A 46,257-nucleotide genomic window follows, 5' to 3' on the forward strand; every position below is an offset into this window, starting at 1 on the left:
GGAGTTAGACTGGCAGGCCGATTTTCTGTCGCCGGACGAAGCCGAACGCTGGTATCAGTGCCTCTTGCAACGAGTGGCATGGCAACAACTGCCGATCCGGATGTTTGGTCAGGTTCATTTACAGCCTAGGCTTATCTGCTGGTATGGCGAAGCCAGTTACACCTATTCCCGTCTGACATTACCGGCGACGGCCTGGCCTGACTGGTTTCTGCCGTTAAAACAGAAAGTGGAGCAGGCTGTGGGGGCTCGTTTTAATGGCGTCTTGCTGAATTACTACCGGAATGGGCAAGACTCGATGGGCTGGCACAGTGATGATGAGCCTGAACTGGGTGAAAATCCGCTGATTGCTTCGCTGAGTCTCGGCGCTACCCGCCGGTTTAGCCTGAAGCATAAACATGAACCACTCAAACAGACCGTGCAGCTGACAAATGGTAGCCTGTTGGTCATGGGCGGCCGCATGCAACATCACTGGTTGCATGCACTACCTAAAATGGCCCGGGTTCATGACGGACGGATCAATCTGACATTCCGCCAGATCCTCACCGATTCTTGATCGGGTCTGTCTGTTGGTTACATGAGGATCTCGCTGAAGCGGTGCGTCAGTTCCTGCTGCACCTCAGAGATCACGCTTTGCCAGTCGCCGAGCATCGGTTGGCGAAATAAGCGGGCTGAACGATACCAGGGCGTGTCGGCGCGTTCTGTCAGCCAGCGCCAGTCATTGTTATAAGCCAGCAAAATCCAGACTTCTTTCCCCAGCGCGCCGGCCAGATGTGCGACGGCTGAATCCACGGTGATGACCAGATCCAGTTCCGCAATAATCGCGGCCGTGTCCATAAAATCCTGAATGGCACGGTCAGGATATCGAACCTGTAATTCCGACAATGAATGCTTCATGGCCGGTGTGACCGGATGTTGCAGACATACAAATTCTGCGAAGGGAAAGGTCAGCAAGGTCTGGAAAAGGGGCAACGGAATAGAGCGAGCGCGATCATTATGATGATGCGGGTTGCCGGCATAGACAAAGCCGATTTGCGGCAAAGCTGTGACATGCGCAAGGGGGGCCTTATTGCGTTTTGTTGTCGCGATTTTGAGGTAGCTTTGTTCATTCGGGATGGTGTTGAGCGTCGTAGCAAATGCACGCGGCAAACTCATCAGCGAACATTGCCAGTCATGTGCCGGTAATGGCTCACCCCGGGCGATGAGCTGTTCTACTCCTGGTAACTGGGCTAACAGACGACATAACGCGGGTTGAACCTCCAGTATCACGCGGGCACCACGTTGGATCACCAGTGACACATAGCGACAGAATTGGATCGTGTCGCCATAACCCTGTTCGGCATAGAGTAAAATGGTCTGCCCGGCGAGAAAGGGTTCGCCTTGCCACTGTGGTGTCTGCCATTGGCGTTGCAGTGATTGCAGAACTGGCCATTGGAAACGCGATTCATATAATTGCCAGCCGAGCAGCAGATTGCCCTGGATCAGTTGGCAATGGGCTCTGTTCCAGTTGATTTCCACCATATCTGGGGCCAGTGCCAGTGCCTGCTGGAAATCGTCTTCCGCATCTTCAAACTGGTGCAGCTCATAGAGCATCATGCCATGGGTATTCAGTGCGCTGGCAAAATGGGGTCGGATCTGCAAGGCTCGCCACAGGCAACTGAACGCGAGCCAGTGCCGTTGCATGTCGCGCAATACAATGGCGCAATCGTGCCAGAGATCGGCATTATCCGGTGATAACATCAGCCCTTTGCGATAGCATCGCAACGCCTGACCGAGCTTGCGTTGTTGCAGGAAGATGCCTCCCATGCCGTGCCAGGCGGTCACATGGTCAGGGTGCTGTTCGGTCAGTTGCTGATAATGATGGAGCGATTGTTCATATTTGCCCTGTTTTTCCAGGCTCACCGCAAGATTAAAGCGGGCATCCAGATGTTCCGGCTCTTGTTGTAACCCTTGCTGATACCATATCTGGGCAGCGTCATATCGCTTTAAGTCATCGAGGATCACGCCACAATTATTGGCTGCATCGGCCGATTGCGGCTGGCGTTCGGCGACCCGCTCAAAACAAGACAAGGCCTCGTCATAACGTTGTAAATGGCGCAGGATCAACCCTTGTTCGGTGAGACAGTCATTGCTATCCGGCGCATATAAAAGTGCCTGTTCAATATAATGTAACGCCTGATGATACAACCCGGTCTGCACCAATGTTTTGGCCATTTCCCGCCAGCCGATGACATCGGTCGGGTAGTGTTGCAGCAACAGACCAAACAGTTCCAGCGCTGCTGCTGCCTGATCGTGTTGACGATAAGAGAGCCCGAGATTGAGCAGTGCATCTTTGTGATCAGGCTTGAATAGTAAAACCTGCAACCAACAGTCATTCGCTTCGGTTTGTCGTTGCAAATGTTGCAATACAACGCCGCGATTATTCCAGGCGGCGCACATCGTTGGCACCAGCGCGATGGCTTTATCAAAGCAGGCCAAAGCGGAGGTGTAATCTCCGTTGGCCATTAACACCAAGCCTTGATCGGATAACAGATCGCTGTCATCGGGTGATAACTGTTGTGCTTGTTGCAACAGATAAGCGGCTTCGGCATAGCGCTGCTGCTGATAAAGGGAAATACCAAATAAATGCAGTGCAGTTGCGTGCTGAGGATTTTGTTGCAGTATGCTGATGTAACAGGCTTGCGCATCTGCGAGCTGACCCTGCTCATGCAGCCATTGTCCTTGTAACAGATATTGCTCTGGTGTGGTTAAACCAGTCGGTGTTGTGAGCATAATGACGATCGGTCGAGCTAATGGTCAGCATCGTCACTAAGCAGGCAATGTTGACCCAAATTGAGTGTGATCACTATAACGAGCAACGGATCCACCCAACCAGCCAACAGGGTGCAAAGATTAAATAATGATCGTTAAGATTTGTAAGTGTTGATAAGTGTTATCAACAAGCTGGGTCATCCGTAGAATTTCAGCCATGACACCGGTTGACTATAACCTTGTTCTCTGTCGGGTTGTTTGTCGTGGTGTAATCGTTATGCTGTTGCGCTTTAAACTCTTTTCGGAGGATAACTATGTCAATTCAACAATTTATTGAACAAACCTTACAACAGGGGTTGAAACCCGACTGGTTGTCTGTAACAAACGAAAGCTATTTGCATCGTTCCAGCAGCCCAGATGCGGAAAGTCACTTCAAAGTGGTGGTTGTCAGCACGGTTTTTGATGGTGAACGTCTGATTGCGCGTCATCGCCGAGTCAATGCGTTGTTGGCGCAAGCCTTGCAAAATGGCGTACATGCGCTGGCGTTACATACGTACACCCCAACAGAGTGGCTGGCGCGAGGCGAACAATTACCTGAATCAACCCAGTGCGCCGGACATTAAAATTAACGGACGGCAGGAGGAGTAGTATGTCGTTGAATAAACGTGCAATTATCATATTCGCACTGACCTTGTTGTGGGGATGTGACAAACCGCCAACAGAACGACCGATGCTGGAAATACACGGCCGCACGATGGGCACTTTCTATGGCGTGAAGGTGGTGGGTGATTTTCCTGGTGGTGAACAGGCATTACAGTCGCAGGTCGACGGTTTGTTGAAACACTACAATGATGAAATTTCGACATACGATCCAAACTCGTCATTATCCAAATTCAATCAATTTAACTCGACACAGCCGTTCCCCATTTCCCAAGACATGGCCGACATTGTAATCAGCAGCGTTCGGGTAGGTGAACGTACACATGGCGTGTTGGATGTTACCGTGGGGCCTTTGGTGAATCTGTGGGGGTTCGGACCTGACAAACGGCCGATTAAAACCCCGACCGATGCACAGATTGCCGCCGCCCGAGTCAAGGTGGGGATCAAGCGTTTGCATGTGGATGTGAGTTCTGACCACGCCACGATGCGTAAAGATCAGCCGGATATGTACGTTGACCTGTCGACCGTCGGTGAAGGATTTGGGGCCGATAAGGTGGCTGATTTCCTGGAATCCCGTGGCGTACACAATTATCTGGTTGAAATTGCCGGTGCGTCCCGCAGCCGGGGGCTCAATGCGAAAGGTGAACCGTGGCGTCTGGCGATCCAGAAACCGACCGATGAAATTGAAGAGGTACAGGCGATTGTGCAACCGGATGGCCGGGCTATCAGTACCTCCGGCAGTTATCGGAATTATTATGAACTGGATGGCAAACGCTATTCCCACATTATCGACCCGGTCACGGGCAAACCGATCACGCATAAATTAGTTTCGGCGACAGTGATCACGCCGACCGCACTGGAGGCCGATGGTCTGGATACGGCGCTGATGGTGATGGGGCCGGAAAAAGCACTCGCATTCGCGAAAGAACAACATCTGGCGGTGTACCTGATCAGTAAAACCGACCAAGGGTTTAAAGCCGAATACACCGATGCCTTTAAACCGTATCTGGTGAAATAAAACCATCCGACAGGGGGCTTTAAGCTCCCTGTTTTCTACATTATTCCTAGTTGCCCGATTTTTCAGGCGTGACCTGTTTCGCCAGATTGAGAAACTGACGCATACCGTCCTGATCCAGAAAACCATCCGGCCGTTTATGCGAACGTAAAAACTGATAACCGGAAACCATGGCGACCAATTTTTCTAATTCGCTGTCGGTGATGGGTTTATTCATGACTTCTTCATAACTCATCTTCAATGCCTCGGCATCAACGACCTCCGCCTGACGGTAAAGGTAACCGCATCCGGTGGATAAATACTCCAGCGAACAATTGGCGCGCATGGCAATTTGATTGGCTTTCAGCAGACCGGGCTCACTGCCTTTTAAATATTTACGGATCAAGGCCTCGTTCAAATCGACGCGACGGGCAAATCCGCTGATACTTTCTTCACCAATGAGTTCGGCTAACCGTGCGGCAAAGCTCATAAATTCGTACCTTAGTTCGTGAAAAGAGTGATGCTGCATTGTAGTCGGAAGCCGACCTCTTTAGCATGCGATCATTACAACAAAGTATTACAACAAAAACAGGCGGAAAGATTCATGATTTCACGTGTAGAAGCAGCACCGAACGGCTTTCAGTTATCCGAATTTATTCAAGGCTACTGGCGACTGGCTGACTGGCAGATGTCACCCGTTCAGCGGCTGGATTTTTTGAAACAACACCTCGAACTGGGCATTACATCGATTGACCATGCCGATATTTATGGCAATTACAGTTGCGAACAACTGTTTGGCGAGGCGCTGGCGCTGGAACCAGCTCTGCGTCAGCAGCTGGAGATCGTCAGCAAATGTGATATCAAATTGCTGTCCGATAAATATCCGCAGCGCACCGTGAAGCATTATGACACCTCTGCCGCGCACATTGTGGCCTCGGTTGAAGCCTCGTTGACGCATCTGGGAACAGACTACCTGGATCTGTTGCTGATCCATCGTCCTGACCCGTTGATGAATGCCGATGAGGTGGCTGAGGCATTTACCCGTCTGCAGGCCAGCGGTAAAGTTCGCCATTTCGGTGTTTCCAATTTCACGCCTTATCAGTTTGACTTATTGCAATCCCGCCTGGATTTTTCGTTGGTGACGAATCAGGTGGAGGTCAACCCGATCAATCTGTTTGCGCTGCATGATGGCACGCTGGATCAAATGCAGATGAAGCGGATCCGCCCCATGATCTGGTCTGCCTTGGGCGGAGGTGCGATCTTCACATCACAAACGGAACAGGCGCATCGTTTACGCACGGTATTGAGCAACATCAGCGAAGAGCTGGGCGGTGCCGGTTTGGATCAGGTGATTTACGCTTGGTTGCTGAAACTGCCATGCCAGCCATTACCTATTATTGGCTCTGGCAATATCGATCGGGTGCGAGCTGCCGTGGCCGCCAAGGAACTGAGCCTGACGCGCGAGCAATGGTTCCAGATCTGGGAAGCGTCTCAAGGGCACGAGGTCGCTTGATCCTCTGACTTGCAGTCCGTCGGCTGGCAGGATAAACTTAGAAATACTGTTTTTATGTACAGTATTTCTATGAGAAAAATTATCCACGTCGATATGGACTGCTTTTTTGCGGCAGTAGAGATGCGCGACAATCCGGCACTGGTCTCTCTGCCGTTAGCGATCGGCAGCCCGGCGGAACGTCGTGGCGTGATCGCCACCTGTAACTATGTCGCCCGACGTTATGGGGTGCGTTCGGCCATGGCCACCGCACATGCTTTCCGCTTATGCCCGCGGCTGGTGTTATTACCGGGGCGCATGTCGGTATACAGTGCCGTATCGCGTCAGGTGATGCAGATCTTCGCCCGTTATAGTCCAATTATCGAGCCGGTGTCGATTGATGAAGCCTATCTGGATGTGTCCGACAGCCCGCTGTTTCAGGGCAGTGCGACCCGGATAGCCGAAGCCATTCGTGCAGATATTTTGCAGGAACTCCAGCTGACGGCATCGGCAGGGGTGGCCCCCAATAAATTTCTCGCCAAGATCGCCTCTGAACAAAACAAGCCCGACGGTTTATTTGTGTTGTCTCCGGCAGAGGTGCCGCAATTTATACAGCAACTGGCATTATCGCGGATCCCCGGCATCGGAGGAAAAACAGCGGAGCGCCTTTCACAATTAGGGCTACATACCTGTGCGGATGTGCAGCAATTTCCGCGGCGACAATTATTGTATCTGCTGGGCAAAACCGGGCTGATGCTGCTAGAACGGGCTTATGGCATTGATGAGCGCCCCTTGCAGACCTCGCGTGAGCGCAAGTCAGTCGGTGTCGAAACGACCTTTGCGACCGACATTGTGCATGAGGAACAAGGGCATGCCATGTTGCCAGACTTACTGAATGAGCTATCCAAACGGCTGCAACGCCGGGAGTGGCAGGGACAAATTGCCCGGCAGGGCGTGAAAATTAAATTTGCCGATTTTCAGCAGACGACGGTGGAACGTTCCGTCAGTGCGTTCTCTCCGCATTTGTTCGATGAATTACTGCATGAGGCCTGGCTGCGCGGCGGAGGCAAACCGGTACGACTGGTTGGCATCAATATCGGATTACCGGCTGCCAGCAATACCTTGCAGCTTCCCTTAGATTTGCAATAACGGATTACAGGAGAGAACCACATGCCGCCAGTGCAGACGGCATGTGGTGAGCGGGGATTACTTGTTGGGAATGGCGGCCAGCATGGCAACCAGCAATTGCCAGAACCGCGCGACGGCCGGAATATGCACCCGTTCATCCGGTGAATGAGCTCCCTGAATGGTCGGGCCAAAGGAGACCATATCCCAGTGCGGATATTGTGCCTTGAACAAGCCACACTCCAGACCGGCATGGATCACCATCAGTTTGGGTAACTCGCCAAACAGTTCTTCATGTTTCTGTCGCAACAGCGCCAGTGCTGGTGAATCGGGGTTCGGAGCCCAGCCCGGATAGGCGCCATCAAACTGGCAATCGACACCGGCCAGCGCACATAGCGAGGCGGTCATCTGCTGCACATAATGGCGCCCTTCATCATTCAGCGAACGGATCAGACATTGAATATAGACCCCCTCGGCCCGGGTTTGGATCACCCCCAGATTGGTTGAGGTTTCCACCACTCCTTCAATAGCGTGACTCATACGGATCACGCCATTCGGGCAGGCGACCAGCAACTGCAACAGACGGCGCTGGTCAGCGGCGCTGAAACAGTCGGCCGGTGATTCAGCCGGAGTCATCACGATTTGCAGGTGACTGTCGACTTCCTTCAATTCGTTTTGTAACACCTGTGTCCGTTCCGCCACCAATGCCAGCACGGCATCCACACGGGCGGGCTCGACCAGGATCAGGGCCTCCGCCTCGCGGGGGATCGCATTGCGTAATGTGCCACCACTGAGGCTGGCCAGATGGATCGATTCGGCCTGCAAATCCAGCAGCAAGCGACTGAGCAGTTTGTTGGCGTTGCCCCGATCCTGATGAATGTTGACGCCGGAGTGTCCGCCACGCAGCCCTTTCAGTTGAATGCGAAACGCCTGATAGTGCAGCGGGGCTGTTTCGCGTTGCATGGCGAAACGAATGTTGGCATCCACACCACCGGCACAGCCCATATAGGCTTCGGCATCCTGTTCGGAATCGGTGTTCAGCAGAATTTCGCCGTCCAGCCAGCCGGCCTGTAAGCCGAATGCGCCGCCCATACCGGCTTCTTCATCGACCGTCAGCAGCACTTCTAACGGGCCGTGCTGGACAGAATCATCGGCCAGCACCGCTAAACAGGCTGCGGCCCCGATACCATTGTCGGCGCCCAAAGTGGTGCCACGGGCGCGTACCCATTCACCATCGACATAAGCCTGGATCGGATCTTTGGTGAAATCATGAGCCGTGTCGGCATTGGCCTGCGGCACCATATCGATGTGCGCCTGGAGGATCACGCTTTTCCGCTGTTCAAAACCGGGCGTGGCTGGTTTTTTCAGTATCAAATTACCTGCCGGATCAACTTTGACACTGATGCCTTGGGTTTTAGCCCAATCCTGGATCCATTGGCTCAGGGCGGCTTCATGCTTCGACGGACGCGGGATTTGGCAAAACTTATCGAAAAAGAACCACAGATGTGAAGGCGTGAGTTGCAGTAATTCACTCATGACGCATTTCTCCTGCATAACAATAGGAGCGCAACCAACGGCTGCGCAGAATAATTAGGGGCGATTATTTGGTGGAACGACGGAAAAACAGTAATCCGACAAAGAGGATCAGACCTGTGATCAGCGAGCTGGCACTGAACAGATACATCACATAATAAGCATGTTGCATGGGATCAACCGTTTCAGGCAGCCAGTGAATGACGCCACGATTGATAAACTGATTGACGGCGATGGCCGCCAATGACCAACCGGCGATCCAGACGATTTTCTGTTTCTGCGATCGATGCGGCTGGTTATACATGAGGCCGACCCAGAAGCAGAACCAGACCGTGATAAAAATATAGGAAAACAGCGCCATGGTGAGCGACCTTGTGCTTTAACTGAAAACCGGAAAATGATGCCATGAAAGCCGACCTGACAGAAGTCACAACAGCGATCCAAAGTGAAAAGTCCTGCGTATATTCAAAGATAAAGTGTGATCACCGCTTTTTAGCGATTAGTCATTCTATTGTCATCTTTGCCGGGCAGCGTGACACAGAAGAACAGTTTGTCATTGCCCGACAGGAGGGGTTGGGTGTATAACCTGACCTCCTGTAACATTCAGTGTCGTTACGGAGCCTGCATGTCTGCATTATTAGGGCGCTTCTATCTGGCGCATATCAACGATACACACTCGCATTTTGATGAAACCGCTTTACCGCTGCGGTTAGCCTTACCGGAAGGACATACCGATATTCGTCTGCATTGTGGCGGTTTTCCTCGTTTAGCTGGCTTTCTCAAGCGAGCGCGCCAGCGGGCGATCCAAGAGCACATGCCTTTTTTACTGCTGGATGCCGGCGACAGCTTTCAGGGCACCCTCTATTTCTCCTGCTTTAAAGGGCAGGCCAACGCCAGTTTACTGAATCAACTGGGTGTTGATGCCATGGTGGTGGGTAATCACGAATTGGATACCGGCAATGCCCCCCTGGCCAATTTTCTGCGTCAGATCCGTTTCCCATTACTGGCCGCAAACTGGGATCTGGCTGGTGAGGCCAAAGACAAACCGACCCGTATGCAGGATCATCCGCTGATGGTGAGCTGGCAAAACCCGGCACATCCGAAGCCCTACATTGTGAAATGGATGAATGATATCCCGGTCGCAGTATTTGGCTTGGTGCTGGACAACATGCCGGATATCGCCGCGCCGGATGGTGATTCTCAATTTCTGCCGGTCATCGAAACTGCGCGGGCCGTTATCCAGCAGATCCATGCGGAAGGAATTGAACACATTATCCTGCTCAGTCATCTGGGGTATCCGCGGGATTGCAGGCTGGCTCAGGAGGTTGACGGCATCTCACTGATTGTCGGCGGGCACACTCACACCCTGCAGGGGGATTTCAGCGCGATGGGGTTAGCGGAAGGGCTGACTTACGGTGAACGCATCAATCAAACGCTGGTAGTACAGGCCGGATATAACGCACTGATGGTGGGGTTGGCCAACATTGCGCTGCTGGCGGATGGCAAAATGCGCATCGAAGAGGGCGGTAATGTGCTACTGACCAGTGATGATGCCACCTTGCTATCGCAACATGGCGACCGACTGTTTCCTCTGCAACAACGCATGGTGCGACGTTTTTTACGTCAGCATCCCCGCGTCAGAATGGTCGCGCCGGATGCGGCGATGGAACGTACGATTGCCCGCCAGTACCGCTCCAAACTGCATCGCTATGCCAGCGATCAGGTCGTTTCCTTACCGCGGGGGCTGCGCCATGTCCGGATCCCAGATGAACGGGGTGGCAGTCAGGTCGCGCCATTGGTGGCCGAAGCTATGCTGTTTCAGGCGCATGAGATGGGCATTGAGGTCGATGTGGCCATATTTAATGCTGGCGGTGCCCGCATTTCGCTGCCGCCGGGGCCGGTCAGTGCGGCCGAGTTAGCCGGGCGGTTATTGCCTTTTGCCAGCACCATCAGCCATTTTGACGTGCGAGGCGGGCAACTGCGGCAAGCCCTAGAAGGGGCTATTGTGAATGCGCTGGAACTCGGCGGCAGTGGCAGCTTTCCTTATCCGGCCAATTTACGCTACAGCTACCATGCCGATGCACCAAGAGGGCAGCGGGTGCGGCAGCTGCATGTGAAAGACCGGCAGGGCCAATGGCAGCTATTTGATGAACAGCGTGATTATCGTCTGATCACCACCAGTTATACCGCCATGGGCAAAGAGGGCTATCATGCATTACTAGAGCAGCGTTCAGAACCGGAATTACTGGGGCTGATTATCTCCGATGCCTTCATCAACTATGCCCGTTCCCGCGGTATTCTGACGCCGCCTGCGGAACCCCTTTATCAGCTAAATCTCAGCAGAATGGTTAGCTAACACGCATGAACACATAAAACCGATGAAAAATACTATTTATTGGCAACAGCTCTGGTAAGCTAACGAGTTAACCGTTTTTACATCCCCAATAGGTTAGTTTATGAGCAAAAAGTTTTATGTTTCGTGGGAAAATCTGCATCGTGAAGCGCGCCGTTTATCTCGTCGTCAGCTTCCAGCAAGCCAATGGAAAGGCATTTTAGCGGTTAGCCGTGGTGGTCTGGTTCCGGCTGCCATTATGGCGCGTGAACTGGGTATCCGTTTTGTTGATACTATCTGTATTTCCAGCTACGAGCATGATAATCAGGGCGACCTGAATGTATTGAAACGTATTGATGGGGATGGTGAAGGCTTCCTGATCGTGGACGATCTGGTTGACAGTGGGAATACTGCCCGCGTGCTGAAAGAGATGTATCCCAAGGCAAAACTGGTGACCGTTTTTGCCAAACCGAAAGGTGAACATCTGGTTGATGATTTTGAAGTATCTATTCCACAAGATACTTGGATCGAACAACCATGGGATATGGTGCATTGCTTTGTGCCGCCAATCTGCGAAGAAAATTAGTAAAAAAGAAGGCTTCCATCGGAAGCCTTCTTTTTTTCAATGCCGGTTTCTCTTTTTCACAACTCCGATTTTTCATTTTTGCAGCGATAGTGCGACAATATAAAAAACCACATGCGGAGTGGATATGTCTGCACCATCTGAAAAAAACCTGAGCGAAACGCTGTTTAACAAGGTTAAACCATTTAAAGTCCACGAAACCTCCACGGTTTCCAATTCCGGCTCCTCACTACCTTGTGAACCCCAGGAGCAATTTCTGATCGACGGCTTATGCACGCCATCCTGGTTTCGCATACTGCGTCGCGCATTCTGGATCTGGCAGGGTGCCGACATGATCGAAATGGAGGATGTGCTGGCTCGTATCGCAACCAGTGATGGTGTCAGGACTAATCCGCAGCAACTGGATACCGTACAGGGCTTTGTACCGGGAAACTGGTGTTATGAATGGAGTCAGCTGGCCGGGCTGCATAACCGCAAAGCCAAAGAGGCTGAAGATGCCGGGCAACCTCGTCTGGCTCGGAAAGAGTATTTCATGGCGGCCCGTTACTACTCGATTGCCAGTTACCCCCATCTAAAAGGGGATGAGTTGGCCGAGCAAGCCCAGGTCATGGCCAATATTGCCTATCGGGAAGGCGGCCATTTGCTGCCGGTGCCATTGAAAGAGTTAAAAGTTCCGTTCCGTGGTAAAGAAATCAAAGGCTATCTGCATCTGCCTCATGACGATCATCCGGTGCCTTTGGTGATGGTCACAGGGGCCATCGACAGCCTGCAACTCGACTTCATTCTGCTGTTTAAAAACGTACTGGCTCCGCTCGGTATCGGCATGTTGTCACTGGATCTGCCCGGCTGCGGCTATTCCAGTCAATGGCCGTTGGTTGAAGACTCCAGCCGTCTGCATCAGGCCGTATTGCAATATTTGAAAGACGTACCGTGGGTGGATGATCAGCGCATCGGCATGGTGGGGTTTCGTCTGGGTGGCAACGTTGCGGTGCGGCTCGCCTATCTGGAACAGTTACGGATGAAGGCCGTGGTGTGCATTGGCCCCGGCATGCACAACTACTTTACCGATCCGACCCAATTTGCCCTGTCTCCGCCGATGATGCGGGCCAGTCTGGCGAACCGACTGAATATGGATGCTGCCGACTGGGAAGAATTACAGAAAAAATGTCAGGTCTTTTCATTGAAACGACAAGGGTTGGCGGGCGTCACCAAAACACGCGTTCCCATTCTCAGTATGGGGCATCGCAGAGACTTCATTTGTCCAGAGGCAGACATCCGTTTGCTGGCCTCATCCAGCCTGAATGGTAAAGCCGTTGTGCTGGATAAAGAGCCGGTCAAAGAGCAAATGAATCGGATGATGAGTGAAATTGGCGAGTGGTTGCGTTTGCATTTTAATCTCGGATCTACGGAACGTATAAAATTGCTGTGAAATTCCGTTGCAGGGGGCGGTTAGCCTCGGTATAAAGAAACCCTTCATGGAGGGTTATCGCAGCAATGAAAAGCAAAACCATCGTCGTCAAGCTGGGCACCAGCATTCTTACCGGCGGCACACGTAAATTGGATCAGGCTCATATGGTTGAGCTGGTACGTCAGTGTGCTGCCTTGCATCGTCACGGGCATCAAGTTGTGGTTGTGACTTCCGGCGCCATCGCCGCAGGTCGCGAGAAGTTGGGTTACCCCGATCTTCCCCCCACCATGCCCAATAAGCAGATGCTGGCGGCGGTGGGACAATGTCACCTGATGCAGGTCTGGCAGAACTTGTTCAGTATTTACGGGCTGCAGATCGGCCAGTTATTGCTGACTCGTGCCGATCTGGAAGATCGTGAACGCTACCTGAACGCGCGTGACACTTTGCAGACGTTGCTGCATAACCGCATTATTCCTGTGATCAACGAAAATGATGCCGTCGCGATTGCCGAGATTAAGGTCGGTGATAATGACAACCTGTCGGCGCGGGCCGCGATTCTGGCCGATGCCGATTTATTAATTCTGCTGACCGATCAGAAAGGTCTGTTTACGGCTGATCCGCGTACTAATCCAGAGGCGACACTGATTGAGGAAGTCACCGAAATTACCGATCAATTACGGAGTCTGGCCGGCGATAGCATCAGTGGTTTGGGGACGGGCGGTATGTCGACCAAGCTGCAGGCTGCGGATATTGCCTGCCGTTCCGGCATTGAGGTCGTGATTGCCAGTGGCAAGACCCCGGAAGTGGTCGGGCGTCTGGCGAACAATGAAAAAGTCGGCACTCGGTTTAAAGCGCAGTCCAATCCGCTGGAAGGACGCAAAAGCTGGATACTGGCCGGGCCGCAATCGCACGGCGAAATACACATCGATGCCGGGGCAGTAAAAGCGGTCTATGAAAAAGGCTCCAGCCTGCTGCCGAAGGGGATCACTCAAATCAGCGGCGAGTTTGGTCGTGGTGAGGCGGTTCGCATTATCACGCCGGAAGGAAAAGAGCTGGCCCGCGGGATCACCCGTTATACGGCAGATGAATTAGAGCGTGTACGTGGTCATCATTCCGATGAAATTGAAGCCTGTTTAGGTTATGGCTATGGTCCGGTGGCAATCCATCGTGATGACATGGTATTGCTGTAAGAGGATAGAAGCATGAGTTTATTAGCAATGGGCAAAGCAGCCCGTGAAGCCTCATTTGAGTTGGCTGTAGCCGCAACGGCACGTAAAAACCAGGCATTGCTGGCGATGGCCGATGAGCTGGAACTGCAACAGGCATCGATTTTAGCTGCCAATGCGATCGATATTGAAGCTGGTCGCGCCGCCGGACTGACCGATGCCATGCTGGATCGTTTGTTAATGAATGAATCTCGTCTGGCCGGGATCGTGGCGGATGTGCGCAAAGTCGTGATGCTGGATGATCCGGTGGGGTCAGAAATTGATAGCCGTATGCTGGAAAATGGCATGCGTCTGTCGCGTCGTCGTGTACCGATTGGCGTGATTGGCGTGATTTATGAAGCCCGCCCGAATGTCACGATTGATATCGCAGCCCTGTGTCTGAAAACAGGCAATGCCAGCATTCTGCGTGGCGGCCGTGAGACGTTTAATTCCAATATGGCACTGGTCAAAGTCATTCAGGCTGCGTTAGCCAAGAGCGGCTTGCCTGCGGCATCGGTACAATATATCGAAAGCCCGGATCGGGCCCTGGTCAGCGAGTTGCTGGTGATGGATCAGTATGTGGATATGATCATCCCACGCGGTGGCGCGAATCTGCATCGCCTGTGTAAGGATCAGAGCACGATCCCGGTCATTATCGGTGGGTTCGGTGTCAGTCATCTGTATGTCGATGAAAGTGCGGATCTGGAGCGGGCCATTGGGGTGATTGATAATGCCAAGGTGCAACGTCCTTCAGCCTGTAATGCGTTGGATACACTGCTGCTGAATGAAAAAATTGCAGCGCAGATCGTACCGGTATTAGTGACTCGAATGAATCAACAGAATGTGACGCTGGTGGCAGAGCCACAAGCCTATCTGTTGCTGCAAGCGGCTGGTGCTGAACGTTTACGCGAAGCCGGTGCGGAAGATTTTGATACCGAATGGCTGAGCCTGACGCTCGGTGTCAAAGTGGTGCCGGATGTGAAAGCGGCGATTGCGCATCTGCATGAACATGATGCTTGCCACTCTGATGCCATTCTGACCAACGATCTGAAAAATGCAGAATACTTCATCAATGCGGCTGGTTCTGCAGCGGTGTATGTGAACGCATCCACGCGTTTTACCGATGGCGCCCAGTTTGGCTTAGGCGCTGAAGTTGCGGTTTCTACACAGAAGCTGCACGCGCGCGGACCAATGGGATTAACTGAACTGACCAGCTACAAATGGATTGGTCAGGCGGATTATCTCAGCCGGAGTTAATGATTCTGTCATATCAAAACAGCCGCATCTGCGGCTGTTTTTTTATCACAAGATTAATCCAGCATATCGGTCAGTTTATCCAGCGTCTTCATCCGTTCATTCACTCTCTCCGCGTGCGTACTGGCGTTGCGTAATGCTGAGACGGCATAAACAATCGCATCGCTGGCTTTCTGGATATCATCCGATACTTCTGCCAGTCGGGAGTTGAAATGATTCGTACTGCGAGCAAATTCATCCCCACTGGAGCTGTTCTGTCCAATCAGCTCAGAAATATCACCGACATTCACGACCAGACCACGAATGGAGTCATTTGTTTTCTGCAGGGATTCTTGCGTAATTTGCGCCAGTTTGCGGACTTCTTCGGCAACAACAGCAAATCCTCGGCCATGTTCACCTGCGCGGGCTGCTTCAATCGCGGCATTCAGTGCCAGCAAATTAGTCTGATCAGCAATTTTGTTGATCACGTCCAGAATTTCTTTGATATTTTCGGTACTGCTGTTCAGCGTCACGGTTTTGGGCTGAATGCTGTTGTTCAGCTGGAGTAACGTGTCCAGCTGATTCAGGTGCGTGGATAACGAATGACCCAACTGTAATACCTGCTTACTGATGTCCTGCACGTTATGTTCAATATCACCCAACCGAGAGGTGAGTTCTGGCATCAGTGCGCGATAATGTTCCAGTTGCTGGATCACTTCTTTGCGGATCTTGCTGACAATATCAATTTGTTTGAGCTGACGTTGCAGGCTATAGTTTTGAAATTGAGCATACAGTATTGGAAACAGATTGACGGAATCATCGTAAAAGGTCGTATCCTGACTTTCCAGCCGGAAGAAAAACAGCGCGGTCAGGGTCTGGTTTATGTTCACCCCATAAAGCTCACCAAACGTCGAGAACCCCGCTGTCGGGATAGAGTCAAAGCTGCGTACCTGAGCCAGGCTTTGCTGGTTATGCAACCGACGCAAAATACAGTCATTCAGAATACCACCAACAGGTTTGGCGCGTGATTTAGTGGTCATGAAGTTGCGGAAATCCTTATCGGTGCACTGCACTAAATCCTGGCGTTTGACCAGATACAACTGCTCCCCCATCGAGAGGTCGCAGAAGAAGGAAACCCTGTCTTTGTCAAAGTCAAAACCGGCGATACTGCGGATAAATAACTGTCCTTCAATCTCAATCGCGAAGCTATAGTCTTCCAGCTTGTGTTCCAGATCCTGATTGCTGCTGACGTGAAAATGCTGTTTCAACGCCTCAATAAATGAAATGACGTGGTGATCGTCCGTCAGGACGGATTTAACCCAGCGTTGTTCCTGCGACGCCTCGGTGATGAGAAAAGAGACATTCTGTTTTTCAAAATTATGCGACGTGAATATGGCATAGCGATAGGCCGGGTTGATCTTCATGAAGGCAATCACAGCATGGCCTTGCACGACTTTTTGACCGTCATACAGATAGGTATTTTTAAAATCGAATTTGCCACCGGCAGAGCCGCCAATGAAATGGCAGGGGAAATGACGGCTGGCATACACCGCTTCACTAAAAAACGATTCGGAAGCACTCAGGCCATCCAGAAAGGTGAGGGCAACCGTATCATGATGTTCAATCGGAAAGGGAACCGATAAGCGTGACAGCGACTGTGCAATGCGCTGGACCCGATCATGATGTGAGACACTAATCTCGCCACGTTTCAGATCTTCATTATTCAGTGCGACGCTGGCGATCGACACCTGATGTAGCATGCGTTTATCGAACGACTGCAAAATAACGGTATCCCAGCTGTTGCCTGTTTCACAATACAGTGAAGAGGCTGTCTCTGGCTGATGACATAGTTCACCGGCAGTTGTTGTCGCTAATAGCTGGCAATGGGGGGCAAAAGTTTGCAAAAAACGGGTAATGGTTTGGCAGACCTGATTAAAATCCACATGCGGGCTGACATAAGCAATCATTAATGCAGGTGTCGCCTGTTGCGGTAACCAGTCCGAGATATCCTGCGGCAATTTCTGGCTGCTGGTATGCAGGACATGAACCACATCAATGTTATCAACGGTTCCTGCTGACTTATTCCGGAAAAAAGAAAACATATATGTTCCTTAGTTAATCGATTCAGCTTTTTATTATCGCCAGCTCTACCGGGTACTTATTTAATTATTAATTTTAGAGTCAAATTGACCTTTTATTTATAGAACATTCATGACGTTAATGACGTGCTCCAGACCTAAAAATTAAAAAGGATCAATGATCCTGCTGTTTGGCAGATTTAACGATAATAAAAAGGGTATAATTAACTATTGCCGTATTTTCTTCTTATTGTGCGGGGCAATCCGCAACAAATTTCAACAGGTAGATAGTCGTTATGATGAAGCACAAAATTGATGTGATGATCCCGGAAGATGAATTACAGGCTAAAGTGGCCGAGTTGGGGCGTCAAATCACCGAACATTACCAGGGAACCTCTGAGCTGGTGCTGGTTGGGTTATTGCGTGGTTCCTGCTTATTCCTGGCAGATTTGAGTCGTCACATTGATCTGCCAGTCAGTCTCGACTTCATGACGGCCTCCAGCTATGGCAACAGCACTACAACATCGCGTGAAGTGCGGGTGCTGAAGGATCTGGATGATGAGATCAAAGGGAAAGATGTGCTGATTGTGGAAGACATCATCGACAGTGGTTTTACCTTAAGCAAAATCCGCGACATCATTGGTCTGCGCGAACCGAAATCACTGGCTATCTGTACCCTGTTGAATAAACCTGCTCGGCGTGAAGTTCAGGTTCCGGTGGAGTGGACTGGCTTTACCATTCCGGATGAATTTGTAGTGGGATACGGGATCGACTATGCCCAGTTATATCGCAATCTGCGCTTCATCGGTAAAGTGATCCCGCAGGAATAAACCGCGCCCGTGTCAGATCCGATAAAGCCACGGCCAGTGGCTTTATTTTTGATGCAGAAAATCAGAGGCCATTAACTTGCTCAGACGGCGCGATTCCGGATGTCGCCAGCGGATACGTGCCTGAATGGTTTGCTTGTCAGGCGAGGGCAATGGGCGATCTTCCATGAGTGCCATGAGCGTCGTAAATGCATTGAAGGCCAGCGCGGTATAGTCTTGTGCAATACTATCTATGCGTAATGGCATGAAATCGAGCAATTCGTGATCATCAAAACAGGCCAGATGTTGCAACCCCGATTGCATTTCCGGGTTTTGATTCAGATATTGCAACACCCCTTCCAGCAAAGAAAAAGAAGCGGTAAATAAGGCTTTCGGTGGCCGGCCCAGTTCATTACAGACCTCTTCCATCATGTCATAACCGGAGTAGGAGAAATAGTTCCGCTGCCGTATCCATTCGTTGTGAACGCTGACATTGGCCCGCGTCAAACCCTGCTTGTAACCTTCCAGACGTTGTTTGCTTGGCGTAAGCATCGGCTCTCCGCCAAAATAATAAACTTCATCTGTTTGCTGTTGCGCGATGATCTGGATCAGATTTGCGGTTGCGCCGGTGGCATCTGTCATGATCAACGGCAGATTGGAGTCACCGATTTGACGACCCAGTTGCACCACAGGCACATAGCTGTGGATCTTGCTGTACGATTCGTCACTGGTGTTGCTGGAAATCACAATCAGGCCATCAACCTGGCGTTGTAGCAGGTTATTGACGACGATCTTTTCCTGCTCTGGATCTTCATCGGAACAGGCGATGATGATTTGAATGCCGGCATTACGAAACAGTGATTCCAGCTCTTTGGCCAAGCTGGCATTCGTGAATTGGGTCAGGAAGGGTAACACCAAACCGATGGTATGACTGCGCGAAGAGCGCAGTGCCCGGGCATGGAAACTGGGCTGATAACGATGTTCTTCGGCAATCGATAAAATACGTTGTTGGGTTTCTTCTGAAACCCTATATTCATCGCCTTTGCCATTCAAAACCAAGCTTGCAGTCGCCTTAGAGACGCCTGCAAGTTCTGCGATGTTGCTGATCGTAATTCGGTTGGGTTGTTTCACATCTGATCCGGTAGCGGGAAGCTTTTTTATTCTATCACGCATGCGGACAACAACCAGTGGTGAATTGAGAGGGTGCCCTGACCACTAAAACGCAAAGTCTGCTTTTGTGGATCGGGGAAATAACGCGCCGTCATACAGGCTTCGCCATCGTTGATAAATAATTCCAGTGAGGAACTATCCAGCAACAGTTGTAACGATCGCAGTGCACCGAACCAGTACCGGGTTTCCAGCTCTTCCGTACGCCAGTTACGGCGAGTCAGTGTCAGGCAGTTGCCATCCCAGTTCAACCAGGCATTATCACGCAATGACAGCGAGAAAGGGGCATCTACGTTCAGCATCAGTTCGGCACTGAGTGCGGTGAGCTCTGGTGCATCATCCGCCACACCTTGCCAGACCACGCCATTTCCTTGCCGGAGTTGCTGCAACTCTTTGACCGGTTGTTGGCAGAGAATGCCATTACGCAGTGTGAGTTCCCGCGGGCAAGTCATGCAATCCACCCAGCCATATTGGACGGTAGGTTGCGCCAGTTCGTTATCATCCGGCAGACCGAGCCAGCCAAATAACAGTCTGCGACCATCGGCTGTTTGTGTGGTTTGCGGCGCATAAAACTCAAAGCCGAGATCCAACTCATGGAATTCCCCATGCGGAAAACGGGTTTGTTCATAATCGAGCTTACCGACGAAGTAGCCGCATTGGTACAAATTCAGATATTGATATTTTTCCGCCGCGAGGCCCTGAGGACAGCAGAGTAAGACATCCTGATCGCCCATCGCAAACAGATCCGGGCACTCCCACATATAGCCAAATTCTTTCAGACCATTCAGATGTGTGCCGGCAATTTCACCGCGTAATTCCCATTGCTGTAGATCAGCAGAACGGTATAGCAGAACCTTGCCTTTCAAATTGAGCGACTGGGCTGCCAACACCATGTACCACATGCCATCGTGCTGCCAGACTTTCGGATCACGGACATGGCCAGTGTAGCCTTCCGGTAACAGAATGACGGGCCCTTGTTTTTCATAGGTACCATCGCTTTTTTCTGTTGCCACACATTGATAAGCCGTACGGGAGCCATTGGCGTATTTAACATTCCCGGTATAAATCAGGGTGATTTTACCGTCATTCAAAACGGCGGAACCGGAATAGCAGCCATTGACCTCGTATTCTTCACTCGGCAGCAATGCGACCGGCTCATGACGCCAATGGACTAAATCGTCAGAACTGACATGGCCCCACCATTTGGCCCCGTGACGACAGGCGAGCGGGTTCCATTGATAAAACAGGTGATAACGATCATGCGACTGGATAAATCCGTTCGGATCATTCATCAAGCCAACGACTGGGGCAAGATGCCAGTGCAGACGGTAAGGGTCTGTCGCGGCAATAAGTTGCCCGGTCATTAAAGACCGGGCCAGTTGTTTCAGTAAAGAAACTTCAGACATTATTCAGAGTCCGTGTTGTAACGCAATACAGTAGCGATAGCGAAGGCGGCACCGAAAGCAATCACCATACCAATCAGATAGTTCAGTACAGAGCTGGATTGTACGATGGCAATACCAGGGATACCTGTCAGACCTACAGCGGTCATACCGACTTTGCTGGCGACAACCCAGGCACCACCCAGTGCACCACCGGCCAGCGCAGCCAGAAACGGTTTAACGAAACGCAGGTTGATACCGAAGATAGCGGCTTCAGTGATCCCCAGCAGACATGACAACGCAGATGGGATGGCAACTGATTTAACACGGGCATCTTTGGTTTTGAAGTAAACCGCCAGACATGCACCACCCTGAGCAACGTTAGCCATGGCCCAGATAGGCAGCAGGAAGTTCACGCCGACGCTCTTATCAGCCAGCAGACCCAGTTCGATGGCATGGAAACTGTGATGGATACCGGTGATCACGATGGCAGAGTAAGTACCGCCGAACAGCAGACCTGCTAACCAGCCAGCGTGTTCATACAGGGTGGTCAGCACATACGTGATGCCATGACCTAAACCACGACCCGCTGGGCCGATGAACAGCAGTGACACAAAACCGGTGATCACAACAGTCAGGAACGGTGTCAGGATGATGTCCAGTGCATCAGGAATAACGCGACGCAATTGTTTTTCCAGATGGCTCATGAACCAGACCGCGATCAGTACCGGGAATACGGTACCCTGATAACCGATCATGGCCACATCGATCCCCATGAAGTTCATGGTTTTGAAGCCAGCCCCAACGGTCCAGGCATTGGTCAGTGCCGGATGGGTTAAGATCCCACCCAGTGTCGCCCCCAGATAAGGGTTACCACCAAATTCACGAGCGGCAGTGAAACCGATCAGCACAGGCAGAATGATAAAGGCAGCAGAACTGAACATGTCCAGCATGATGAAAATCGCGCTGTCCGGGTTAGCCCAACCGTAAGTACGCACCAGACCCAAGGTACCCATCAACAAACCAGATGCCACGATGGCTGGAATGATAGGCACAAAAATATTGGATAATGTACGTGCAACGCGCTGCACAACATTCAGTTTTTGGGTCGCCAGTTTTTTAACATCACTTTCACTGGCTTGGCTGATACCGGCAACATCAATAAATGCGGCATACACCTTGTTGACAATGCCAGTACCAAAAATGATCTGTATTTGCCCCGCATTACTGAAACAACCTTTTACCCCGTCAACTTGTTCCAGGGCACTTTTATTTATTTTTGCATCATCTTGCAAAACCAGGCGCAAACGGGTTGCGCAGTGGGCCGCACTGACGATATTCTCTTTGCCACCCAGTAATGGGATCAGCTCATTTGCTACAGAAGTTACATTCATGATTTTCCTCTTTAATGGATGTAACCGGTTAAAATGTCATCACGGGAGCTCAATCCGTGATGACACTAACCGATGCTGTTTCACAACAGCAGGCTTTGGGGTGATATCGTGCGGCCTTGTCTGTTTTGCTGTAGGGGTGAAACCAGACTGGGACGCACACTCTCTCTCAGGAACTCTTTACTCTCAACGCAATGCTCAACTCAGCATTTTTGCAACTTGTTGCATCGTGGGCAATGCGGTCATTGCTCCTCGGGCGGTCGTTGCCAGTGCACCACAAATTTGTGCTTGTTTAATAATCTGCTGCAACCGTTCGCGATCTGGCCACTGGCTTGTGCCACAGGCCGCCAATCCGGCTAACATACCCGATACGAACGCATCACCTGCCCCTGTGGTGTCTACAACTTGGACTTTGGCTGATGCTTGTAGCCATGATTCGTTCTGGTATGTGACAAATACACCATCTGCACCCAGGGTAACTAAGATGAGTGGAATGGAGAAGGTGGACTGTAGCTGACGCACCCCCACTTCAAGATCTGAACTACCGGTCAGAAAAGCCAACTCCTCAATCGACAGTTTCACCATATCGGCATATTGCAATACCCGGTGTAACTGCACTTTCAATGTCTGTTCATCCGTCCACAAATCCAGACGAATATTGGGATCAAAACTAAACAACCCACCCGCCTGATGGATCTTGTCAATCGCAGTGCGACAAGCGGAACGGCTGGGTTCCTGCAGCAAGGCGATGGAACAGAAATGCAGCCATTCGCCGGTCGCAAACTCGGGCAGGTCTTCATTCTGTAACATCAGGTCAGCACTGGGCTGAACTAAGAACGTGAAACTGCGTTCTCCCTGATCATCCAAATCGACCAACACCGTTGATGTGTGATGGGTTGGATCAAAATGCAGCTGTGAGACACAGACCTGCTCTTTTTGTAAAACAGAAGACAGGAATTTACCAAATGGGTCGGTACCCACCCGGCCAATAAAGGCACTGTTGCCACCGAGACGGGCGACACCAACAGCGACATTGGCAGGAGCACCACCGGGACATTTCAAATAATGCTGTTCTCCATCAGGAATCAGATCAACCACAGCATCACCTAAAACCCAAACCCGATTTGTCATGATAAATCCTCACTTATTGCTTGATGTTAAGTTTACTAAAACGGTTTAGCTAAACAACTAAACTCGCTAAACCGTTTTAGCAAATGCGATCGAATTAACAAAATTTGGCTATCCTTGCAGCAATAAAGTTCCTTTTGATTCCATCTTTGGTTGATACCGGAATGATCCTGATCAGGTTATAATCGTATAATCTGCTTAGTGCATTCCAGCCCTCTAATATGAAGAATTCTGACAACATGCTTGCTATTGATATTCAGCAGTTACGCAAAACCTATCAGGGTGGTGTCGAGGCCCTGAAAGGGATCGATCTCGCGGTAGATGAAGGTGATTTTTATGCCTTGCTCGGGCCTAATGGCGCAGGTAAATCCACCACAATCGGTATCATCAGTTCATTGGTCAACAAAACGTCCGGTTCAGTCCGCGTATTTGGTTATGACATCGATACTCACCTGGAAGAAGCCAAATCCCAGATTGGGCTAGTTCCGCAGGAATTTAATTTCAGCCAGTTCGAGAAAGTGGAACAAATCGTGGTGCAGCAGGCGGGGTTCTACGGTGTCCCACGCAAAGTAGCGGAAGCCCGCGCGGAAAAATATCTGAAAGAACTGGATCTGTGGGAAAAACGCGATAAACAGGCCCGGACACTGTCTGGCGGGATGAAACGTCGCCTGATGATTGCCCGAGCGTTGATGCACCAACCCAGACTGTTGATTCTGGATGAACCAACGGCGGGTGTAGATATTGAAATCCGCCGCTCCATGTGGTCATTTCTGAAAAATTTAAATGCAGAAGGCGTCACCATCATTCTGACGACACATTATCTGGAAGAAGCAGAAATGCTTTGTCGGAATATCGGCATCATCGATCAGGGGCGAATTGTTGAAAATACGAGTATGCGCCATTTATTGAGCAAGCTGCAGGTCGAAACCTTCTATTTGGATTTGGATCGTTCTGCGGCCAGCGTGCAATTGAAGGGTTTTAAATCACATCCGGTTGGTGAACAGTCGCTGGAAGTGGAAATTCAGAAAAGTGATGGCTTGAATGGTGTCTTTGAACAGCTGAATCAGCAGCAGGTGAAAGTATTGAGCATGCGTAACAAAGCGAACCGTTTAGAAGAGTTGTTTGTTTCATTAGTAGAGAAAGGACGTCAGGCATGAATCGCACCGTCTATTGGATTGCATTCCAGAGTTTGGTCCGGAAGGAGATCAATCGTTTTACTCGGATCTGGGTACAAACGCTGGTGCCTCCCGCTATCACCATGACACTTTATTTTGTCATCTTCGGTAATCTGATTGGTAGTCGGATTGGCGCGATGCATGGCGTCAGCTATATGCAATTTATTGTGCCGGGCCTGATCATGATGTCGGTGATCACGAACTCCTATTCCAATGTGTCATCGTCATTTTACAGTGCCAAGTTCCAGCGCAATATCGAAGAGCTGCTGGTGGCACCGGTACCAAATTATCTGATCATCTGGGGCTTTGTTGCTGGTGGTGTGGCCCGCGGATTATGTGTTGGCGCTATTGTCACGGCCGTTTCGCTCTTTTTTGTGCCGTTGCAGGTGCATGATCCGATCAGCGTGTTCTTTATGCTGGTATTAACTGCGACGCTGTTTTCGTTAGGTGGGTTATTGAATGCCATTTTTGCGAAAAGCTTTGATGACATCAGTATTATTCCAACGTTTGTTCTGACACCGCTGACCTATCTGGGCGGGGTGTTTTACTCGATCGAATTGTTACCACCGTTCTGGCAGGCGGCTTCGCATGTTAATCCGATCATCTATATGATTAACGGCTTTCGCTATGGTTTTATCGGTATTTCAGATGTACCGATGTGGATGTCTTATTCGGTGGTCTCATTGTTTATCGTGGTGTTGTATGCCGTATGCTGGCATTTGGTGAAGAAAGGCACCGGACTGCGTCACTAAGAAACAAAATGTCACTAATAAAAAAGCCTCCACAAGGGAGGCTTTTTACTCTGCAAGATCTGAATCAATGTTCAAACATGGCAGAGATAGATTCTTCATTGCTGATACGGCGGATCGCTTCAGCCAGCATAGGTGCCAGCGTCAGTTGCTTCACTTTACCAACAGCCTTGATTTCATCGGTCAGCGGAATTGAGTCAGTGATGATCACTTCATCAATTTTTGATTCGGCGATGTTTTTCGCTGCCAGACCAGAGAAAACAGGGTGAGTTGCATAAGCGAATACGCGTTTAGCACCACGATCTTTCAGTGCTTCGGCGGCTTTACACAGCGTACCACCGGTATCGATCATGTCATCAACGATGATGCAGTCGCGGTTGGCAACGTCACCGATCAGATGCATAACCTGAGAAACGTTGGCGCGTGGACGACGTTTATCAATGATAGCGATATCAGTATCATCCAGTAATTTCGCGATAGCGCGGGCACGAACAACACCACCGATATCCGGAGAAACGACAACAGGATCTTCCAGATTACGGGCTTTCATGTCTTCCAGCAGAACCGGGCTACCAAATACGTTATCAACCGGTACATCGAAGAAACCCTGGATCTGCTCAGCGTGCAGATCAACAGTCAGAACGCGGTCAACACCCACGCTGGACAGGAAATCAGCCACTACTTTAGCGGTGATAGGTACACGTGAAGAACGTACACGACGATCCTGACGGGCATAACCAAAGTATGGGATTACTGCAGTAATACGACCTGCGGATGCACGACGCATCGCATCAACCATTACAATCAGTTCCATCAGATTGTCATTGGTTGGTGCACAGGTGGATTGAATGATGAATACATCACCACCACGTACATTTTCGTTGATTTGTACGCTGATTTCTCCATCACTGAAGCGACCAACAGATGCGCTTCCAAGTTTAGTGAAGAGACGGTCGGCAATCTTTTGCGCTAGTTCCGGTGTGGCGTTACCGGCAAACAGCTTCATGTCAGGCACGGGATTAAACCTCTGGGTTTGTCCAGTTGGGGGTGAAGGTCAGCAGGAAATGTTGACTGCTTAGTCATTTCGAGCATAAACCTGTTGCAAAGTGACATAGAGGGGTGATAAGTTTTCCCCTCTGGCTACAAAACCTTGTAACCATGTCGGCATCCTCGCCAAGAGCGCACGAGCCTCATGTTCGTGTTCAAATTCTGCAAAAACACAAGCACCAGTGCCGGTCATTCTTGACGGCGCGTATTCTATCAACCAGCGTAATGCCTTTTCAACCTCGGGGTAATTCTTTTTCACCAGCGGTTCGCAGTCATTGTGCCAATTTCCGTGTGCCAATTCATCCCAGGTTTGCTTGGGTGTGTCCCGTTTGAGATCTTTGTGGCGAAAGACATCGGCAGTTGAAACATGGCATGCTGGCACCAAAACCACATACCATTTTTTATCTATTTCAACAGGTTGCAGACGTTCGCCAACACCTTCTGCAAAGGCGGCATGCCCGCGAACAAATACGGGAACATCGGCACCGAGCTGGCGACCCAGCTCGGCAAGCTCATCCACGGAAAGATTTATTTTCCAGAGATGATTGAGTGCCACCAGTGTCGTTGCTGCATCAGAAGAACCTCCACCGATGCCACCGCCCATTGGGAGGTGTTTATCCAAGGTAATGGTGACACCTAACGGTTGCTCTGAATGTTGTTTCAGCAGTTGTGCGGCTCTGTAGATGAGGTTTTGTTCCATCGGCACATCAGCCAGAGCGGGTGTGATATCGATTTGATTACTGTCATTGAGATGAAAGGTGAGCCAGTCACAGTGATCAAGAAAGATAAACAGAGTCTGCAATTCGTGATAACCATCATCCCGCCGCCCGTTGATATGCAGGAACAGGTTTAATTTGGCGGGCGCCGGCCAGGCAATGTTTTCCGTCGTTAGCATTATTTTGTTAAGTCCCATTCACTGATCACGAGTCGTAACTCAGTCTGTTTACCTTTAAAGGTGATTTTTTCTGGCATCATCCAGCCGTCAACGGGTTGATAACTCTGATACTGCAATTGCCAGTTTGTGGTCTTCAGTCGGGTTACCTGACCATTAGGATTCAGCTCATAATCGGTATCATCGGGTAGGCCTTTGATCCAAATAGGCAGTTCGTGGATGGGCATTTGCCAGCCGGTCAGGCGGTACACCAGATATTCGGCATCAGAGCCGCGATATTCCCGGCCCTTATCATCGATAATCAGCACCTGATTGCCAGTTTTGCGCATTTCCATCACGCGCGTGCCCAGCAAACTGGTCAGATTGAGATGATAATCATCACCATCTTGTTGCCATTGAATGCGAGCAGAACCTTTTTTGTCTGCAGTGATGATGGCGAGTTTGCCGGAAATGGTCCAATGTGTAACAGTTTTCAGTTTTTCGCGTTGTTGACGCCAGTTGGTATTGTCTGGTTGTGGCTGATGAGAGCTACAGGCGGCAAGGATCAGTAAACAAAAAAGTAATGTTAGGTGTTGTAATGGTTTCACGATGCCTCCTTGGACGAGGCGACAGTATAGGCGTTGGTGCTTCGCTTTCAAAGATCTCTGCTTTTTCGTAGAATATGCGTCTTAAATTTGCTGACGAGTCCGCGGCCTGATGCATCATCTGTTTGTGCTGGGGGTAAACCATAAAACGGCGTCATTGTCATTGCGTGAACGGGTCGCTTTCGGACCTGAACGGATTGATGAAGCTTTGACGGCGTTAACATCGGTACCCGGCGTCAAGGAAGGGGTGATTCTTTCCACTTGTAACCGAACCGAACTTTACTGTGCTGTAGATAGCGGCGCCAGTGAAGAGGTTGCGTTATGGTTATCGCATTTTCAACGTTTAACGGAAGATGAACTGCAACCCGCACTGTATCAATTACAGGATGGGGAAGCCGTTCGTCATCTGATGCGGGTCGCCGCCGGACTGGACTCCCTGGTCTTGGGGGAGCCTCAAATTCTGGGGCAAGTGAAACAAGCATTGGATACGGCCACTAAGCAGGGGTCGGTTAAGGGATTACTGAATCGCCTGTTTCAGCGCACCTTTAGTGTTGCCAAGCGAGTTCGCACAGAAACTGAGATCGGTGCTTATGGTGTTTCGGTTGCCTATGTTGCTGTCACACTGGCCCGACAGATTTTTGGTGAACTTTCGCAGGTTAAGGTGTTGTTGATCGGGGCTGGTGAAACGATCGAATTGGTTGGTCAGCATTTGCATGGTCAATCGGTTTCACAAATGACCGTGGCCAACCGGACGTTATTGCGCGCTCAGGCGATAGCCGGAGCCTGGCAAGCGGAGGTGATCACCTTAAACGAGATCCCTCAGGTGCTGCCGGATGTTGATCTGGTTATTAGTTCGACGGCAAGCCCATTACCAATCCTTGGTAAAGGCATGGTTGAGCGTGCATTGAAACAACGCCGCAATAAACCCATGTTGCTGATTGATATTGCTGTGCCCCGTGACATTGAAGAAGAGGTCGGTGAGCTTTCTGACGCCTATCTTTATACCGTGGATGATTTGCAAAATATTGTCGCGGAAAACCAGCGGCATCGGGAACATGCGGCCCGTCAGGCGGAACAGATTGTTCAGGATGAACGGGAACAATTTATGAATTGGTTCCGTAGCTTGTCAGCTAAGACCCAAGTGCGAAGTTATCGGCAACAATCTGACGCGATCCGTCAGGAGCAATTATTGCTGGCCTTACGTAAACTGGAACAGGGTGGCAATCCGGCTGAGGTATTGACGGAGCTCAGTGAACGATTAACCAACAAGCTTATCCACGCACCGACAGAAGCGCTGCGTCAGGCGGGTGAAGCGAGTGACAAAACCGCCTTGTTATTGTTAAGCCAGGCATTAAGACTGGATGAGTAAAATTGAAGAACAATGCCATTTGCATTGATTCAGAAAACAAATATAAACAGGAATGCTATGAAAGAAACAGTGATCAGAAAACTGGAAGGTCTGATGGAGCGCTATGAAGAGGTTCAGGCGTTACTGGGTGAACCGGATGTGGTCTCCGATCAGGATAAATTCCGTAGTCTGACCAAGGAATATGCGCAACTGGGCGAAGTTGTTGCAGGGTTCCGTCGTTACCAGCAAACAGAAGCCGATCTGCAGGCCATCGAAGAGATGTTGGCGGGTGACGATGCTGAAATGAAAGCCATGGCGCAGGAAGAGTATGCGGATGCCAAGCAAATGATCGAGCAAGTGGAAGCAGAATTGCAGGTCTTGTTGCTGCCGAAAGATCCGAAAGATGACAGTAACTGCTTCCTGGAAATTCGTGCCGGTGCCGGTGGTGATGAAGCGGCCATCTTTGCGGGTGATCTGTTTCGTATGTATTCCAAGTATTCCGAACGTCGCGGCTGGCGCATGGAAATCATGAGCACCAGCGATGGCGAACATGGTGGTTATAAAGAGATCATCGTCCGCATGGAAGGTGACAGCGTGTATGGCGTGATGAAATTTGAATCCGGCGGTCATCGTGTGCAACGTGTGCCGGAAACCGAATCTCAGGGCCGTGTGCATACTTCGGCCTGTACCGTGATGGTGCTGCCGGAAATCCCGGAAAAAGAGATCCCGGAAATCAACCCGGCCGATCTGCGTATTGATACCTTCCGTGCTTCCGGTGCCGGTGGTCAGCACATCAATAAAACTGATTCGGCGATTCGCATTACCCACATTCCTACCGGAACCGTGGTGGAATGTCAGGATGAACGTTCACAACATAAAAACAAAGCCCGTGCGATGTCTGTGCTGGCGGCCCGTCTGGCTCAGCAGGAAGAAGACAAGCGTCGTGCCGAAGCGGATTCCACCCGCCGCAGTATTCTGAGTACCGGTGATCGTTCAGACCGTATCCGTACTTATAACTACCCGCAGGGACGTGTCAGCGACCATCGTATCAATCTGACGTTATACCGTCTGAATGAGGTCATGGAAGGCGATTTGGACAGCCTGTTGAAACCGTTGTTGCAGGAATATCAGGCGGATCAGTTGGCCGCATTATCAGAGAATAACTAATGCAGATCGCCTCACTGCGTCAGCAGTTGATTCAACGTTTTGCCAATAGCGACAGTGCTGCGCTGGATGCGGATTGTCTGTTATGCGCAGTATTAAGCTGTACCCGTACCTATCTGCGTACCTGGCCGGAACAAGAACTGACACCGGAGCAGGTGCTTCAGGTGGAGCAATTGGCCTGCCGTCGCGAACAGGGTGAACCGGTCGCCTATATTCTGGGTGTCCGCGAGTTCTGGTCTTTACCGTTGCAGGTATCGCCAGCGACCTTGATTCCCCGTCCAGACACCGAAGCTCTGGTGGAATGGGCGCTGACGCTGTTATCTGAAAAAGGGCAGGGACAAAAGGCGCTGGATTTGGGAACGGGTACCGGCGCCATTGCCTTGGCATTAAAATCCGAATTGCCAGCATTAAATATGTGGGCGCTGGAGCGTGAGCCTGCAGCACTGGATTTGGCCCGCCGTAATGCGGCGCGATTGGGTTTTTCTGTCAATTTTCTGGCAAGCGATTGGTTTTCTGCACTGAAAGAACGGGATTTCCAGTTAATTGTCTCTAATCCGCCATACATTGATGCGACAGACCCTCATCTGTCTCAGGGGGATGTGCGCTTTGAACCACATACCGCGCTGGTTGCTGACGAGGATGGGCTGGCAGATATTCGGCAAATCATTGATCAAGCACCGGATTATTTGGCGCCGGGTGGATGGTTGTTACTGGAACATGGCTGGCAGCAGGCGGAAGCGGTCCGCAATTTATTATTGGCACGTGGTTTTCATGCGGTGATAACCAGACAGGATTTAGGTGGTCAGGATCGTGTTTCCGGCGGTCAGTGGCTAGGTAATGTTGCTGAGTAGTATGTAAATGAACATAACAGCCGATACAGATTACGAGGGTTTGGATATTGCGATGCTGGCTTTGATGGCCGCAGAGGATATTCTGGATCAGCCAGTACTGATCGATGGATTGCAGCAATTGCGGGCGCTACGAACCGCGATTAAACCCTATATTACAGCCAGTGATGATCAGGGGCGTCGTGAACAATTGCTGCATGCCTTTTATCACGAGTTTAATTTTTCCGGTGACTGGGAACATTATTATGCACCGGAAAATTGTCTGCTTAATCATGTTCTGACTCAACGCAGTGGTCTACCCATCACACTGGGGATCGTGTTGATGCATCTGGCTCAGGCCATTGAATTACCCGTCAGGGGAGTCTGCTTCCCCGGCAACTTCCTGCTGCTTTTCCCTGGGCAGACGCCTGTCTTCATCGATCCTTTCACCGGTGAAATATGGGATCAGACACAACAAGCCCTGATGTTGCGAGCGTCACTGGGCGATCTGACACAGATGGATAGCAAATATACGAAAGAGGCTGATCAACATCAGATTCTGTCGCGCTTATTGAGTATCAGTAAAGGTTGTCTGCTACAAAACCGCCGTTTGCCGGAAGCGCTGCGCTGCAGTGAAGTGTTACTGGTGATGAATCCGGATGACCCCTATGAGATCCGTGATCGCGGTCTGGTGTATGAACAGCTGGAATGTCCGCAACTGGCAGCGGAAGATTACGCCTATTTTATTGAACAATGCCCACAAGATCCGGTTGCTACTGTGCTGAAGGTACAGTTACAAATGTTGGATCATGACGCAATTACTTTGCACTGATGGAGTGATGAATGAAACAGAAAGTCGTTCAGTTTAACGGAATCAATGTTGCGAACGATCAGCCATTTGTGCTGTTTGGTGGCATGAACGTATTGGAATCACGTGATCTGGCCATGTCGATTTGTGAAACCTATGTGACTGTGACTGAAAAGCTCGGCATCCCGCTGGTTTTCAAGGCCAGTTGGGATAAGGCCAACCGTTCTTCCGTCCACTCTTATCGTGGCCCCGGCATGGAAGAGGGGTTGCGTATTTTTGAAGAATTGAAAAAAACGTTTGGCGTCAGCCTGATCACTGACGTACACGAAACTTGGCAGGCGAAACCTGTCGGCGAAGTGGTTGATGTCTTGCAACTGCCAGCCTTTCTGGCCCGGCAGACAGATCTGGTGGAAGCATTGGCAAAAACCGGCAATGTGATCAACGTGAAAAAACCGCAGTTCTTAAGTCCGGGACAGGTCAAAAACATCGTTGAGAAATTCGCAGAATGCGGCAATGAACGCATCATCCTGTGTGAGCGCGGTGTGAATTTTGGTTATGACAATCTGGTGGTCGATATGCTGGGCTTTGGTGTCATGAAGAATGCGAGCCAGGGTAGCCCGGTCATTTTTGACGTGACCCATTCTCTGCAATGTCGTGATCCGCTGGGTGCTGCTTCCGGTGGTCGTCGTGAACAGGTAACTGAACTGGCGCGGGCTGGTATGGCCGTCGGTTTAGCGGGGTTATTTATTGAGTCACATCCTGATCCGGAACATGCCCGTTGCGATGGGCCGAGCGCCTTGCCACTCGATAAACTGGAGCCTTTCCTGCGTCAGATGAAAGCGATTGATGACCTGGTAAAAAACTTTGAACCGTTGGAAACGCGCTGAGTTTCAGTAGGGTTATCGCGTAATGAAAGCCCCTGTTCGGGGCTTTCATTCATCAACCTTCTCAGGTTCGGTTACTGGCGCTATCGGCAACCACACGGTAAAAACAGACCCTTTCCCCAGTTCACTTTCCACATCGATGCGGCCTTGATGTTTTTTGATAATCCCATAAGCCACTGACAGCCCCAGACCGGTGCCGGAACCCACACGCTTTGTGGTGAAGAACGGATCAAAAATATTAGCTTTAATTTCGGGCGTCATACCACAGCCGGTATCGCTGATCGAGATATAAACCTGCTCTCCGGTCTGACCTGTTTTAATTCTGATTTCACCATGAATATCAATGGCATGAGCTGCATTGAGCAGCATATTCATCAACACCTGATTGATCTGTGTCGGCATGCAGTAGACGAGCGGGATCTTGCCATAGTCAAGAATCACATCTGTTTTGTATTTCAGTTCATTGCTAATGATATTTAATGTGCTGTTAAGACCATCGTGTAAATTCGCCCATTCCCATTGATTTTCTCCAGCACGGGAGAAATGGAGCAGATCCTGAATAATACGTCTGACTTTGACAGCACCTTCGATTGAATCCTGGAATAAAGGGCCAATATCTTCCCTGAGAAAATCCAGATCGATTTCTTCCCGTAACCGCTGGATTTCATCACGCCATACCGTGTTGGAGGGATTGGCACTCAGTTCTTCGTAGAGTGTAATCAGCTCGAAGAATTGATGAAAATAACGCTGTAATGAACTTAGGTTTGAGGTGATATATCCCATCGGATTATTGATCTCGTGGGCCACCCCGGCTGCTAGTTGGCCGATCGAAGCTAATTTTTCGGATTGTCGCAACTGACGGTCACTTTCTTCAAGTTGTTGGATCAAGGCTTTCTGTTCGGCTTTTTCCTGTTCCAATGCCTGTTGCATCAATTTTCTTTCTTCAATCTCCTGTTGCATCTTGTGCTGAGTGTTAATTAATTCAGCATTGATGGATTTATTCTTTTTTAAGGCATTTTCCAGTTGTTCAGTACGATTATGTACCTCATCTTCCAGCATGATCTGTGATTTAAAAAGATTAAAATCCGTCATCTGGTCAGCATTGAGGGAGTCGGCCTGCTTAATGAGCGAGGCGATAATTTTATTCAACCGAATAATTTCATTTTGCAATTCTGCGAGCTGATTATTTTGTTCAATCATCATTCAGCCTCTTCGCAACCAAAGGCGATGCCAGTACAGGTTTGATTCAGATGCAGACTGCCGAATTGTTCGCCGAAACTGCTGAATCCAGAAGTTTGATTTTGCAACAGAAGTTTAGTGACATCAGGAAGTTGCTGTGTGTTCAGTATTTCTGTTCGTCGGAGAATGCAATCACATACCAGAGTGAGAGAAATACCACCAATAGCTTCATTAAGCGTTTCAAATTGATGACTTAAATTGCGCTCCAAATTCTGACTGTGGGCAATACGTAACACAATGCCTTCCTCTATAGCACAATAGAGGCTCAGACTGCCGTCCGCGTTAGCTTTTTGGATGGAACGAATATATTCATTCCCGTTAATTTTCATGATGACAGGGTAATTGGCGAAAATTTTTGCGTCCAACTGTTCGACGCTACAACCAACCTGTTGGGCATAAACTTGGGTTGCCGGTAACCCGTTTAATTCACGAATGATTCGATTATTCGTATCTGTCTCTGTGACAACCAAAGGCTCGCCAGCGGCAGTAAAGTGTTGGGTTTTAAACATACGAAACGGGCGATTGGTGCGAAAGAGCATCAACACACAACTGTTTTCCTGAAAACGCCCCTGATGAAAGATATACGTATGGGTAAATTGCACATCGTCCGCCGCAGAGCCGCCAAAGAGGGGAATCGTACTCAGATATTTCTGAAAACAATGGCTGACATTCTCTTCTTTTTTGGAAAGACCATCAATCAATTGCATGGCGAATGTATAACGATGGTTGGGGGCTGGAAGCGATGATTCCGGTTTCACCATGATGGATTGAATAAATTGTTTCCCCTGGCTTTCGGTAAAATGACTGAGATCATTCAGACAAGCCGTTACGACATGGAAGTCATCTCTGGGGAAAGAAATAGCACTGATGCTGTGATCCACATAACCGGTCGGGCCGATTTCTCCGGCAGAAGTACATCCCACCACTTCGGTATCAGGAAAGAAATGATTAAAACCTTCTGCGATCATGTTCAAGTCATAACTGCTGGAGCAAAAAAACAAAATAAGGCTGGATGAAGCGGGGTTAAGGCTATTTTTCAACTCCTCCACAGCGGTATAAGGGGCAATGGCGGTGGATTGCGCACGTAATATTTGGCTCATGGGGTTCCCTGATAAAAACAGCGGCTACATCTTATTATTGTGCCTATCTCAGACTGTAGCCAACAATTGACCAAAAATCAGTTATGAACCGCTAGAGTCTGCAAATCTGTGATAATTCACACAGACAGGATGTCTACGGCGTCACGGATGACTCTGTTATCATATCGCCTGGTTCGTGACGTGATGATTTGAGTATCAACCATGATCGATAGATTACAAGCCGAGGTTTTTACCATTCTGGACGCGCAATTACAGCCGGGGCCTTTGCTGGTGGGCTATAGTGGCGGCTTAGATTCTCGCGTATTACTTGAATTATTGGCACGTTATGTGGCTGTCAAACCGGGGTTTTCATTGCAGGCTATACATGTCCATCATGGTCTTAATCCCAAGGCGGATGAATGGCTGCAACATTGTCAAACAGTCTGCGCAGTATTAGATGTGCCATTGATAGCCAGGCATGCCATCTTAGAAAAAAAAGCTCGTGAATCACTGGAAGATGTCGCCCGGCAAGCGCGGTATGACCTTTTCCGTGAGCACTTGGCTACGGGTGGTTTCTTACTAACGGCTCATCATCAGGACGATCAATTAGAAACGCTGCTTTTAGCCCTGAAAAGAGGCTCTGGGCCAAGGGGATTATCGGCTATGCCAAGGCATATCGCTTTTGCATCCGGCCATCTGATCCGACCTTTACTGTCTTTTGATCGTCGTCAGCTTGCTGAATGGGCTCAGAATCAGCATTTGAGCTGGATTGAGGATGACAGTAACCAAAACGAGCAATTTGATCGTAATTTTCTGCGCCATTCCGTGATCCCTTTGCTTCGCGATCGTTGGCCGGAAATTGCGGCGACAGCCAGTCGGACGGCCAGTTTATGCGCAGAACAGGAATCGCTGTTGGATGAAATTGCCGCATTGGATCTGAACACAGTCAAATATCGCGATGGAAGTTTGCAGATTGCTCATCTGGCGGTACTGTCTCCGGCGCGTCGGCATCAGCTCTTGCGTTATTGGTTGCGAGAATTAACTGGAACGGTACCCACACAGAGTCAGTTGCATAAAATCTGGCCTGAAGTGGCCTTAGCCCGTGAAGATGCGATGCCGGAATTGATTTGGCAAAAAGGGAGTGTACGGCGTTATCAACAACGTCTGTATCAACTCAATGGGCCAGTTACGTCTCCGTTTTGTAGACAGGCAATACCGATTAATCAGCCTCTTGAATTGTCGTCAGGAATGTTAACATTAAGTTCCGATATGACGACACCGGCACAGTTGCGGATGCCATTGCAGAATGAACCACTTTCCGTGACCTGTAATTTGGCTGGTTCAGTAAAAATGCATCCGCTCGGACGTCAACATTCGCGGGAATTAAAAAAGCTCTGGCAGGAATATGAGGTGGCCCCCTGGTTGCGAGGCAGCATGCCGATCATTTGTTACGGAAACACGGTTGCGGCGGTTGCCGGGCTATTTGTCTGTCAGGGGTTTGGTTGCCCTGAAAATCAATCAGGGCTGAACATTCATTGGCAACCTAACGTGTGAACCGGCGATCAGGCTGACTGATGACGGCTGTTTTTATGATGATAAAGCTGTTCATCCGCTAAATGATATAGCTCTTTTGCGCTCATCCCTTTTTTCCAGTTTTCATAACCGATGCTACAGGCGGTATTCCAACGTTTCAGTTCAGGGTGCTGCGCCAGGCGTTTTTGTAAACGGATGAGCACTCTGACGGCGGTAAATTCATCGGCGGGTTGGAACATGATGGCAAATTCATCTCCACCCAAACGAAACACCATATCTGTTCCACGGACGACGGTTGTTAACAGATCGGCAAATGTTTTCAGGACTGAGTCACCAATCGGATGGCCGTGCGTGTCATTGATCTGTTTGAAATCATCTAAATCGACCAGCATCAATGTCAGTCCATTGGGTTGGCGCATGTTCTGCTCAATCGCTAGCTGTAAGGCTTCATCAAAATAGGCGCGGTTACCGACGCCAGTCAGATGATCCATGCGGCACTGCTGATCCATTTCTTCCATTTTAAGAAATAAACGCAGCGGATTAATCAGCAATTGATGTAACTGTTGCATTAAGCGTTGTTGGTGTGGATTCAGTCTGGCTGTCAGTTCATAGTCGAGGTGACCCAGCAGATGCATTTTGTTATCAACCAGTGGGCTATGTTGTTTATAAGCGCCGCGTCCTAGATTTAATACCTCGATACGTTGTTCCATCCAGACATAAGCGAGATGGCAAATCGGCAAGTGTTGGCTTATCCAGGCGGCAAAAGCTTGCAGCAGATCCGGCAAGTTTTCCTGCGTCATCAGTGTTTCCAGCAACGCGAGTTTATCTGAGCTGGAGATAGGGCTAAAACCACTGACACGGGCGAAATGCAGCTCAGGTGCGTGATCTAATGTTCTTGCAACAGATAAACCTTCCATAACATTCACCTACCAATGATACAACACACTATAAATAAGCAAATCCTATGCCTATTTTTTGTTTTATTTTAAGGTGTTGAAATTTAATGGTTTTTTATTAAAATAGCTTGATGGTAAGCGGCATGAATTTGTCAATCACGGGAGAAGAGAAAAACCACTGTCTTGATAAGACATTTTTTTGACATAAAAAAACCAGCCTCTGGGAGGCTGGTCGGTGTGTGAGGGCTTACTTAGCCAATTGCGCTTTCAATTTTGCGACGATTTCATCGATGGCGATTTCAGATTTTTCACCACTGCGGCGGTATTTGTATTCCACCACACCGTTATCGATACCGCGTTCACCAATTACAATCGAGTGAGGAATACCAATCAGTTCCATGTCCGCAAACATTACCCCCGGACGTTCTTTCCGATCATCCAGCAGTACTTCCACGCCGGCTGCTTGCAATTCATTGTAGAAGCGTTCTGCCAATTCCTGAACACGATGTGATTTGTGCATGTTCATTGGAATGATCACTACCTGGAATGGCGCAATTGCATCGGTCCAGATAATGCCACGATCGTCAAAGTTCTGTTCAATGGCAGCAGCAACGACACGGGTAACGCCAATACCGTAACAACCCATTTCCATGATGGTCGCTTTACCGGCTTCATTCAGTACGGTTGCATTCATGGCTTCGGAATACTTAGTGCCGAGTTGGAAAATGTGACCCACTTCGATGCCGCGTTTCAGCAACAAAGTTCCTTTACCACAAGGGCTCGGATCACCTTCTACTACATTGCGAATATCGGCAACTTCATAATTCTGAATATCACGATCCCAGTTCATACCGGTCATGTGAAAATCATTTTCGTTAGCACCACAGACAAAATCAGCCAGATGTGCCGCACTGCGATCCACAATGACACGGCATTGCAGATTTTGTGGGCCGATGGAGCCGGCATCACAGCCAGCTACAGCGCGAATTTCTTCTTCGCTGGCGAAGGTCAGCGGTGCAGCCACACCGGCAATTTTTTCTGCTTTGATTTCATTCAGCTCGTGATCACCACGTAACACTAATGCGATGACGGCATTATTTCCCTGAGCCTCTTCGTCAGCTTTAACCAGCAGTGTTTTAATGGTCTGCTGTTCAGGTACTTTCAAATAGTCAGAAACTTCGGCAATGGTATGCGCATTTGGTGTCGCAATTTTGGTCGCGGTTTTGGTTGGAGCCGCACGTTCGCCGGCTGGTGCCAGTGCTTCCGCCATTTCAACGTTCGCGGCATAATCAGATTCGGTAGAGAAGGCAATCAGATCTTCGCCACTGTTTGCCAGCACATGGAATTCGTGAGAACCAGTCCCACCAATTGACCCGGTATCCGCCAGTACTGGGCGGAAATCCAGGCCCATGCGGGAGAAAATGTTGCAATAGGCCTGATGCATTTTGCCGTAAGTCTCAACTAGGCTCTCTTTATCCAGATGGAACGAGTAAGCATCTTTCATGGTGAATTCACGGCCACGCATAACCCCAAAACGAGGACGTACTTCATCACGGAATTTAGTCTGGATCTGATACAGATTCAGTGGCAGTTGTTTGTAACTGTTTACTTCATAACGAACCAGTGCCGTAACCACTTCTTCATGCGTCGGGCCTAAAACGAAAGGACGCTCGTGGCGATCGGTCAGACGGCACAGTTCCGGGCCATATTGTTCCCAACGACCTGATTCTTGCCACAGTTCAGCCGGTTGTACTACCGGCATGGAGATCTCGATCGCACCCGCCTTGTTCATCTCTTCACGAACGATGTTTTCAACTTTATGCAATACACGTAAACCGGTTGGCAACCAGGTGTACAAACCAGACGCCAGTTTACGGATCATCCCGGCACGCAGCATGAGCTGGTGGCTGATCACTTCTGCATCGTTAGGTGTTTCTTTGAGCGTGGAAAGCAGATATTGGCTGGTACGCATGCTGGATCCTTCGTTTATTAAGCATTATTCCGGCATCACCGCCGGTTATTCTGGAATTGGGCCAAAATTCTAGCAGGCTGGGGGATAACCACCCAAGGAAAAATTAACGCGCCGGAGAAAAGCGGCGTGATCCGCCGAAAAAATGACTTTTGTGATATGCTGACACTAATGACAGAAGGGGAGTAGTTCATCATGCGCTATCAGGTCGACACCCACACGCATACCCTGGCCAGCTCACACGCCTACAGCACAATTCATGACTATATTGCCGAAGCCAAGCGCAAAGGCATCGTTTTATTTGCCACTACCGATCATGGGCCTGACATGGCTGATGCGCCGCATGCCTGGCATTTCATCAATTCACGGGTCATTCCGCGCATGGTTGATGGCGTGGGCATTCTGCGTGGCATCGAAGCCAACATTAAAGATGAGTTCGGCGAAATCGACTGTAATGAAAAAATGTTGCATGAGCTGGACATTGTTCTGGCAGGTTTTCACGAACAGGTTTTTGCTCCGAAAGATCGTGATACCAATACCAGGGCCATGATCAATGCGATGAAGAAAGGGTTGGTGCATGTGATCACCCACCCTGGTAATCCTCGATTTCCCATCGAGATCCAGTCAGTGGCTGAGGCCGCCGCCAAATATAATGTGGCATTAGAGATTAATAATTCGTCCTTCTTACATTCCCGCGTTGGTAGCGATGTTAACTGCACCGCAATCGCAAAAGCCGTACGGGATGCGGGTGGCTGGGTGAGTTTAGGCTCTGACTCGCACATCGCTTATAGCTTGGGGGAATTAGACAAGAGTCTGGAAATTTTAGATGCGGTTGATTTTCCCGCCGATCGGGTTTTGAATCGAACGCCGCGAACGTTGCTAGACTTTTTAGAGTCGCGCGGACGGCCACATATTCCTGAATTTGCCGAATTATAATCGATAAACAAAATGAAGCTTTGGGCTTCATTTTGTTTTATTTGGTTTGTTGTTTGATTGTTTCGGCTTGTTTATCTGCCGCCTGCTGTAATGTCTGTTCCACTTTTTTGGCATCGTCCAGCGGTTTCAATTGTTCTTTCAGAATAGTGTCTTGCGATGTTGTTTTGGTGCCAGATGTTGGCTCATGTCCAGAGTCACAACCGGCTGATAAAAATAACAATACTGACAGTATCAAGCTCATATACCACGCCGCATGTGCCATGTTCTTTCTCCTTTAACAGTCGGTTATCGCTGAAATAATGGCGACACCCTCTCTGACTTGCCATTTGACATTAAAGTTCAACAAACGAACGCCGTATATTTTATCGTCATCATCAGCTTTTCGATAGGCAGGGCGAGGGTCTTGCGCGATGACTTGCAGTAAAAAATCACGGATATTCGGATATTCTCTCGCAATTTGCTGACAACGAATTTCCATTTCATCCGTCAACTTAACTGGCATCAGTGTCGGGGCTTCTGGCGCAAATCCACCGCGAGCATCAGGCAGACTATCAACGAAGGGAAGATAAGGTTTGATGTCGATAATGGGCGTCCCATTGACCAGATCCACACCACCCAGTTCCAACCAGATCTTGTGTCCTTGCTGGTGAATGCCTTTTAGTTCCACCACGGATAATCCGATAGGGTTGGGACGAAAAGGGCTACGCGAAGCAAATACCCCAATGCGTTGATTGCCGCCAAGTCGCGGCGGACGAACGGTTGGATGCCATTCTTCAGTACCATTTTGGTGGAAGACAAACATCAGCCATAAATGACTAAATGCGTCTAATCCTCTGACACAGTGTGGATCGTTATAGGGCGGTAACAGTTCCAGTTGTGCGGAAATGGCTGTTACTAACCCCGGCTGACGTGGCACCGCAAATTTTTCCTGATAAGGCGAGCGGATAACACCAACCGTGGTCAGATGCAAAGCAGGAGAAGCCGGAGTGACCATTAATTGTTTTCTTTAATCTTGTATGCCTGACCATAGCAAACCAAACTGGCTATGCAGGTGTCGGTGGCTGGAACAGGGGCGCATTTGCTGAAGACCACGGCATTGCCACCAAGATCTGCAGCTTTACGGCGCGCATCTGTTTGGGCATCAGCGATGTTAGGTACGGGTTGGGTGTTATCGCTTTGGCAAGACTCTCCTTCAACAGTACCGAGCGGTTTGCCATCAGCATCTAGCACCTGATTTTTATCCATTACCGCGACGGAACTGGGTTTGAAGTATTCAGTGAAATTCTTTTTATCCAGATTGGTATTTACCTGAAACAAGCTACATCCGTTTAGCAGAGTTAGCATAAACGCAATAAACGGCAGGGTTTTCATCAAGTCAGCCTCTCATTAAGAAGAAATAACATTATAGAGAGGCTGACCGAGAGATTCGATAACTTCCGTCATTCATCCTGCAGATGCTGGAATAAACTCTGGTAGTAGAGATCGGCTGCTAACAGTTCAGTATGTGACCCTGTCAGGCGGAATTGCCCGTTTTCCAACAAGGCGATCCGATCCATCTGTGACAATCCGGTCAGTCGATGCGTGATCATGAGAACGGATTTGTCCTTACTGTGCTGCAATATCAAGTGCATGATCCGTTGTTCTGTTGCCGGATCTAAGCCTTCAGTGACTTCGTCCAATAACAGCAATGGTGCATCATGTAAAAGTGCGCGGGCCAATGAAAGGCGTCGTTGTTCACCGCCCGACAACGCTCTGCCACCTTCACCAAGCCACAGTTTCAGGCTTTCTTTGAGATTGGCTCCTTCCAGCAAATGATCGAGTTCTACTTTAAGCAGCACCTCTTGCAAGTCTGCATCAGTGGCGGATGGTTTCGCTAAACGCAAATTATCAGCTAATGTTGCACTGAACACATGCACGCGCTGGCTCACGACAGACATGGATGCTCGCAATGCCTCATCGCTGAATTCAGCCAATGGGCGCTGATCTAAAAAGATAGCGCCCTGGGCTGGGTTCCATTCTCGGGTCAGTAAACCTAACAGCGTTGATTTACCACATCCGGTTGGCCCTAAAATGGCTACTTTTTCTCCGGGTCGTAGCTGTAATGAAAGCTCGTTAATCACATTTACCGGTTGATGGGGATAACAAAAACTCAATGACTGAATAGAAAGTTCGCCACTTTGTGCTGTTTTTTCATCAGTACCAAACTGAATGGCTGGTGTTGTCTCCATGATTTGATTCAACCGTCTTGCTGCCGTCAGTGTGGATGACAAATACTGAAAGGCACCCGCCAAAGGTTGCAATGCCTCAAAAGAAGCCAGAGCAAAAAAGACCATCAATGCTGTCAACGGATCCGCTTTATCATGAGAACCGACACCGCCTGCGGCAAGCCATAACATAGCGCACACTAACAGGCTCAACAGTGCAAGCATCAAGGCACTCGATAATCCATTGAGAGAGGTCATATCACGTTGTGCTTGAAACAACTTTTCCTCTTCTCGAACAATGGATTCCCGATACTGCTCTTCAGCTCCGCACAATAACAGCTCAGCCTGATGACTCAGATAAGTAGTACAGGCACTTCTTAAATGACTTTGACTGACGATCAATGACTGGCCGGGAGCTTTTCCTAAACGATAAAAAATAAGTGGAACAGCGATAGCCAGCAACAATAAGGTACCGCAAAGAAAGAAAGCCAGATGAATATCAAAAAGTGCAACGACAACAAACAGGCTAATAAGAATGAGCAGTGCTGCCAGCACAGGTGTAATCAGACGCAGATATAAATTATCCAGCGCATCAATATCAGCCACCAGTCGATTCAACAATTCACCCTGCCGCCAGGATTGGAGCTGATGCAGTGACAGCGGTGCCAGTTTTTTCCAAAACTGAATACGTAAGGACGTTAATACCCGAAAGGTAGCATCATGACTAATAACCCGATCGCCCCAACGACATGCGGTTCTGACAATGGAAAAAAAGCGCACCGCTCCGGCTGGTGTCATGTAGTTAAAGGCATCTTTAGTGATGGCACTGAGTCCGGCTACTGCGCACGCAGTTAAAAACCAGCCGGAAAGTGATAACAAGCCTAAACCAGCTAGCAAGGTACAGACCGTCAAGAGCAATCCAATCAACAGCATAATCCAATGCCGACTGAATAATTTCAGATAGGGACGTAACTCACGCATATTCATTCTCCGCAACATCCGTAATATTCATAGTTGGCTGAACTAATAACTCTCGAAAATATGGGTTCTGTTGTTTCAACTCGGAGTAATTTCCTTCTGCCACCAGTTGGCCTTGTTGCAAGAGCAGGATGTGATCGGCTTGCTGAAGCTGATAGACTCGATGTGTAACCAACAGTGTGGTGTGAGTGCGCCAGAGCGGTGTTAATACAGATAAGATTTTTTCTTCATTGACCCGATCCAAACTGGCAGTCGGTTCATCCAATAACAATAAATGGCATGGTTTCAATAACGTTCTTGCGAGTGCCAGGCGCTGGGCCTGTCCCACAGAAACGCCGCCACTCTGTTCGGTAACGCTGTAATCCCATCCCTTATCATTAATGATGTCTAGTGCGCCTGCCTGTGTGACAGCTTGCAACAACGCTTCATCACTAATGTTGGCGCGACCCAACAATAAATTTGCCTTCAAGCTTCCAGGCAACAGGCGGGGATTTTGTGCCAGCCAACCAATATATTGGCGATAAGAGTTAAGCTCCAGCGTGGATAACTCCTGGCCATTAATTTTCAAACTCCCTGAATAGGGCGCAAATCCAAGCAGTGCATTTAATAAAGAACTTTTCCCGGAACCTGTCTTACCGATGATGGCGACAAATTGGTTCGGCTTGACTGTAAAAGAAAGCGGGCCGACCAAGACTTTACCATCATGAGATAACACACAGCAGTTTGTTGCTTCAATAGACATAGACTCGGTGACAACCAAGGGTTTTTCACCACTAGTCACAGAAATAAATTTCTCGTCGAGAAAAGTCTGTAGTGTATCGGCAGCGCCAATAGCCTGAGCCTTGGCATGATAGTGAGCGCCTAACTCGCGTAGGGGCAGATAAAAGTCAGGGGCAAGCAATAAAACAAACAGACCGCTGAATAAAGTTAAATGACCATAGTGGCCAAAATTGAGATTTCCGAGGTACGAAAAACCAAAATAAACTGCAACCAGCGCAATGGAAACCGAAGCAAAAAACTCCAACACGGCAGAACTTAGAAACGCCATACGCAACACTTCCATCGTGCGCTCCCGAAAGTCCTCTGAGGCTGAAGCTATTTTTTCGCCCTCAACTTTAGTGCGGAAAAACAAACGTAGCGTCATTAAGCCTTGTAAGCGATCTAGAAAGTGAGCCGATAAACGGGCTAAAGCTAAAAAGTTCCGTCGATTGGCATCTGCCGCGCCCATTCCGGTCAAAATCATAAAAATAGGAATTAATGGCGCAGTTAATAACAAAATTAATCCACTGGCCCAATTTGTTGGAAAGACAAACAATAGAATAAGGAAAGGCTGGATGCCAGAAAGCATGGACTGTGGTAAGAACCGAGCATAAAAATCATGCAAATGTTCGATTTGATCAACTAATAAACTGCTCCAGCTACCTACCGGCTGTTGCTGAATATAGAGAGGGCCACGTTTTTTTAATTGTTGTAATACTTGCTGACGAAAATGCTGGCGGATTTTCGTTGCCCCAATAAAAGCCAATCGTTCTTTAACCCAACTCAATAGTGCTCGCAATAGAGCAATCAGCAACAATCCACCAAAATGCCAGAGATAAACAGTGCGAGGAGATTGAGCAATAATCAGTCCGTGCAAGATGGTTGCAAGTAACCAGGCTTGGGCGATTAACAAAAGGGTAGATATTCCCCCAGTTAAAATACATAAAGAAGACCAAGGGTTGGCTAGTGATCGATGCTGACGCAACCAGCGAGTCAGCAATTTTTGACGGCTTTTATCCATAATAAATAAACATATAAATTGAATGCAGCAAGCCTACTGATCCGTTTCAGTAATAGCAATCGCTTAATTAATGTGTAAAAAATAGCCTATAATTATCGAATTGCTCGCTATTTGGTCGATCGATATAGCTTTCAATGAAAATGGTAAAAAAGCGCTTGCCTAAAAAGAACGGGCCCCTATAATGCGGCCCCACTGAGACGGCAGACGCCGCAACGAGTTGAGATTCAGCACGTTACTCAGTAAAGATTTAAGTTGCCAAGCCGTTTGTGATAAACACCGCTTGACAACGAAGAGGGAAAGCGTATGATTCGCGTCCCTGGCCTAACAGCCACGCTCTTTAACAACATATCAAGCAATCTGTGTGGGCACTTGCGTAGATTGATTAGATTGAAAAAATTTAATCAATGATACGAAGTGTCTGTAAAGACAAGTCATTCATTGAGCCAAAACTTTAATTGAAGAGTTTGATCATGGCTCAGATTGAACGCTGGCGGCAGGCCTAACACATGCAAGTCGAACGGCAGCGGGGGATAGCTTGCTATCCTGCCGGCGAGTGGCGGACGGGTGAGTAATGCATGGGGAGCTGCCCAATCGAGGGGGATAACAACTGGAAACGGTTGCTAATACCGCATACGCCCTGCGGGGGAAAGGTGGGGACCTTCGGGCCTACCGCGATTGGATGCACCCATGTGGGATTAGCTAGTTGGTGAGGTAACGGCTCACCAAGGCGACGATCTCTAGCTGGTCTGAGAGGATGACCAGCCACACTGGAACTGAGACACGGTCCAGACTCCTACGGGAGGCAGCAGTGGGGAATATTGCACAATGGGGGAAACCCTGATGCAGCCATGCCGCGTGTGTGAAGAAGGCCTTCGGGTTGTAAAGCACTTTCAGTGGGGAGGA

Annotated in this window: 41 protein-coding genes, 1 rRNA gene and 2 pseudogenes (2 of these 44 running past the window's edge); 22 read left to right on the top strand and 22 right to left on the bottom strand. The window is 49.5% G+C overall.

Features of this window, described 5'->3' with window-relative positions:
* On the top strand, positions 1-553 hold the 3' portion of the coding sequence (locus tag H027_RS0112120) for an alpha-ketoglutarate-dependent dioxygenase AlkB family protein (RefSeq protein WP_038149812.1). It extends 32 nt beyond the left edge of the window; the window shows 553 of its 585 coding nt (coding positions 33-585); its start codon lies beyond the left edge, outside the window; it ends in the stop codon at positions 551-553.
* 17 nt (positions 554-570) lie between these two features.
* Here H027_RS0112120 and H027_RS0112125 read toward each other — a convergent pair whose 3' ends face one another.
* Positions 571-2,769, bottom strand: a complete 2,199-nt coding sequence (locus tag H027_RS0112125) for a tetratricopeptide repeat protein (RefSeq protein WP_024872726.1) — start codon at positions 2,767-2,769, stop codon at positions 571-573.
* A 293-nt stretch (positions 2,770-3,062) separates the two neighbouring features.
* Here H027_RS0112125 and H027_RS0112130 point away from each other — a divergent pair, with 293 nt between their 5' ends.
* Positions 3,063-3,371 (top strand): BolA family protein, encoded by a 309-nt coding sequence (locus tag H027_RS0112130; protein ID WP_024872727.1) that lies wholly within the window; start codon positions 3,063-3,065, stop codon positions 3,369-3,371.
* A 26-nt stretch (positions 3,372-3,397) separates the two neighbouring features.
* Positions 3,398-4,426 (top strand): FAD:protein FMN transferase, encoded by a 1,029-nt coding sequence (locus H027_RS0112135; protein ID WP_024872728.1) that lies wholly within the window; start codon positions 3,398-3,400, stop codon positions 4,424-4,426.
* Between the two features lie 46 nt (positions 4,427-4,472).
* On the opposite strand, the gene H027_RS0112140 is transcribed toward H027_RS0112135, so the two are convergent.
* Positions 4,473-4,892, bottom strand: coding sequence for a hypothetical protein (locus H027_RS0112140; protein ID WP_024872729.1), 420 nt, complete (start codon positions 4,890-4,892; stop codon positions 4,473-4,475).
* A 114-nt stretch (positions 4,893-5,006) separates the two neighbouring features.
* On the opposite strand from H027_RS0112140, the gene H027_RS0112145 reads away from it, so the two are divergent.
* Both H027_RS0112145 and dinB read left to right on the top strand, forming a co-directional pair.
* The gene (locus H027_RS0112145; RefSeq protein ID WP_024872730.1) at positions 5,007-5,915 is read left to right on the top strand and encodes an aldo/keto reductase; all 909 of its coding nucleotides are present in this window, start codon (positions 5,007-5,009) and stop codon (positions 5,913-5,915) included.
* A 69-nt stretch (positions 5,916-5,984) separates the two neighbouring features.
* Positions 5,985-7,040, top strand: a complete 1,056-nt coding sequence (gene dinB / locus H027_RS0112150) for a DNA polymerase IV (protein WP_024872731.1) — start codon at positions 5,985-5,987, stop codon at positions 7,038-7,040.
* A 57-nt stretch (positions 7,041-7,097) separates the two neighbouring features.
* Here the strand turns inward: dinB and H027_RS0112155 are convergent, their stop codons facing one another.
* Together H027_RS0112155 and H027_RS0112160 are read right to left on the bottom strand one after the other, a co-directional pair.
* Positions 7,098-8,552: an aminoacyl-histidine dipeptidase gene (locus H027_RS0112155; protein WP_081741496.1), complete on the bottom strand. Its 1,455-nt coding sequence runs from the start codon at positions 8,550-8,552 to the stop codon at positions 7,098-7,100.
* A gap of 64 nt (positions 8,553-8,616) precedes the next feature.
* Positions 8,617-8,910, bottom strand: coding sequence for a hypothetical protein (locus H027_RS0112160; protein ID WP_024872733.1), 294 nt, complete (start codon positions 8,908-8,910; stop codon positions 8,617-8,619).
* A gap of 44 nt (positions 8,911-8,954) precedes the next feature.
* On the opposite strand from H027_RS0112160, the gene H027_RS0112165 reads away from it, so the two are divergent.
* The 6 genes from H027_RS0112165 (at position 8,955) to H027_RS0112190 (ending at position 15,334) form a co-directional block, all read left to right on the top strand.
* Positions 8,955-9,134 carry a hypothetical protein gene (locus H027_RS0112165; RefSeq protein WP_024872734.1) on the top strand — a complete coding sequence of 60 codons (180 nt, stop codon included), beginning with the start codon at positions 8,955-8,957 and terminating at the stop codon, positions 9,132-9,134.
* A 40-nt stretch (positions 9,135-9,174) separates the two neighbouring features.
* Positions 9,175-10,905, top strand: a complete 1,731-nt coding sequence (locus H027_RS0112170) for a bifunctional metallophosphatase/5'-nucleotidase (RefSeq protein WP_024872735.1) — start codon at positions 9,175-9,177, stop codon at positions 10,903-10,905.
* Between the two features lie 100 nt (positions 10,906-11,005).
* Positions 11,006-11,467 carry a xanthine phosphoribosyltransferase gene (gene gpt, locus H027_RS0112175; RefSeq protein WP_024872736.1) on the top strand — a complete coding sequence of 154 codons (462 nt, stop codon included), beginning with the start codon at positions 11,006-11,008 and terminating at the stop codon, positions 11,465-11,467.
* A gap of 124 nt (positions 11,468-11,591) precedes the next feature.
* On the top strand, positions 11,592-12,893 hold the full coding sequence (frsA, locus tag H027_RS0112180) for an esterase FrsA (RefSeq protein ID WP_024872737.1): 1,302 nt from the start codon (positions 11,592-11,594) through the stop codon (positions 12,891-12,893).
* 65 nt (positions 12,894-12,958) lie between these two features.
* Positions 12,959-14,062: a glutamate 5-kinase gene (gene proB / locus H027_RS0112185; RefSeq protein WP_024872738.1), complete on the top strand. Its 1,104-nt coding sequence runs from the start codon at positions 12,959-12,961 to the stop codon at positions 14,060-14,062.
* A 12-nt stretch (positions 14,063-14,074) separates the two neighbouring features.
* Positions 14,075-15,334: a glutamate-5-semialdehyde dehydrogenase gene (locus H027_RS0112190; protein WP_024872739.1), complete on the top strand. Its 1,260-nt coding sequence runs from the start codon at positions 14,075-14,077 to the stop codon at positions 15,332-15,334.
* Between the two features lie 53 nt (positions 15,335-15,387).
* Here H027_RS0112190 and H027_RS19435 read toward each other — a convergent pair.
* Positions 15,388-15,795, bottom strand: a pseudogene (locus H027_RS19435) (methyl-accepting chemotaxis protein); the annotation flags it as partial.
* Between the two features lie 423 nt (positions 15,796-16,218).
* Positions 16,219-17,412, bottom strand: a pseudogene (locus H027_RS19440) (FIST signal transduction protein); the annotation flags it as partial.
* 275 nt (positions 17,413-17,687) lie between these two features.
* On the opposite strand from H027_RS19440, the gene hpt reads away from it, so the two are divergent.
* Complete coding sequence (gene hpt, locus H027_RS0112205; RefSeq protein WP_024872741.1) at positions 17,688-18,218, top strand: hypoxanthine phosphoribosyltransferase; 531 nt, start codon at positions 17,688-17,690, stop codon at positions 18,216-18,218.
* A gap of 42 nt (positions 18,219-18,260) precedes the next feature.
* Here the strand turns inward: hpt and H027_RS0112210 are convergent, their stop codons facing one another.
* The 4 genes from H027_RS0112210 to H027_RS0112225 all read right to left on the bottom strand — a co-directional run bounded on the left by H027_RS0112210 (position 18,261) and on the right by H027_RS0112225 (position 23,265).
* Complete coding sequence (locus H027_RS0112210) at positions 18,261-19,325, bottom strand: LacI family DNA-binding transcriptional regulator (RefSeq protein WP_024872742.1); 1,065 nt, start codon at positions 19,323-19,325, stop codon at positions 18,261-18,263.
* A gap of 26 nt (positions 19,326-19,351) precedes the next feature.
* Entirely contained in the window at positions 19,352-20,767 is a 1,416-nt protein-coding gene (locus tag H027_RS0112215; RefSeq protein WP_024872743.1) for a sucrose-6-phosphate hydrolase, read from the bottom strand.
* Positions 20,767-22,137 carry a sucrose-specific PTS transporter subunit IIBC gene (locus tag H027_RS0112220; protein WP_024872744.1) on the bottom strand — a complete coding sequence of 457 codons (1,371 nt, stop codon included), beginning with the start codon at positions 22,135-22,137 and terminating at the stop codon, positions 20,767-20,769. Before H027_RS0112220 ends, H027_RS0112215 begins: the two co-directional genes overlap by 1 nt.
* Before the next feature lie 195 nt (positions 22,138-22,332).
* Positions 22,333-23,265, bottom strand: coding sequence for an aminoimidazole riboside kinase (locus H027_RS0112225; protein WP_024872745.1), 933 nt, complete (start codon positions 23,263-23,265; stop codon positions 22,333-22,335).
* Positions 23,266-23,501: 236 nt separating this feature from the next.
* Between H027_RS0112225 and H027_RS0112230 the strand changes: the two genes are divergently transcribed.
* Together H027_RS0112230 and H027_RS0112235 are read left to right on the top strand one after the other, a co-directional pair.
* Positions 23,502-24,419, top strand: a complete 918-nt coding sequence (locus H027_RS0112230) for an ABC transporter ATP-binding protein (protein WP_024872746.1) — start codon at positions 23,502-23,504, stop codon at positions 24,417-24,419.
* On the top strand, positions 24,416-25,189 hold the full coding sequence (locus tag H027_RS0112235; RefSeq protein WP_024872747.1) for an ABC transporter permease: 774 nt from the start codon (positions 24,416-24,418) through the stop codon (positions 25,187-25,189). Before H027_RS0112230 ends, H027_RS0112235 begins: the two co-directional genes overlap by 4 nt.
* 64 nt (positions 25,190-25,253) lie before the next feature.
* Here H027_RS0112235 and H027_RS0112240 read toward each other — a convergent pair whose 3' ends face one another.
* Genes H027_RS0112240 through lolB form a run of 3 tightly spaced genes read right to left on the bottom strand, consistent with a single transcriptional unit; the run spans position 25,254 to position 27,712 of the window.
* Complete coding sequence (locus H027_RS0112240) at positions 25,254-26,201, bottom strand: ribose-phosphate pyrophosphokinase (protein WP_152536721.1); 948 nt, start codon at positions 26,199-26,201, stop codon at positions 25,254-25,256.
* A gap of 60 nt (positions 26,202-26,261) precedes the next feature.
* A complete protein-coding gene (ispE, locus tag H027_RS0112245; RefSeq protein WP_038149277.1) occupies positions 26,262-27,128 on the bottom strand; it encodes a 4-(cytidine 5'-diphospho)-2-C-methyl-D-erythritol kinase in 867 nt (288 codons plus the stop codon).
* Complete coding sequence (gene lolB / locus H027_RS0112250) at positions 27,128-27,712, bottom strand: lipoprotein insertase outer membrane protein LolB (protein WP_024872750.1); 585 nt, start codon at positions 27,710-27,712, stop codon at positions 27,128-27,130. Before lolB ends, ispE begins: the two co-directional genes overlap by 1 nt.
* A gap of 109 nt (positions 27,713-27,821) precedes the next feature.
* Between lolB and hemA the strand changes: the two genes are divergently transcribed.
* Genes hemA through kdsA form a run of 5 tightly spaced genes read left to right on the top strand, consistent with a single transcriptional unit; the run spans position 27,822 to position 32,743 of the window.
* Positions 27,822-29,078 (top strand): glutamyl-tRNA reductase, encoded by a 1,257-nt coding sequence (hemA, locus tag H027_RS0112255; protein ID WP_038149278.1) that lies wholly within the window; start codon positions 27,822-27,824, stop codon positions 29,076-29,078.
* A 57-nt stretch (positions 29,079-29,135) separates the two neighbouring features.
* Positions 29,136-30,224, top strand: coding sequence for a peptide chain release factor 1 (gene prfA, locus H027_RS0112260; RefSeq protein ID WP_024872752.1), 1,089 nt, complete (start codon positions 29,136-29,138; stop codon positions 30,222-30,224).
* Complete coding sequence (prmC, locus tag H027_RS0112265; protein WP_024872753.1) at positions 30,224-31,072, top strand: peptide chain release factor N(5)-glutamine methyltransferase; 849 nt, start codon at positions 30,224-30,226, stop codon at positions 31,070-31,072. The genes prfA and prmC overlap by 1 nt, the downstream gene beginning before the upstream one ends.
* Positions 31,073-31,079: 7 nt before the next feature.
* Positions 31,080-31,880, top strand: a complete 801-nt coding sequence (locus tag H027_RS0112270) for a SirB1 family protein (RefSeq protein WP_024872754.1) — start codon at positions 31,080-31,082, stop codon at positions 31,878-31,880.
* Positions 31,881-31,891: 11 nt separating this feature from the next.
* On the top strand, positions 31,892-32,743 hold the full coding sequence (gene kdsA / locus H027_RS0112275) for a 3-deoxy-8-phosphooctulonate synthase (protein WP_024872755.1): 852 nt from the start codon (positions 31,892-31,894) through the stop codon (positions 32,741-32,743).
* 45 nt (positions 32,744-32,788) lie between these two features.
* Here kdsA and H027_RS0112280 read toward each other — a convergent pair whose 3' ends face one another.
* Entirely contained in the window at positions 32,789-33,943 is a 1,155-nt protein-coding gene (locus tag H027_RS0112280; protein WP_024872756.1) for an ATP-binding protein, read from the bottom strand.
* Positions 33,940-35,079, bottom strand: coding sequence for an FIST N-terminal domain-containing protein (locus tag H027_RS0112285; protein WP_024872757.1), 1,140 nt, complete (start codon positions 35,077-35,079; stop codon positions 33,940-33,942). The genes H027_RS0112280 and H027_RS0112285 overlap by 4 nt, the downstream gene beginning before the upstream one ends.
* Positions 35,080-35,280: 201 nt before the next feature.
* On the opposite strand from H027_RS0112285, the gene tilS reads away from it, so the two are divergent.
* On the top strand, positions 35,281-36,612 hold the full coding sequence (gene tilS / locus H027_RS0112290) for a tRNA lysidine(34) synthetase TilS (RefSeq protein WP_024872758.1): 1,332 nt from the start codon (positions 35,281-35,283) through the stop codon (positions 36,610-36,612).
* 8 nt (positions 36,613-36,620) lie between these two features.
* Here the strand turns inward: tilS and H027_RS0112295 are convergent, their stop codons facing one another.
* Together H027_RS0112295 and H027_RS0112300 are read right to left on the bottom strand one after the other, a co-directional pair.
* Complete coding sequence (locus H027_RS0112295; RefSeq protein ID WP_024872759.1) at positions 36,621-37,508, bottom strand: GGDEF domain-containing protein; 888 nt, start codon at positions 37,506-37,508, stop codon at positions 36,621-36,623.
* 226 nt (positions 37,509-37,734) lie between these two features.
* Complete coding sequence (locus H027_RS0112300) at positions 37,735-39,459, bottom strand: proline--tRNA ligase (protein WP_024872760.1); 1,725 nt, start codon at positions 39,457-39,459, stop codon at positions 37,735-37,737.
* A gap of 192 nt (positions 39,460-39,651) precedes the next feature.
* Between H027_RS0112300 and H027_RS0112305 the strand changes: the two genes are divergently transcribed.
* Positions 39,652-40,392, top strand: coding sequence for a phosphatase (locus tag H027_RS0112305; protein WP_024872761.1), 741 nt, complete (start codon positions 39,652-39,654; stop codon positions 40,390-40,392).
* Positions 40,393-40,429: 37 nt separating this feature from the next.
* Here the strand turns inward: H027_RS0112305 and H027_RS0112310 are convergent, their stop codons facing one another.
* From H027_RS0112310 to cydD, 5 genes are all read right to left on the bottom strand, one after another.
* Positions 40,430-40,654, bottom strand: a complete 225-nt coding sequence (locus H027_RS0112310) for a hypothetical protein (RefSeq protein WP_024872762.1) — start codon at positions 40,652-40,654, stop codon at positions 40,430-40,432.
* 12 nt (positions 40,655-40,666) lie between these two features.
* Positions 40,667-41,386, bottom strand: a complete 720-nt coding sequence (gene tsaA / locus H027_RS0112315; RefSeq protein ID WP_038149280.1) for a tRNA (N6-threonylcarbamoyladenosine(37)-N6)-methyltransferase TrmO — start codon at positions 41,384-41,386, stop codon at positions 40,667-40,669.
* Positions 41,386-41,763, bottom strand: coding sequence for an Rcs stress response system protein RcsF (gene rcsF / locus H027_RS0112320; protein ID WP_024872764.1), 378 nt, complete (start codon positions 41,761-41,763; stop codon positions 41,386-41,388). Before rcsF ends, tsaA begins: the two co-directional genes overlap by 1 nt.
* Before the next feature lie 68 nt (positions 41,764-41,831).
* The gene (cydC, locus tag H027_RS0112325) at positions 41,832-43,577 is read right to left on the bottom strand and encodes a heme ABC transporter ATP-binding protein/permease CydC (RefSeq protein ID WP_024872765.1); all 1,746 of its coding nucleotides are present in this window, start codon (positions 43,575-43,577) and stop codon (positions 41,832-41,834) included.
* Complete coding sequence (gene cydD, locus H027_RS0112330; RefSeq protein WP_024872766.1) at positions 43,570-45,354, bottom strand: heme ABC transporter permease/ATP-binding protein CydD; 1,785 nt, start codon at positions 45,352-45,354, stop codon at positions 43,570-43,572. The genes cydC and cydD overlap by 8 nt, the downstream gene beginning before the upstream one ends.
* Before the next feature lie 452 nt (positions 45,355-45,806).
* On the opposite strand from cydD, the gene H027_RS0112335 reads away from it, so the two are divergent.
* Positions 45,807-46,257, top strand: a 16S ribosomal RNA gene (locus H027_RS0112335); it runs 1,093 nt beyond the window's last position.

Source organism: Tolumonas lignilytica (assembly GCF_000527035.1).
In the GTDB taxonomy this organism is placed as follows: Bacteria; Pseudomonadota; Gammaproteobacteria; order Enterobacterales; family Aeromonadaceae; genus Tolumonas; species Tolumonas lignilytica.

Excerpts from the sequence above, each read along its gene's own strand:
- H027_RS0112125 (WP_024872726.1), bottom strand. The coding sequence starts at position 2,769 with ATGCTCACAACACCGACTGGTTTAACCACACCAGAGCAATATCTGTTA.
- H027_RS0112130 (WP_024872727.1), top strand. The coding sequence starts at position 3,063 with ATGTCAATTCAACAATTTATTGAACAAACCTTACAACAGGGGTTGAAA.
- H027_RS0112135 (WP_024872728.1), top strand. The coding sequence starts at position 3,398 with ATGTCGTTGAATAAACGTGCAATTATCATATTCGCACTGACCTTGTTG.
- H027_RS0112140 (WP_024872729.1), bottom strand. The coding sequence starts at position 4,892 with ATGAGCTTTGCCGCACGGTTAGCCGAACTCATTGGTGAAGAAAGTATC.
- H027_RS0112145 (WP_024872730.1), top strand. The coding sequence starts at position 5,007 with ATGATTTCACGTGTAGAAGCAGCACCGAACGGCTTTCAGTTATCCGAA.
- dinB (WP_024872731.1), top strand. The coding sequence starts at position 5,985 with ATGAGAAAAATTATCCACGTCGATATGGACTGCTTTTTTGCGGCAGTA.
- H027_RS0112155 (WP_081741496.1), bottom strand. The coding sequence starts at position 8,552 with ATGAGTGAATTACTGCAACTCACGCCTTCACATCTGTGGTTCTTTTTC.
- H027_RS0112160 (WP_024872733.1), bottom strand. The coding sequence starts at position 8,910 with ATGGCGCTGTTTTCCTATATTTTTATCACGGTCTGGTTCTGCTTCTGG.
- H027_RS0112165 (WP_024872734.1), top strand. The coding sequence starts at position 8,955 with ATGAAAGCCGACCTGACAGAAGTCACAACAGCGATCCAAAGTGAAAAG.
- H027_RS0112170 (WP_024872735.1), top strand. The coding sequence starts at position 9,175 with ATGTCTGCATTATTAGGGCGCTTCTATCTGGCGCATATCAACGATACA.
- gpt (WP_024872736.1), top strand. The coding sequence starts at position 11,006 with ATGAGCAAAAAGTTTTATGTTTCGTGGGAAAATCTGCATCGTGAAGCG.
- frsA (WP_024872737.1), top strand. The coding sequence starts at position 11,592 with ATGTCTGCACCATCTGAAAAAAACCTGAGCGAAACGCTGTTTAACAAG.
- proB (WP_024872738.1), top strand. The coding sequence starts at position 12,959 with ATGAAAAGCAAAACCATCGTCGTCAAGCTGGGCACCAGCATTCTTACC.
- H027_RS0112190 (WP_024872739.1), top strand. The coding sequence starts at position 14,075 with ATGAGTTTATTAGCAATGGGCAAAGCAGCCCGTGAAGCCTCATTTGAG.
- hpt (WP_024872741.1), top strand. The coding sequence starts at position 17,688 with ATGAAGCACAAAATTGATGTGATGATCCCGGAAGATGAATTACAGGCT.
- H027_RS0112215 (WP_024872743.1), bottom strand. The coding sequence starts at position 20,767 with ATGTCTGAAGTTTCTTTACTGAAACAACTGGCCCGGTCTTTAATGACC.
- H027_RS0112220 (WP_024872744.1), bottom strand. The coding sequence starts at position 22,137 with ATGAATGTAACTTCTGTAGCAAATGAGCTGATCCCATTACTGGGTGGC.
- H027_RS0112225 (WP_024872745.1), bottom strand. The coding sequence starts at position 23,265 with ATGACAAATCGGGTTTGGGTTTTAGGTGATGCTGTGGTTGATCTGATT.
- H027_RS0112230 (WP_024872746.1), top strand. The coding sequence starts at position 23,502 with ATGCTTGCTATTGATATTCAGCAGTTACGCAAAACCTATCAGGGTGGT.
- H027_RS0112235 (WP_024872747.1), top strand. The coding sequence starts at position 24,416 with ATGAATCGCACCGTCTATTGGATTGCATTCCAGAGTTTGGTCCGGAAG.
- ispE (WP_038149277.1), bottom strand. The coding sequence starts at position 27,128 with ATGCTAACGACGGAAAACATTGCCTGGCCGGCGCCCGCCAAATTAAAC.
- hemA (WP_038149278.1), top strand. The coding sequence starts at position 27,822 with ATGCATCATCTGTTTGTGCTGGGGGTAAACCATAAAACGGCGTCATTG.
- prfA (WP_024872752.1), top strand. The coding sequence starts at position 29,136 with ATGAAAGAAACAGTGATCAGAAAACTGGAAGGTCTGATGGAGCGCTAT.
- prmC (WP_024872753.1), top strand. The coding sequence starts at position 30,224 with ATGCAGATCGCCTCACTGCGTCAGCAGTTGATTCAACGTTTTGCCAAT.
- H027_RS0112270 (WP_024872754.1), top strand. The coding sequence starts at position 31,080 with ATGAACATAACAGCCGATACAGATTACGAGGGTTTGGATATTGCGATG.
- kdsA (WP_024872755.1), top strand. The coding sequence starts at position 31,892 with ATGAAACAGAAAGTCGTTCAGTTTAACGGAATCAATGTTGCGAACGAT.
- H027_RS0112280 (WP_024872756.1), bottom strand. The coding sequence starts at position 33,943 with ATGATGATTGAACAAAATAATCAGCTCGCAGAATTGCAAAATGAAATT.
- H027_RS0112285 (WP_024872757.1), bottom strand. The coding sequence starts at position 35,079 with ATGAGCCAAATATTACGTGCGCAATCCACCGCCATTGCCCCTTATACC.
- tilS (WP_024872758.1), top strand. The coding sequence starts at position 35,281 with ATGATCGATAGATTACAAGCCGAGGTTTTTACCATTCTGGACGCGCAA.
- H027_RS0112295 (WP_024872759.1), bottom strand. The coding sequence starts at position 37,508 with ATGGAAGGTTTATCTGTTGCAAGAACATTAGATCACGCACCTGAGCTG.
- H027_RS0112300 (WP_024872760.1), bottom strand. The coding sequence starts at position 39,459 with ATGCGTACCAGCCAATATCTGCTTTCCACGCTCAAAGAAACACCTAAC.
- H027_RS0112305 (WP_024872761.1), top strand. The coding sequence starts at position 39,652 with ATGCGCTATCAGGTCGACACCCACACGCATACCCTGGCCAGCTCACAC.
- H027_RS0112310 (WP_024872762.1), bottom strand. The coding sequence starts at position 40,654 with ATGGCACATGCGGCGTGGTATATGAGCTTGATACTGTCAGTATTGTTA.
- tsaA (WP_038149280.1), bottom strand. The coding sequence starts at position 41,386 with ATGGTCACTCCGGCTTCTCCTGCTTTGCATCTGACCACGGTTGGTGTT.
- rcsF (WP_024872764.1), bottom strand. The coding sequence starts at position 41,763 with ATGAAAACCCTGCCGTTTATTGCGTTTATGCTAACTCTGCTAAACGGA.
- cydC (WP_024872765.1), bottom strand. The coding sequence starts at position 43,577 with ATGCGTGAGTTACGTCCCTATCTGAAATTATTCAGTCGGCATTGGATT.
- cydD (WP_024872766.1), bottom strand. The coding sequence starts at position 45,354 with ATGGATAAAAGCCGTCAAAAATTGCTGACTCGCTGGTTGCGTCAGCAT.